This is a genomic window from Streptomyces sp. NPDC016562, assembly GCF_043076955.1.
Taxonomy (GTDB): domain Bacteria; phylum Actinomycetota; class Actinomycetes; order Streptomycetales; family Streptomycetaceae; genus Streptomyces.
The window spans coordinates 623972-681642 of the sequence record NZ_JBIBRZ010000004.1; the positions used below are offsets into that span (position 1 = coordinate 623972).

Consider the following 57671-nt stretch of genomic DNA (forward strand, 5'->3'; position numbering starts at 1 on the left):
TCGCCTACGCCGACACCCGCGACCTGCACGCCGGCCGCATCGACCCCACCCGCTACCGCGGCCTGGTCTTCCCCGGCCACGACGAGTACTGGTCGGCCCCCATGCGCCGCACCGTCGAGCGCGCCCGCGAGCACGGCACCTCGCTCGTCTTCCTGTCCGCCAACACCATGTACTGGCAGGTCGAGCTCGGCCCCTCCGCCTCCGGCGTTCCCGACCGGCTCCTCACCTGCCGAAAACGCCGCGGCCCCGGCCGCCCCAGCCTGTGGCGCGAGGTCGACCGCCCGGAGCAGCAGCTGCTCGGCATCCAGTACGCCGGCCGGGTCCCCGAGCCCGCCCCCATGATCGTGCGCAACGCCACGCACTGGCTCTGGGACGCCACCGGCGCCGCCGAGAACGACGAGCTGCCCGGCCTGGTCGCCGGCGAGGCCGACCGGTACTTCCCGCGCACCCAGCTCCCCGAGCACCAGGACCGGATCCTGCTGGCCCACTCCCCGTACCTCGACAGCGAGGGCCACCGCCGCCACCAGGAGACCTCCCTCTACCGGGCGCCCAGCGGCGCGCTGGTCTTCGCCTCGGGCACGTTCGCCTGGTCACCGGCCCTGGACCGCCCCGGCCACGTCGACGAGCGGGTGCAGCGGGCCACCGCCAACCTCCTCGACCGGATCTGCAAGCGCGACTGACACGACCGGCACGCGTCTGGCCCACCCCTGTCCACAGGTGGGGACGAAGGTGCGCGAGAATCGGGGTGCGCTCATACAGAACCACAGGGAGACCCCGTGTCCGGATTCGTCGAAAAGCCCGAGCCGGTTCAGGTTCCGGGCCTCGTCCACCTCCACACCGGCAAGGTGCGCGACCTCTACCGGGACGAGGACGGCCACCTCGTCATGGTCGCCAGCGACCGCATCTCCGCCTTCGACTGGGTCCTGCCCACCGAGATCCCGGACAAGGGCCGCGTCCTGACGCAGCTCTCCCTGTGGTGGTTCGACCAGCTCGCGGACCTCGTCCCGAACCACGTCATCTCCACCGACCTGCCCGCCGGCGCCCCCGCCGACTGGGCCGGCCGCACCCTGATCTGCCGCAACCTGAAGATGGTCCCGGTCGAGTGCGTGGCCCGCGGCTACCTCACCGGCTCAGGCCTCGCCGAGTACGAGAAGACCCGTACGGTCTGCGGACTGGCCCTGCCCGAGGGCCTCGTGGACGGCTCCGAGCTGCCCGCCCCGATCTTCACCCCGGCGGCCAAGGCCGAGGTCGGCGAGCACGACGAGAACGTCTCCTACGAGGAGGTCGCGCGCTCCGCCGGCGCCGAGACGGCGGCGCTCCTGCGCCAGGCCACCCTGGCCGTCTACGGCCGCGCCCGGGACATCGCCCGCGAGCGCGGGATCATCCTGGCCGACACCAAGTTCGAGTTCGGCTTCGACCCCGAGGACGGCACCCTGGTCGCCGCCGACGAGGTGCTGACCCCGGACTCCTCCCGCTTCTGGCCGGCCGACCAGTGGGAGCCGGGCCGCCCGCAGCCCTCCTTCGACAAGCAGTACGTCCGCGACTGGCTGACCTCCCCCGCCTCCGGCTGGGACCGCCACGGCGAGCTCCCGCCGCCGGCCCTCCCGAGCCAGGTCGTCGCCCAGACCAGCGCCAAGTACATCGAGGCGTACGAGCGCCTCACCGGCCTGAGCTGGTCCTGAACACGAAGAAGGCCCCGATCGGTGATTGGGGCCTTCTTCGTTCTGAGCGGACAACGCGACTCGAACGCGCGACATCCACCTTGGCAAGGTGGTGCTCTACCAACTGAGCTATGTCCGCACTGCGCCGTAGCGCGAGGACAACTATACCCAACCTCGTCGGCGTGCGAGACGCACTGCCGTGTGACGGTTCTCGGCGCCCAGTTTCGTCGCGGCCGAGGACAGGTAGTTGCGCACGGTCCCCTGGGACAGCGAGGCTCGCTCCGCGATCTCCGCGATCGGCGCCCCGTCCGCGGCGAGTTCCAGCACCTCCGCCTCCCGCGCGGTCAGCGGCGAGTCCCCCGCACTGATCGCGTCCGCGGCCAACTCCGGGTCCACGTAACGGCCTCCGGCGTGCACGGTGCGGATCAGCTCCGCGAGCCGCTGCGCCGAGACGGTCTTCGGAGCGAAGGCCCGTACGCCCGCCGCCAGCGCACGCTTCAGGTGCCCGGGGCGGCCGTGACTGGTCACGATCATGGTCTTGCAGCCGGGCAGTTCGGCCCGCAGCGATGTGGCGACACTCACACCGTCCGCGCCCGGCATCTGCAGGTCCAGCACGGCCACGTCCGGCCGGTGCGCGCGGGCCATCGCGAGGGCCTCGGGACCCGAAGCCGCCTGCGCGACGACGAGCAGGTCGTCCTCCAGCGCGAGCAGCGCCGCCAGCGCCCCGCGGATCAGGTGTTCGTCGTCGGCGAGCAGTACGCGTACGGGGCTCACACCCGCACCTCCACTTCGTGCAGTTCACGGTCCGGTATCTCCACCCGCAGCCGGAACCGCCCGTCGCCCACCAGCCCCGCCTGCAAGGTGCCGTCCAGGGCCGCGAGCCGCTCCCGCAGCCCGGCCAGCCCCGAGCCCGGCGGTCCGGCGGGGGTCCCGGGGGCGCCGTCGTTCTCCACGAGCAGCGTCACGGAGCCGGTCTGCGGCGCGGTCAGGCGGATCAGGCACCGGTGCGCGTCCCCGTGCCGCAGGACGTTCGTCGTCGCCTCGCGCACCACCCAGCCGAGCGCCGACTGGACCTCGGCGGACAGTTGGCGTCCGGCCCGGAAGTCGACCCGGCAGTCCATCCCGGCCGCGCTGAGCACTCCGCGCGCGCCCTCCAGCTCCACGGCGAGGTCGGCCTCGCGGTAGCCGCGCACGACGTCCCGTACCTCCCGCTGGGACTCCTGGGCGATCCGCTGCACCTCGATCATCTGGTCCACCGCCTCCGGCCGTTCGCGCCGCGCCAGCTGCACCGCCAGCTCGCTCTTCAGGGCGATCACCGCCAGGTTGCGGCCCATGACGTCGTGCAGGTCGCGGCCGAAGCGCAGCCGCTCCTCGGCCACCGCCAAGCGCGCCTGGACCTCCCGCGAGCGGTCCAGCTCGTAGACCGTGTTGAGCAGCCACGCCGAGAAGCCGCAGGTGGCGCCGAAGAACAGGCTGCCCAGCAGCACGCCGACGCCGTAGCCGAGCGCCTGCACGGCCGGGAGGCGTACGGCGATCACGGCCAGGCTCACCCCGGCCGCCGCGACCGGCGGGACGTAGCGCATGGTCCGCACCGACCGCATGCACAACACCAGCGACCCGGCGGTGAACCAGGTCAGTCCCGCCACCAGCGTCGGCGCCAGCGCCGGCTCGTCGATCCTGCCGGTCGTCTTCAGCGTGAGGACGGCCAGGCAGGCGGCGGCCGTCACGGAGGCCGTGGTCACCGCCAGCCGGGTCGGGCGTTCGCCCCGCCCGACCACCCAGTCCAGCGCCTTGGAGGAGAGCGTCCCGCACAGCACCGCGTGCGCGCACAGCATCAGGAAGAGCGAGAGGGGCACCACGTGGGAGGACTTCCCGGCGGCGGAGGCCACCGGAGCCAGCCCGAACGACGTGATCTCCAGGAGCACGAACAGGTGGAACGACCACCGTGTGTACAGCTCGACCTTCCCCGCACTGCTGCGGTTCCTCCACCACCCGGTCAGCTTCGACACGCTTCCCCCGTCCCCCCATCCGTTCCCACGCCCCGGCGCCCGTGGCGCCCGTACCGCGTCTAGCGGCGCGGTTCCCAGCGGAACCACCGCTGGACAGCAAACACGCTGATCATGATCCAGGCCAGCGTGGCGGCGGCTGCCGCCAGCAGTTCCCCGCTCTGCGCGCCCCCGCTCCAGCCGGCCCGTACGAGGGTCATCACCCCGCTCAGCGGCAGCAGTTCGGCCACCTCGGCCACCGGGTCCGGCAGCGAGTCCGCCGGCATGAACAGCCCCGAGCCGAAGGCGGTCAGCAGGAACAGCGGCAGCGTGGTGATGCCCGCGCTCTCCACGGTGCGGGTGAAGGAGCTGGTCACCGCGGCCATCGCGGCGAGCAGCCCGACGCCCGCGAGGACGCCCGCCACCAGCAGCAGCGGGCTGCGCGGCATGCGCACGTCCAGGGCGGCCGCCCCGGCCACCGCGAGGACGGCGATCTGGCCGAGCGCCAGGACGGCGGACGGCAGGGCCGAACCGGTCAGGATCTCCAGGTCGTTGGCCTCGCCGGTGCGCAGCCGCTTGAGGACGAGCTCCTCGCGCCGGGCCACGTAGGCGGAGACCAGGTTCATGTAGACGACGAGGATCAGCACCATGCCGACGCCGCCGGTCAAGGTGGCCTCGCCGAGGGCCTGGGCGCCGTCGATGCCGCTCAGGCTGGAGCGCAGGACGCCCACCATCAGCAGGGGCATCAGCAGGGCCAGGCTGAGCGCGGCCCGGTTGCGCACCAGCAGGGTGAGCTCGCAGCGGCCGAGCGCGACGAGCCGGCCGGGGTTCGGGGTCAGCGTGTTCATCGGGTCTCCGCGTGCGGGGTGTCGGTACGGCCGCCGGCGCTGCGGCGGTTCTGCGCGATCTCCAGGAAGGCCTCCTCCAGGGAGGCGGACCGGGCGTCGAGCCCGTCCAGTTCCACGCCGTGCTCCCCGGCCCAGGCGAGCAGCACGGCCAGGTCGTCCTGGAGCCGTTCGGTACGGATCTCCACGCGCCGCCCGTCGGCGGCCGCGTGCAGCGCCAGCGGGAGCCGGGCGGCGGGCACCCCGGGCGGCAGGGTGAAGCGGATGCGGGCCGGACGGGTGGCGGTCACCTCGGCCGGGGTGCCGGACAGGACGAGCTCCCCCTCGTGGAGGATCGCGAGGCGGTCGGCGAGCACCTCGGCCTCCTCCAGGTAGTGGGTGGTCAGCAGCACCGTGGTGCCCTGCGCCCGCACGCGCCGCACCAGCGCCCAGGTGTCCCGGCGCCCCTCGGGGTCCATGCCGGTGGTCGGTTCGTCGAGGAAGAGCACCTCGGGCCGGCCGAGCAGGGCCAGGGCCAGGTCCAGGCGGCGCCGCTCCCCGCCGGACAGCTGCTTGACGCGTACGGAGGACCGCGCACCCAGGCCGACTAGTTCCAGGGCCTCGGCGACGGGGCGGGCGCCCGTGGTGACCCCGCCCCACATGCGGACGGTCTCGGTGACGGTCAGGTCGGAGGGGAAGCCGCCCTCCTGGAGCATCACGCCGGTGCGCGGGCGGACCTCGGCCCGCCGCGTGTAGGGGTCGAGCCCGAAGACGCGGACCTGGCCCTCGCTCGGGGCGGCCAGCCCCTCCAGCAGCTCGACGGTGGAGGTCTTGCCCGCTCCGTTGGTGCCGAGCAGGGCGAACACCTCGCCGCGCTCCACGGAGAAGGAGACGCCTCGTACGGCCTCGAAGCCTCCGGCGTAACCGCGGCGCAGGCCTTGGGCGTCGATCACGGTGTCAGTCATGCTCCGAGCCTCGCGGCGCCGTGGCCGGGCGGGCAGTGCGCGCTGTCATGACCCGCGATGACATTTGTCAGGGCCTCCCGCGATGCGCGTATCAGCGGTGCGGGGAAACACGAAGAAGGCCCCGATCGCAAGGATCGGGGCCTTCTGCATACAGAGCGGACGACGCGACTCGAACGCGCGACATCCACCTTGGCAAGGTGGTGCTCTACCAACTGAGCTACGTCCGCATGCAGTGCACTGCCGGGGCAGTACGTGCATCACTCTACCCGATCGACCGAGGTGATCGGAAAGCGATGCAGAGCGGGTGACAGGAATCGCACACTGCGCCTTCCCTCTGGAAGAGGGATGTTCTGCTACTGAACTACACCCGCACGACCTCGGTGGCTCTGACCTGCGGCCTGGCCCCTTGGCGTGATCCACACAGTACCGGATGCATGGGGGTGGATGGCAAATCGGCTCTCAGTGGGCCGCGTTGTAGGCCTCGTAGATCTTCTTGGGGATGCGGCCGCGCGGCGGCACCTCGTACTGGTTGGACCGGGCCCACGCCCGGACGACCGCCGGGTCGGGGGCGACGGAGGTGTGCTTGAACGCCTTCCCGGAACGCGACTGGCGGCGGCCGGCGGCGACGAAGGGGGCCAGGCCCTTCCGCAGTTTCTTTGCGTTCGCCGCATTGAGGTCGATCTCGTACGACTTTCCGTCCAGAGCGAACACGACCGTTTCCGCCGCTTCCCCGCCGTCGATGTCATCGGAGAGCGTGACTACTACGCGCTGCGCCACGGATATCGGTCCCTTCGTGCGACGCCACCACCTGCTGACGTGGGGTGATGCCGCCTGTGTGGATGTTTCGGGGCAATGCATCTTTCATCGGGAATCCCGAGTGATTCCTTTGTACCCCGATTCCCATTGCATTGCGAAGCCCAGTTAATTCTCTCCGCGTGTCCCGCCGCAATGCCGGGCGCGTGGTTTTCCGGGGGATTTTGCGAAGCGTTGGTGAAGCCGAAACGGCCCGGTGATCATGCCATCCGCATATCTACCCGCGTAGAAATTTTGGCCGGGTACGCTGAGGGAACCGCCTTCGCACCAACCACACACGGGAGTGCCCGATGGCACGCGTCGTAGTCGACGTCATGCTCAAGCCGGAGATCCTCGACCCCCAGGGCCAGGCGGTGCAGCGTGCACTGCCGCGCCTGGGCTTCGAGGGGATCGCCGACGTCCGTCAGGGGAAGCGCTTCGAACTGGAGGTGGAGGGACCGGTCGATCAGGCCGCCCTCGACCGCATCCACAAGATGGCCGAAACGTTCCTCGCCAACACCGTCATCGAAGACTTCACCGTGAAGGTCGAGGCCTGACGGTGACCACTCGCATCGGAGTCGTCACGTTCCCCGGAACGCTCGACGACCGCGACTCACTGCGCGCCGTACGCCTCGCAGGCGCGGAGCCCGTCTCGCTGTGGCACCGCGACAAGGACCTGCACCAGGTCGACGCGGTCGTCCTCGCGGGCGGCTTCTCCTACGGGGACTACCTGCGCGCCGGGGCCATCTCCCGCTTCTCGCCGGTGATGGAGACCATCATCGAGCAGGCCAAGGGCGGCATGCCCGTGCTCGGCATCTGCAACGGCTTCCAGGTCCTCACCGAGGCCCACCTGCTGCCGGGCGCGATGCTGCGCAACAACCACCTGCACTTCATCTGCCGCGACCAGAAGCTGAAGGTGGAGAACGCGGAGACCGCGTGGACCGGCGACTACGCCGCCGGCCAGGAGATCTCCGTGCCGCTCAAGAACATGGACGGCCGCTACGTCGCCGACGAGCGCGTGCTCGACGAACTGGAAGCCGAGGGCCGCGTGGCCTTCCGCTACGTGGACGTCAACCCGAACGGTTCGCTGCGCGACATCGCCGGCATCACCAACGCCGCGGGCAACGTCGTCGGCCTCATGCCCCACCCCGAGCACGCGGTCGAGCCGCTGGTCGGGACGGGCCGCACCGACGGCCTCCCGTTCTTCACGTCGGTCCTGAAGAAGCTGGTCAGCGCATGAGCCTCGACACCGTCAAGAACGCCACCGAGACCCCGGACGCCTCCCAGCCGTGGAAGGAGCTCGGCCTCAAGGAGGACGAGTACGCCCGGATCCGCGAGATCCTCGGCCGCCGGCCCACGGGCGCCGAGCTGGCCATGTACTCGGTCATGTGGTCCGAGCACTGCTCGTACAAGAGCAGCAAGGTCCACCTGAAGCAGTTCGGCGAGAAGGCCCCCGAGAACGACGCGATGCTCGTCGGGATCGGCGAGAACGCGGGCGTGGTCGACGTCGGCCAGGGTTACGCGGTCACCTTCAAGGTGGAGTCGCACAACCACCCGTCGTACATCGAGCCCTACCAGGGCGCGGCCACCGGCATCGGCGGCATCGTCCGCGACATCCTCGCCATGGGCGCCCGCCCCGTCGCGGTCGTCGACCCGCTGCGCTTCGGCGCGGCCGACCACCCCGACACCAAGCGCGTCCTGCCGGGCGTCGTCGCGGGCATCGGCGGCTACGGCAACTGCCTGGGCCTGCCCAACATCGGCGGCGAGGTCGTCTTCGACGCCTGCTACCAGGGCAACCCCCTGGTCAACGCCGGCTGTATCGGCGTGATGAAGCACGAGGACATCCACCTCGCCCAGGCCTCCGGCCCCGGCAACAAGGTCATCCTCTACGGCGCCCGCACCGGCGGCGACGGCATCGGCGGCGTGTCCGTGCTGGCCTCGGAGACCTTCGACGACACCAAGCCCACCAAGCGCCCCGCCGTCCAGGTCGGCGACCCCTTCCAGGAGAAGCTCCTCATCGAGTGCACCCTGGAAATCTTCAAGGAGAAGCTGGTCGCGGGCATCCAGGACCTCGGCGGCGCCGGGCTCTCCTGCGCCACGTCCGAGCTGGCCTCCGCCGGTTCCGGCGGCATGCGCGTCGAGCTGGACACCGTCCCGCTGCGCGACGCGACGCTCTCGCCCGAGGAAATCCTCATGAGCGAGTCGCAGGAGCGCATGTGCGCGATCGTCGAGCCGCAGCACGTCGACCGCTTCATGGAGATCTGCGAGAAGTGGGACGTCATCGCCACCGTCATCGGTGAGGTGACCGAAGGCGAGCGCCTGGAGATCTTCTGGCACGGCGAGCAGATCGTGGACGTGCCCCCGGGCACCGTCGCCCACGAGGGCCCCGTCTACAACCGCCCCTACGCGCGCCCCTCCTGGCAGGACGCGCTGCAGGCGGACGACGCGGGCAAGCTGCCGCGGCCGCAGACCTCCGAGGAACTGCGCGCGCAGGTCCTGGCCCTGGTCTCCTCCCCGAACCAGGCCTCCAAGTCCTGGGTCACCGACCAGTACGACCGCTTCGTGCAGGGCAACACCGTCCTGGCGCAGCCCGAGGACGCGGGCATGGTCCGCATCGACGAGGAGTCCAACCTCGGCGTGGCCATGTCCACCGACGGCAACGGCCGCTACGCCAAGCTCGACCCCTACACGGGCGCGCAGCTGGCGCTGGCCGAGTCGTACCGCAACGTGGCGGCGACCGGCGCCAAGCCGCTCGCGATCTCCGACTGCCTGAACTTCGGTTCCCCCGAGGACCCGGACGTCATGTGGCAGTTCGCCGAGGCCTGCCGCGGTCTCGCCGACGGCTGCCTGGAGCTGGGCACCCCGGTCACCGGCGGCAACGTCTCCCTCTACAACCAGACGGGCGACGTCGCGATCCACCCGACCCCGGTCGTGGCGGTCCTCGGTGTCATCGACGACGTCAACCGCCGTACGCCGATGGCGTTCGCGGAGGCCGGCCAGCTGCTGTACCTGCTCGGTGACACGGCCGAGGAGTTCGGCGGCTCGGCCTGGTCCCAGGTCGTCCACGACCACCTCGGCGGCATGCCGCCGAAGGTGGACCTGGGCCGCGAGAAGCTGCTGGCCGAGATCCTCATCTCCGCCTCGCGCGACGGCATGATCGACGCCGCGCACGACCTGTCCGACGGCGGCGTGATCCAGGCGCTCACCGAGTCCTGCCTCAAGGGCGGCAACGGTGCGCGGATCGTCGTGCCCGAGGGCCTGGACGCGTTCACCTTCCTGTTCTCCGAGTCCGCGGGCCGGGCCATCGTGGCCGTCCCGCGCAGCGAGGAGCTCCGCTTCACCGACATGTGCGGTGCGCGGGGTCTGCCGGTCGCCCGCATCGGCGTGGTGGACGGCGAGGAGATCGAGATCCAGGGCGAGTTCACCCTCCCGCTGGCCGAGCTCCGCGAGGCCCACGAGGCGACGATCCCGGCCCTGCTGGCCTGACCCGTCTCACCGCTGTACGAGCCCCCGGCCGGATCTTCCGGCCGGGGGTTCGGCGTTCGGCCCGCCCTTCCCGGCGGGGCCCGGGCCGGGCGCGGACATACTGACGGCGTGAGCGACATCGTCAAGTACCTGCCCGAGGCCGCGATACCCGGGGGCGGAGCGCCGCAGTGGGAGGTCGCGGACGCCGAACGCTGGCGCGCCGCACGGGTTCCGGCGGTGTTCGGGCCCGCCGCCGGCGGCTGGATCCTCGCGGCGCTGGTCCTCCTCGCGGTCGTCGTACAGGCCCGGGGCGAGCACGCGAACGGGTCGGCCGGGACCTCCTGGACCGGCTATCCCGGCGCCGTCCTCCTCTTCGCCCTGCCCGCCTGGTACCGCTTCCTGCCCGCCGCCGCCGTGGTGGCCGCCGCGCCCCTGGTCGCCCTCGACGCGGTCCGCCGCGTGCCGGCACCGGACGGCCCGGGTCCGGCAGCGGGCCTGGTGCTGGTGGCCCTGTCCGCCCTGGCCCTGTGCGGGGCGCTGCTGCGCCTGCGCGCCCGCCGCCGCCAGCGCGCCCTCGTTCTCGCCGCGGCCGCGGGAGCCCGCAGCCCCGTCCCCGAGCACCTCCCCGACGGGCACCGCCGGCGCGGGCTGCGGCTGGTCCTCGCCGGGGGCGCGCTCTGTCTCGCCGCCGGCGGCCTACTGGTGTGGGGCCTCGTCCAGGACCTGGGGGCCGCACGCGAAGCCCCGTACGACGCCGCCGGCCAGCAGCTGACCGCCCTGCTGCTGCTCGTGACCGGGACCCCGCTGCTCGGCCGCGGCCTCAACGCCCGGCGCGCCGCCCTGCGGCTGCACGACGGGCCGCAGCCCGTGCTGCGCGTCGGGGTCCGCCACCACCCCTCGGGCCGGCACTGGCTGTTCGCGGACGCCCGGACCGTCAGCGCCCGGCCGCTGGTCGCGTTCCGCGACCGGTTCACGGACAACCACCCGCGCCCCGGACGGATCCTGGTCGGCGGCTCGCCGCGACGGCTGCGCCGCGAGCACCACGACATCGACGAGCGGAGCGAGCCCTTCGAGGCCGTCATGTACGGGGCGCCGTGCGAAGGGGCGGAGGTCCTCCTTGAGTTCGCGCTCTACGAGGACGAGCGCACGATCGTCTCCCACGTCACGGCCGCCCCGCTGCTGCCCCACCGCCGCCATTCCTTCAGGCCGTGGACCCCGGCCGGCACCTCGTACGCGCCCCTGCGCCGGGCGGCCGAGGAGCGCGAGCGGGCACGCCGGGCCGCCCGCCGATCGAGGCGCTCCGACGGGGGCTCCTCCGCCTGCGGTGCGTCCGACGGGGGCGGCTGCGGCGGGTGTGGAGGCGGCGGCGACTGATGAGGCAGACTCGCCCCATGCCACCCAAGAGCCGTACCTACGACGCCGCCAGGATCCGCGCCGCCGTGACCGCGCAGTTCGGGCATGTCGCCGAAGCCGTGCGCGGGTTGGGGCCCGAGGAGCTGGCGCGCCCCAGCGGGCTGGGGCACTGGACCGTCGCCGACCTGGCCGGCCACATCGCCTGGATCGCGGACTCGCTGGCCGGCTCCCTCGCGCGGCCGCCCGGCGTCGTCGCCGAGCTGCCGGCCGTCGAATGGCCCTTCGCGACCGCCTCCCTCGCCGGGAAGATCTCCGAGGCGGCCCGGGAGACCCTGACCGGGGCCCCGTTGCCCGAGCTGTTCGAGCAGGCGGCCACCCGGATGTCCGAGGCGCTCGCGGAGAATCCCGGCGACCGCGTGCTGAACCTGTGGATCGGGGACATGACCCTGGCCGACTTCCTCGTCACCCGGACCGTCGAACTGGTGGTCCACACCGACGACCTGAACCGGGCCGCCGGACTGGACGTCCCGATCGAGCGCCACGCGCTGGCCGCCGCCACCCGGCTCCTCGCCGACGCCCTCGCGGTCAAGGCTCCGGGCGGCGCCGTCGAGGTACGGGTGCCCCCGTTCGCGGTGGTCCAGTGCGTCGAGGGCCCGCGGCACACCCGCGGCACCCCGCCGAACGTCGTGGAGACCGACCCGCTGACCTGGATCCGGCTCGCGACGGGCCGTACGGAATGGGCCGAGGCGCTCGACGAGGCGCAGGTCAGGGCCAGTGGCGAGCGGGCCGACCTGTCGGGGCTGCTGCCGCTGATGCGCTGAGGTGGCCCCGCTGACGCGCCGAGGGGGGAACCGCCCGCAGGCCCGGCCCGTCCCAACGGTATGCGTACCCTGCGGCACGTTCCGACCGGCCGGGCCCCGCTCCCGGCCCTGCGCCAGGCCCTCGTACCGGCCCTCGTACCGGCCCTCCTGCTCGGCCTCGCCGCGTGCGGTCAGGCCGAGGAGCACGGGTCCCGCACGCTCCCCGACGCCACCGGCTCCTGGACCGTCGAGTCGCTGACCACCGGCGGCCGCACCCTGCACGCGCCCGAGTCCGCCCGCCTCGACCTCGGGCAGCACGAGGCCTCGGGCAACTACGGCTGCAACGCCTTCCAGGCCGCGGTCGCCTTCGCCGGCCCTGGCGCGCTGACCGTCACCCCCGGCTTCACCACGGCCATGGCCTGCAAGGACCTCGGCTTCGAGACCGAGTTCGCACGGCTCTTCACGGGCCGCCTGACCCTCGACCGGGGCCCCGACCGGCTCACCCTGAAGACCGCCGACGGGAGCACCATCGCCATGACCGCACGGCTTCCGGCCGCGGACGCGCCGCTCACCACCACCGAATGGAAGGTCGACGCGCTGATCAGCGGCGGGACGGTGTCCTCCGTCCCCGCCGAGGCCGCCGGCCGGGCCCGCTTCACCCTCGCCGCCGACGGCGCGGCGAGCGGAGTGCTGGGCTGCAACCGGTTCAGCGCCAAGGCCACGGTCGAGGCGGCCACCCTCACCTTCGGCCCGGTCACCTCCACCCGCATGGCCTGCGAGGGCCCGGCCGGCGAGGTGGAGCGGGCCCTGACCGCCCTGTTCGCCCGCGGCCCGCTCACGTGGCGGATCCAGGGTCAGACCCTCACCCTCACCGCCCCCGACGGCAGCGGTCTGACCGCCGTGGCGGTCTCCACAGTGGAGTGAACGGGCCCTTCCAGGCGGCCGGAAAACGCCCTTGGGACCCCCTTGAGGAGGGGACACCGAGCCGCGTGGGCTTCGTACGAAGACACAAGGCCCCTGCATGCGCGCACCTAGGCGGTCACGCTGGCCCGTTGGCGCGCGCGGACGGGAACGGAGAGTGACCCACAGGGCGTGCGCGGCGACAGCGACTGTAGGAATCTACGAGCGATTCGGTACCGAACGAGGGGTGATCCGTCACCCTGTGTGCTGTGACATTTCCCGGCCGTCCCCAATTCGGACCAGTGGTCGATCTCGCCTACACTCGAAGCGTGCCTCGTGGTGATGGACGACTCAACCACGACCTGCTCCCCGGCGAAAAGGGCCCCCAGGACGCTTGCGGCGTCTTCGGTGTCTGGGCTCCGGGTGAAGAGGTCGCCAAGCTCACCTACTTCGGACTGTATGCATTGCAGCACCGCGGACAAGAGTCCGCGGGAATCGCTGTGAGCAACGGTTCCCAGATCCTCGTCTTCAAGGACATGGGCCTCGTTTCCCAAGTCTTCGACGAAACCTCTCTCGGCTCGCTCCAGGGTCATATCGCGGTCGGTCACGCCCGCTATTCGACCACTGGCGCCTCCGTCTGGGAGAACGCGCAGCCCACTTTCCGCGCGACCGCCCACGGCTCCATTGCCCTGGGTCACAACGGCAACCTGGTGAACACCGCCGAGCTCGCCGAGATGGTCGCCGACCTCCCCCGTCAGGACGGCCGTGCCACCCAGGTGGCCGCCACGAATGACACCGACCTGGTCACCGCCCTGCTCGCCGGACAGACCGACGACGACGGCAAGCCCCTGACCATCGAGGAGTCGGCCGCAAAGGTCCTGCCTCAGGTCAAGGGCGCCTTCTCGCTGGTCTTCATGGACGAGGGGACCCTCTACACCGCCCGTGACCCGCAGGGCATCCGCCCGCTGGTCCTCGGCCGCCTGGAGCGCGGCTGGGTGGTCGCGAGTGAGACCGCCGCCCTCGACATCTGCGGCGCCAGCTTCGTCCGCGAGGTCGAGCCGGGCGAGCTCATCGCGATCGACGAGAACGGCCTGCGCACCTCCAGGTTCGCGGAAGCAAAGCCCAAGGGCTGTGTCTTCGAGTACGTCTACCTGGCGCGCCCGGACACCGACATCGCCGGCCGGAACGTCTACCTCTCGCGTGTCGAGATGGGCCGGCGCCTGGCCAAGGAAGCCCCGGTCGACGCCGACCTGGTGATAGCGACGCCGGAGTCCGGCACGCCCGCCGCCGTCGGATACGCCGAGGCCAGCGGGATCCCGTACGGCTCCGGCCTGGTCAAGAACGCCTACGTCGGCCGGACCTTCATCCAGCCCTCGCAGACGATCCGCCAGCTCGGCATCCGGCTGAAGCTCAACCCCCTCAAGGAAGTCATCCGGGGCAAGCGCCTGGTGGTCGTCGACGACTCGATCGTCCGCGGCAACACCCAGCGCGCCCTGGTCAAGATGCTCCGCGAGGCCGGCGCGGCGGAGGTCCACATCCGGATCTCCTCGCCGCCGGTGAAGTGGCCGTGCTTCTTCGGCATCGACTTCGCCACCCGGGCCGAGCTGATCGCCAACGGCATGTCGGTCGACGAGATCGCCACGTCCCTGGGCGCGGACTCGCTCTCCTACATCTCGCTCGACGCGATGATCGAGGCGACCACCATCCAGAAGCCCAACCTCTGCCGTGCCTGCTTCGACGGCGAGTACCCGATGGACCTCCCGGACCCGCAGCTCCTGGGCAAGCAGCTCCTGGAGACCGAGCTGGCCGGTGGCACGGACGCCGCCGACGCGCTCCGTCGCCCGTAGCCGGCGATCCGTGCCCAAGGCCCGTCCGGGGGCCCGTACCCCTCGCTCCACCTGCGCGGGGTCCTGTTTCGCACCTTGTGCCAGGACCCCGCACCACCCGCAGTAACGACACGAAAGCTCTCCCTGTCATGACAGAGAAGACCACCGGTGCCAGCTACGCAGCCGCGGGCGTGGACATCGAAGCGGGAGACCGCGCCGTCGAGCTGATGAAGGAGTGGGTGAAGAAGACGCAGCGCCCCGAGGTCCTCGGCGGCCTCGGCGGCTTCGCCGGCCTCTTCGACGCCTCCGCCCTCAAGCGCTACGAGCGCCCGCTGCTCGCCTCCGCCACCGACGGAGTCGGCACCAAGGTCGACATCGCCCGCCAGCTCGGCGTGTACGACACGATCGGCCACGACCTGGTCGCGATGGTCATGGACGACATCGTCGTCTGCGGTGCCGAACCGCTCTTCATGACCGACTACATCTGCGTCGGCAAGGTCCACCCCGAGCGCGTCGCCGCCATCGTCAAGGGCATCGCCGAGGGCTGCGTCCTCGCCGGCTGCGCCCTGGTCGGTGGCGAGACCGCCGAACACCCCGGCCTGCTGGGGCCGGACGACTTCGACGTGGCGGGCGCCGGAACGGGCGTCGTCGAGTACGACCGGCTGCTCGGCGCGGATCGCATCCGTACGGGTGACGCCGTGATCGCCATGGCGTCGTCCGGGCTTCACTCGAACGGGTACTCGCTGGTCCGGCACGTCCTCTTCGACCGGGCCGGGATGTCCCTGGACCAGCACGTCGAGGAGCTCGGCCGCACCCTCGGCGAGGAGCTCCTGGAGCCCACCAAGATCTACTCGCTGGACTGCCTGGCCCTCACCCGTACGGCCGAGGTGCACGCGTACTCGCACATCACCGGCGGCGGCCTCGCGGCGAACCTGGCCCGGGTCATCCCGGACCACCTGCACGCCACGGTCGACCGTACGACCTGGGCCCCGGGCGCGATCTTCGACCTCGTCGGCAAGGCCGGTCAGGTGGAGCAGCTGGAGCTGGAGAAGACCCTGAACATGGGCGTCGGCATGATGGCCGTCGTCCCGCAGGAGTCGGTGGACGTGGCGCTGACCGTGCTGGCGGACCGGGGCGTCGACGCCTGGGTCGCGGGCGAGATCCTGGACCGCGGCGACCACACCGAGGGCGCGACCCTCACCGGTTCCTACGCGAGCTGAGCAGCACTGAAACCCGGTCCGGGGCTATGCCCTGGACCGGGTTTCAGTCATGTGAACCTGTTGTGCAGACGCTCTGGAGAAAGCGTCAAGCGCCGCGACGCTGTGCCGACGGACCGGACTCCTCGTCCTCGTCGTCGTCATCGCTGTTGTACAGCTCCGCGTACTTGGCGTACGGGTCGTCGTCGTCCAGATCGTCATCGACTTCGACCGGTTCGCTGACAGGCAGCGGATCCGTCGGCGATGCGCCCAGCTCATTGGCCAGACGCGAGAGGTCAGTCCCGCCGCTGTTGTACTTCAGCTGGCGGGCGACCTTTGTCTGCTTGGCCTTGGCCCGGCCGCGCCCCATGGCTCGACCCCCTCGGTGACGGGGCTCGACGGCCCCAGAGTCTGACACGCGTTCATGGTTCGGAGCGGGCTCTCCGTGGAGAGACCGTCCGTAGGGGTTTAACGGTACCTGCTTCCGCGGCCATACGGTACGCCGCCCGCATGACGCGCCCCGGTGCAGAACCAACAAGGCGCCCCGTCCTTGCTGGTCAACCGCGATTTTAACCCTTTCCTGGCCCGCGACCCGCCGAAGTGCAGTGAGTTCCGTCTCGCCGCACCCCGGCGGGCGCACCCGGGAGCCCGGGAGGTGCCTAGACCGCGCGCGCGGCGCGGGCGTCCGCCATCCGCTGCTCGGCGATCCGGTCGGCCGCGGCGGCCGGCGGGATGCCGTCCGTCTTCGCGCGAGCAAAGATCTCCAGGGTGGTGTCGAAGATCTTCGTCGCCTTGGCCTTGCAGCGGTCGAAGTCGAAACCGACCAGCTCGTCGGCGACCTGGATCACGCCGCCCGCGTTGACCACGTAGTCCGGGGCGTAGAGGATCCCGCGGTCCTGGAGGTCCTTCTCGATGCCCGGGTGGGCGAGCTGGTTGTTGGCCGCACCGCAGACGATCTTGGCGGTGAGGGCCGGCACGGTGACGTCGTCCAGGGCGCCGCCGAGCGCGCAGGGGGCGTAGATGTCCAGGCCCTCCACGCGGATCAGCGCGTCGGTGTCGGCCACCGCGGTGACCTTGCCCGGGTGCTTGTCGAGGATCCGGCGCACGGACTCGGCCCGTACGTCCGTGATCACGACCTCGGCGCCGTCCTCCAGCAGGTGCTCGACCAGGTAGTGGCCGACCTTGCCGACCCCGGCCACGGCGACCTTGCGGCCGCGCAGGGTCGGGTCGCCCCACACGTGCTGCGCGCTGGCGCGCATGCCCTGGAAGACACCGAAGGCGGTGAGCACCGAGGAGTCGCCGGCGCCGCCGTTCTCGGGGGAGCGGCCGGTCGCCCAGCGGGTCGCGCGGGCCACGACGTCCATGTCGGCCACGTAGGTGCCGACGTCGCAGGCGGTCACGTAGCGGCCGCCGAGGGACTCCACGAACCGGCCGTAGGCCAGCAGCAGTTCCTCGGACTTCAGAACGTCCGGGTCGCCGATGATCACGGCCTTGCCGCCGCCGAGGTCGAGACCGGCGAGGGCGTTCTTGTACGACATGCCGCGCGAGAGGTTCAGCGCGTCGAGGACGGCCTCCTCGTCCGAGGCGTACGCGTGGAAGCGCGTACCACCGAGGGCGGGGCCCAGGGCGGTGGAGTGGATCGCGATGACGGCCTTCAGGCCGGAGGCTCGGTCCTGGCACAGCACGACTTGCTCGTGGCCACCTTGTTCCGAACGGAACAGGGTGTGCAGGACGCCGTCGGTCATTTCGGTCACGGTGGTGACTCCCATGGAAGAGATGCGGCGGAAAGACGCCCGCCCTGCGGGTGGGGGAGGGCGTGCTGGGAGCAGAGTAAGACCTCCGGGCCGCGCGTAGTCGGCCTGTCCAAAGATCGGGACTCTTCCAGCGTACGAGCCCCCGTTCGTGGTAGGCCCGGAGGCGGTTCGCAGCGGCCCTGAGGTGACCCGGGCCCCCGAAGGGGGGAGGTAGCAGGCGTGAGCGAAACCCCTGATCCCCTGCTGCCCTCCGCGCGGTCGGCGCCGGCCGTCCCCTACGCCTCCTACCTGCGCGTCTACGAGCCCCTGACGGCCTTTCCGGAGCCGGAGCGCGCGCACTGGGCCGAGTACGCCCGGCGCGGGGTGTGCCCCACCGCCCAGGACGAACTGCGCCGCTCGCTGCGCGACGTGGTGCGGGTCCCGGTGGTGGGGGTGCCGGCGCACGAGAGCGCGGACGCGTTCACGGCGGAGGTCGACGGGACGCTGCTGGTCTGCCCGTGGCGCACCCGGCTGCGCGGCTGGCTGGCGCTGCAGGAGCTGGCCGAGTCGTTTCCCCGCCCGGTCCTGGACGCGGCGCTCCCGCCGGCCCTGCGACGGCAGGCCGCCGAGGACTACGAGCGCTGGCGCGAGCGGAACCCGGACGCCCGCCCGTGGATCCGTACGGGGGTGTGGCAGATCCCGCTGCGCTGGTTCGTGCTGGTGGCCGACGAGGAGCGGGACTACGTGCCGGGCGAGCGGCTGCGCTACCGGACGCCGATGGTGCAGGCGCGACGGCGGCTCGCCCGGGCCCTGCGGACCCTGCGGGAGGCCGAGGGGTACGGGATGCTCGCGGAGGGCCTGGTGGAGGTCGGGAGCTGGCTGGAGGAGTTCCACCCGCGCTCGATGGTCGAACTGGACTACGGGGGGCTGCTGCACGCGCTGCCGGCGGACCGGCTGGCGGCCGACCGGTCGGCGGGGGACCTGGCGGCGGGCATCGCGGCCCTGCGGGCGGGGGACCCGGCGCGGGCGTCGGAGGTCTACGGGGACCTCGCGGAGCGGTGGCGGGCGGTCCGGGAGCGACTTTTCGCGAATTAGGCCGAAAATCACCGAGACGGCCAGATCGGGTCCGAAGGGGTCCGGCGAGGGGCCGTACGTACCGCCGCGTATCGGTCGATCAGGCCATACTGGCTGATCAGAGCCCTGACCGTAAGATTCGGGACGTAGTGCCAGGACCTACGTCCCGATACGGGCCATTGGCCCAAGGGTGACGGACCGCACTAACCACACCCTTGCGCCCTTCCCCATCCCTCGTGCCAAAATAGGACAAGGAGTCCGGGGAGGGTTCCTTCCGCCCAACTAAGGGCGGAATGCTCGGCATTGCGCTCTACGGGGGGTCTGACGACTCCTGATCGCTCTGTGACTGATCGTCACAGTGGGGTGACTGTCCGTTATGGGACGGTCCATCGGCTTCCGCCGCTGATGAACACCTCGGAGGGCAATTCCGTCGGTTTGGCCGTCGAGGCTGGACGGATGGTGTAGTTGTAGTGCCGAGGACAAGCCGTTCGTCCTATAACCGACTCGGCCCGCGTATGTCCATTTCGGGCAACGCGGGCCAAGGTGCAGAATTTAGAGGAAAGAACCGAGATGGTTCGGTTCTCCCGAGGAGGCCGCTCATGACCGCTCGCACCCCTGATGCCGAGCCGCTGCTGACCCCGGCTGAGGTTGCCACGATGTTCCGCGTGGACCCGAAGACGGTCACCCGCTGGGCCAAGGCTGGCAAGCTCACGTCCATCCGCACCCTGGGTGGACACCGCCGGTACCGCGAGGCCGAGGTTCGCGCACTGCTCGCGGGAATTCCGCAGCAGCGCAGCGAGGCCTGAGGTCGCGTAAACACCCCGCTTTAAACGGGTCTGAATCGGGTCCCCCAATCCGATGAAACCCACATAGCTTCACGCGACCGGACCTGCCCCAACAGGTCCGTCTGTCGTTTGATCGCGCTGGACTCCGCCGGGTCCAGCGCGATCTTTTTTATGCCCGGAGGAGGGTGCCATTGCACATATTAAATCGAGTGTGCGTAGGGGTGCGATAAAAGTGGGAGTCTCAAAAACTCGTGCGGTGACTCCCGTCACAGATGATCACTCTTGTACATCCGGTAATCCACCCCGTAATGGGGACGCGCCTCGCGGGGTGCGTCATGCGATCGGGGGATTCCGAAGGGGCCTGCGCTGCGGCCCCCGGCCAGGCCGCCGCGGCCGCCGCAGCCGTCAACGCGTCAGGGCCCGCATCCCCTGGGGGATGCGGGCCCTGACGTTTCTGCGAACCTGACGGGACTTGAACCCGCGACCTCCACCTTGACAGGGTGGCGAGCTAACCAACTGCTCCACAGGTCCTAGATTTGCGGCCGCTCGGCGGCTGCGAATCAGACTGTACCGCAGCTCAGGGGGTGCAGTCGAACCCGATCACGCCGCGGGTCACCGGGCGGGTCACGGGGCGGGTCACGGGGCGGCCGCGTCCACCGCCTTCACGATCCGCTTGTCGGAGACCGGGTACGCCGTCCCGAGCGCGTGCGCGAAGTAACTGACGCGCAGTTCCTCGATCATCCAGCGGATGTCGGTGACCGCCGACGGGACCGGCCGCCCCTTCGGCAGCTGCTCCAGCAGCCAGGCGTACTCGTCCTGCATCTCGTGGACCTTCTGCATCCGCGTGGTGTCGCGCTGGGCGCCCGTGGGCATCTGCTGGAGCCGCCGGTCGGCCGCCACCAGGTAGCGCATCAGGTCCGGCAGCCTGCGCAGCCCGGTGAGCGTCACGAAGCCGGGCGGCACGAGGGCCGCCAGCTGCGTCCTGACGTCCTGGACGTTGGCGACCAGGGCCAGACTGCTCGTGGCCTTCAGACGGCGCTCACAGGCCTGCCAGGCGGCCAGCACCTGCTGGACCTGCCCGACCGTGCGCACGGTCGTGTCGACCAGGTCGGCGCGGACGGCCTCGTACAGCTTGCGGAAGCCCGCCTCGTCCCAGGCGGGGCCGCCGTGGTCGGCGATCAGCCGGTCGGTGGCCGCCGTGGCGCAGTCGTCGAACAGCGCCTGGATGGAGCCGTGCGGATTGCGCGAGAGGGCCAGCTTCTGCTGGTTCGTCAGATGGTCCGAGGCGAACTTCGCCGGATTCACCGGGATGTTCAGCAGGATGAGCCGGCGGGTGCCCAGCCACATCGCCTGCTCCTGCTCGGCCTGCGTGTCGAAGAGCCGTACGGCCACGGACGCGCCCTCGTCCACCAGCGCCGGGTAGGCCTTCACCGGCTGGCCCGCGCGCCGGGTCTCGAAGACCTTGGTCAGCGTGCCGATGGTCCAGTCGGTCAGGCCGCTGCGCTCCAGCGACTCCCCGCCCGCGCGCTCGGCGGTGGCCGCGGCGGCCTTGGACAAGGCCTGGCGGGCCTTGGGCTTCAGACGCAGCCGCAGGGCCTCCAGGTCCTTGTCCTCGGCGAGGTTCTTGCGGCGCTCGTCGACGATCCGGAAGGTGATCTTCAGGTGGTCGGGGATCCGGCTGAGGTCGAAGTCCTCGGCCGAGACCGGGACGCCGACCATCCGCTGGAGCTCGCGCGCCAGGGTGACCGGCAGCGGCTCCTGGAGGGGGACCGCCGTGTCCAGGAAGCGGGTCGCGAAGTTCGGCGCGGGCACGTAGTGCCGGCGGATCGGCTTGGGCAGCGAACGGATCAGCTCGGTGACGACCTCCTGGCGCAGCCCCGGGATCTGCCAGTCGAAGCCCTCGTCGGTGACCTGGTTCAGCACCTGGAGCGGGATGTGGACGGTCACGCCGTCCGCGTCCGCACCCGGCTCGAACTGGTAGGTCACCCGGAACTTCAGCTGTCCCTGGCGCCAGGTGTCCGGGTAGTCGGCCTTGGTGACCCCGGCCGCCTTCTCGGTCAGCAGCATCTCGCGCTCGAAGTCGAGGAGTTCGGGCTCCTCGCGCTTCTTGTGCTTCCACCACGAGTCGAAGTGCGCCCCCGAGACCACGTGCTCGGGGATCCGCTGGTCGTAGAAGTCGAAGAGGGTCTCGTCGTCCACCACGATGTCGCGGCGCCGGGCCCGGTTCTCCAGCTCCTCCACCTCGGTGAGGAGCTTGCGGTTGTCCGCGTAGAACTTGTGGTGCGTGCGCCAGTCGCCCTCGACCAGCGCGTTGCGGATGAACAGCTCGCGCGAGACCTCGGGGTCGATCCGGCCGTAGTTGATCTTGCGCTGCGCGACGATCGGCACGCCGTACAGCGTGACCTTCTCGTACGCCATCACGGCCGCCTGGTCCTTCTCCCAGTGCGGCTCGCTGTACGTGCGCTTGATCAGGTGCTGGGCGAGCGGCTCCACCCACTCGGGCTCGACCTTGGCGTTCACCCGGGCCCACAGCCGCGAGGTCTCCACCAGCTCGGCCGACATCACGAACTTCGGCTGCTTCTTGAACAGCGAGGACCCCGGGAAGATCGCGAACTTGGCGGACCGCGCGCCCAGGTACTCGTTCTTGTCGGTGTCCTTCAGCCCGATGTGCGAGAGCAGACCGGCCAGCAGCGAGACGTGGATGACCTGCTCGGGGGCGTCGGCCTCGTTGACGTGGATGCCCATGCCCTTGGCGACCGTGCGCAGCTGCGAGTAGATGTCCTGCCACTCGCGGATCCGCAGGTAGTTCAGGTACTCCTGCTTGCACATCCGGCGGAACGAGGACGAGCCGCGCTCCTTCTGCTGCTCGCGCACGTAGCGCCACATGTTCAGGAACGAGAGGAAGTCGCTGGTCTCGTCCTTGAAGCGGGCGTGGTTCTGGTCGGCCTGGGTCTGCTTGTCCGAGGGCCGCTCGCGCGGGTCCTGGATGGACAGGGCCGCCGCGATGACCATGACCTCGCGGACGCAGTTGTTCTTGTCGGCCTCGATGACCATGCGGGCCAGGCGCGGGTCCACGGGGAGCTGGGAGAGCTGGCGGCCCATCTGCGTGAGCCGCTTCTTGGGGTCCTTCTCCGAGGGGTCCAGTGCCCCGAGCTCCTGGAGGAGCTGGACGCCGTCGCGGATGTTGCGGTGGTCCGGCGGGTCGATGAAGGGGAACTTCTCGATCTCGCCGAGGCCGGCGGCGGTCATCTGGAGGATGACGGAGGCCAGGTTCGTGCGCAGGATCTCGGCGTCCGTGAACTCCGGACGGGAGAGGAAGTCGTCCTCGGAGTACAGCCGGATGCAGATGCCGTCGCTGGTGCGGCCGCAGCGGCCCTTGCGCTGGTTGGCGCTGGCCTGCGAGATCCGCTCGATGGGCAGGCGCTGCACCTTGGTGCGGTGGCTGTAGCGGGAGATGCGGGCGGTGCCCGGGTCGATCACGTACTTGATGCCCGGGACGGTCAGGGAGGTCTCGGCGACGTTCGTGGCGAGGACGATCCGGCGCCCGGTGTGCTGTTGGAAGACCCGGTGCTGCTCGGCGTGCGAGAGACGGGCGTAGAGGGGGAGCACCTCGGTGAAGCGCAGATTGCGCTTGTTCAGCGCGTCCGCCGTGTCGCGGATCTCCCGCTCACCGGAGAGGAAGACCAGGATGTCGCCCGGTCCCTCGGACTGCAGCTCGTCCACGGCCTCGCAGATCGCGGTGATCTGGTCGCGGTCGGCGTCCTCGGAGTCGTCCTCCAGGAGCGGCCGGTAGCGGACCTCCACCGGATACGTCCGCCCGCTGACCTCGACGATCGGCGCGTCCCCGAAGTGCCGGGAGAACCGTTCCGGGTCGATGGTCGCGGAGGTGATGACCACCTTGAGGTCCGGGCGCTTGGGCAGCAGCGTGGCCAGGTAGCCCAGCAGGAAGTCGATGTTCAGGGACCGCTCGTGGGCCTCGTCGATGATGATCGTGTCGTAGGCCCGCAGCTCGCGGTCCGTCTGGATCTCGGCGAGCAGGATGCCGTCGGTCATCAGCTTGACGAAGGTCGCGTCCTGGTCCACCTGGTCGGTGAACCGGACCTTCCAGCCGACCGTCTGGCCGATCTCGGACCTCAGCTCCTCGGCGATCCGCTCCGCGACGGTGCGCGCGGCGATGCGGCGGGGCTGGGTGTGCCCGATCATGCCCCGGACGCCCCGGCCCAGCTCCATGCAGATCTTGGGGATCTGCGTGGTCTTGCCGGACCCCGTCTCACCAGCGACGATCACGACCTGGTGGTCGCGTATCGCCTCGGCGATCTCGTCCTTCTTCTGGCTGACGGGGAGGTTTTCGGGATATGTGACCTCGGGCATCCGCGAGGCGCGGCCGGCCAGTCGCTCGGCGGCCTTCGCGGCCTCCGCGGCGATCTCGTCGAGCACGGCCTGCTTGGCCTCGGGCTTGCGGATACGGCGGGCGCCCTCAAGGCGGCGGCCGAGGCGGTGCGCGTCACGGAGGGAGATCTCACCGAGAAGCGTCTGCAGGGCGGCGAAGGAAGTAGACATACCTGATCGAGGATCTCACCTGGTCCCTCCGGGTGGCGAACGCATTTGTCGGGCCGACCCGTACCATTTCGGGACGAGTCCCTCGGCCGTACGAGTGAGAGGCAGCCCACGTGTCCCGCCCCCGCCTCCTGCGCTGCGCTGTGCCGGCGGTGCTGGCGGTGCTGGCGGTGCTCCTGGGCTTCGCCGCCCCGGCGGCCCCGGGCCCGGCCCTTGGGGGAAGCGTCGCGGTGACGGCCCGGGCCGACGCCTCCCCGACGGACCGGCCCGCCGCTCATGCGGCCCTTGGCGGCCACCGCGGGCCTGCGTGCGCTCCGGGGGCGCCTGATCTCGGCGAGGTCCCCGCCCTGCCGGCGCGGGCCGGGGCCGGTCACGGCCTGCTGCCGGTGGCGCGGGCGCTGCCCGCGGGGGTGCGGACCGGCGGGGAGACGCCCGTACGGGCCCTCGTACGGGGGCCGGACCGGCCGGTGCCCGGGCCGGTGGAGCTGTCCGTGATGCGGGTCTAGGAGGACCGCCGCCCGCATCCGCCGGGCCACCTCCTTCCCGTATCGACCCGCAGCTCTGGAGCTCCCGCATGTCCCCGTCCCCTTCCTCCCCTTCTTCCTCTTCCTCCTCGTCGCGCCGCAAGCCCCTCCTCTACTGCGCCGGGGTGGCCATCGCCGCCGTCACCCTCGGCATCGTGTCCTGGCAGGCCACCGCCCCCGCCGAGAAGGGCTCCGGCGGTTCCTCCGCCGCGGCCTCGCCCCGTACCGACCCCGCCGCGGCGCTCAAGGCGCTCGCCCGCCGCGAGCCGGGCGACAAGCTGGCCGTGGGCCGCGCCGACGCGCCCGTCGTGCTCATCGAGTACTCCGACTTCAAGTGCGGCTACTGCGGGAAGTTCGCCCGGGACACCGAGCCCGCGCTGGTGAAGAAGTACGTCGAGAACGGCACCCTGCGCATCGAGTGGCGCAACTTCCCGATCTTCGGCGCCGACTCCGAGGCCGCCGCGAAGGCCGCCTGGGCGGCCGGGCAGCAGGACCGGTTCGAGCAGTTCCACGCGGCCGCGTACGCCGAGGGCGCGAAGGAGAAGGGCTTCGCCGGGCCGCGCCTGGTCGAGCTCGCGCAGCAGGCCGGCGTGCCCGACCTGGAGCGCTTCTCGGCGGACATGGCCGGGGAGCAGGCCGCGGCGGCGCTGAAGAAGGACCAGGACGAGGGCTACCGCATCGGCGTGACCTCCACCCCGTCATTCCTGGTCAACGGCAAGCCGATCGCCGGCGCCCAGCCGCTCGACGCCTTCACCACCGCGATCGCCCAGGCCGAGGCGGCGGCGAAGCAGTGACCGACATCGGGTACCTGGCCGCCCTGCTGGGCGGCCTCCTCGCCCTGCTCAGCCCGTGCAGCGCCCTGCTGCTGCCCGCCTTCTTCGCCTACTCGATCGACTCCACCTCCCGCCTGCTGGCCCGTACCGGGATCTTCTACGCGGGCCTCGCGAGCACCCTCGTACCGCTGGGGGCGGCCGGCTCGTACGCCGGGCGGTTCTTCCACGGCAACCGCGACCAGCTCGTCCTGGCCGGCGGCTGGCTGATCATCGCGCTCGGGCTCGCGCAGATCCTGGGCCTCGGCTTCGCCCCGAAGCGGCTCTCGGAGCTGTCGGGCCGGATCCGGCCGACCACCGCCCTGTCGGTGTACGCGCTCGGCGCGGTCTACGGGCTGGCGGGCTTCTGCGCCGGCCCGATCCTGGGCAGCGTCCTGACGGTGGCGGCGGTCAGCGGCAGCCCGGTCTACGGCGGCCTGCTGCTGGCCGTCTACGCCCTCGGGATGGCCCTGCCGCTGTTCCTGCTGGCCCTGCTGTGGGAGCGGTTCGAGCTGGGTCGGCGGCGCTGGCTGCGCGGGCGGCCCTTCACGCTGGGCCGCTTCGAGCTGCACACCACCTCCCTGCTGTCCGGGCTGTTCTTCATCACCCTGGGGGCGCTGTTCCTGGCCTTCGACGGGGCGAGCGCGCTGCCGGGGCTGCTGGACGTGGACGACTCGTTCGCGGTGGAGGAGCGGGTCCGGTCGGTGGCCGGCGGCGTCCCGGACTGGGCGCTGCTCGGGCTGGTCGCGGCGGGGGCGGTGGCCGTGGGCCTGGTGCAGTGGCGCCGCAAGAGTCGGACGGCGCCCGAGACCGGGACGGTGACCGAGGGGGAGTAACCACAGAAGGCCCCGTCCGAGGGACGGGGCCTTCTTGATGGTGGCTGGGGCCGGGGTCGAACCGGCGACCTATCGCTTTTCAGGCGATCGCTCGTACCAACTGAGCTACCCAGCCACGAAACCGTTTCCGGCTTCAGCGATCCTGACGGGACTTGAACCCGCGACCTCCACCTTGACAGGGTGGCGAGCTAACCAACTGCTCCACAGGACCTTGCAGCGTGCGAGAACAAGTCTCGCACACGGTAATGCGTACCCCCAACGGGATTCGAACCCGTGCTACCGCCTTGAAAGGGCGGCGTCCTGGGCCACTAGACGATGAGGGCTAAAGGCCCGCCGGGCACTTCTCAGCGCGTCGGGGACGTGAGAAGCATATGGGATCAGGGGAGCTATCGCCAAAACGGTTTCGCCCCACTCGGGGGAGGGGCCCCTGCCGGAGGGACAATGGCCCGGTGCTGGAGATGACGCGCGAGGAGTTCGAAGAGCTCGTCGCAGAGGCCCTGGACCGCATCCCGCCGGAGCTGACGCGGCTGATGGACAACGTGGCGGTGTTCGTCGAGGACGAACCGCCCGCCGACGACCCCGAGCTGCTCGGTCTCTACGAGGGGACCCCGCTGACGGACCGCGGCGAGTGGTACGCCGGGGTGCTGCCCGACCGGATCACGATCTACCGCAACCCCACGTTGCGGATGTGCGAGGACCGGGAGAGCGTGGTCGCGGAGACGGAGGTCACCGTGGTGCACGAGATCGCCCACCACTTCGGGATCGACGACGAGCGGCTGCACGCCCTGGGGTACGGGTGACCGGGCCGCTCCCCGACGCGCGGGCCGTCTCCGCGGAGGCCATCGACCCGGACGTCGACCTGCACGTCCCCGCTCAGCGGGCCGAGCCGCAGGGCCGGGTGCTCGCGGCGGTGGCCGCGGGCGGCGCGGTCGGGGCCTCGGCGCGGTACGGGGCCGGCCTGCTGTGGCCGGCCGGGCCCGGGGCCTTCCCCTGGGCGACCTTCTGGATCAATGTGGCCGGCTGCGCACTCATCGGCGTCCTCATGGTGCTGATCAGCGAGGGCGGCCGGGTCGCGCCGCACCCGCTGCTGCGGCCCTTCGCCGGGGTCGGGGTGCTCGGCGGGTTCACCACCTTCTCCACCTACGCCGTGGACTTCTCGCGGCTCCTCGACGAGGGGGAGGCGGGGACCGCGCTGGCGTACGCCGGGCTCACGGTGGTGGCGGCGCTGGGCGCGGTGTGGGCGGCGGCGTCGGTGACGCGGCGGGCGGTGCGGGGGCGCGGGCGCGGGACGGGGCGCGGGTCTGGGACGACGGGGAGCGGGCGGGCGCCGCGGTGAACTGGCTCCTCGTGGTGGTGGGCGCGGCCGTCGGCGCACCCCTGCGCTACCTGACGGACCGTGCGGTGCAGCTGCGCCACGACTCCGTCTTCCCCTGGGGGACCTTCGTGGTCAACGCGGCCGCCTGCCTGGTGCTGGGGGTGCTGACCGGCGCGGTGCTGGCCGGGGCCGCCTCCTCGCGGCTGGAGCTGCTGCTGGGGACCGGGCTGTGCGGGGCGCTGAGCACCTACTCGACGTTCTCGTACGAGACGCTGCGGCTGGCCGAGCGGGGCTGGACGTTCCTGGCGGCGGCGAACGCGGCGGCGTCGGTCCTGGTCGGGCTGGGGTCCGTACACCTCGGGTCGCAGGTGGCTGAGCAGCTGTTCGCGTGAAGGCGTGTCCCTTACGGGTCAAAGGGAGTTGGAGACATTGACCCGCTCATGCGGACCGATCGGCCTCATCCCCGCCCTCAGGCTCCGGAGGTGCCCCCGTGCGCCAGTTGTCCGCTTCCCTCCGACTGACCGTCACCGCGCTCGCGGTCGCCGCGACGGCCGGCTGCATGAGCGTCGGCGAGGACGCGGCGAAGCCCGGGCCCTCCTCCTCGGCGGACCGCCGGGCCGGCGCCGCGGCGGGCGCGGGCTCCGCAGCCGGGCGGAACTCCGGGGTCCACGGCAACGGCCACGGCGCGAAGGACGGTACGGGGACCCAGGACGGCAAGCCCAAGGAGGACGGCAAGGCCTCCGGGGCGACCGGGGCCTCGCCCAGCCCGGGCGCGCCGGGCGGGGCTCCGGGCGTGCCCGTGCCGTCGGCGGGGCCGGGCGGGGGCGCGGGCGGACAGGGCCCCCAGGTGCCGCCGGGCGGTTCCGGGGGCTCCGGTTCGGGTGGTTCCGGCGGTTCCGGCGGCTCGGGTGGGCCGGGCGGCTCGGGTGGCGGGCAGCAGTCGGCCAGCCCGACTCCGCAGCCGCCGGCCACGACGCCTCCTGTGACGGAACCCACTCCGCCGACGGCGACTCCGCAGCCCGAGCCGAGCACCCAGCCGGCGCCCTAGAGCGGGGCTCAGGCGGGGCCGGACGGCTCCCGGGCGCGAGTCGCGGGCGCTGCGGGTCCCCGCCATCACCGCCATCACCGCAGGTCAGAAGCTTATTGCTGGAACGATTTGCCAGACCCGGGGGAGGGTGCGTATGGTTATAGATCGTTTGATCCCATTGCCCGGCGCCGAATCCGAAGAGCGCCGTGTGGCGCGTACTCTCCCTAGCCGTGGCTGACCGCATTGAGGCGGTCGATTTGCGATTCACGGAGTTTGGGCGCGTGCCGAGACTCCGGAAGGTTTCGCATTTCGCATGTCCATTTCCAGTTCTGACCGTTCCGTCATGCCCGAGAACGACTCCAACGAGATCGTCGACGCCGAGACCCTTGCGGTCACCGAGGCCATCGAGGCCGCTGAGGCGAACGAGATCATCGAGGCCCTCGAGGCCGACGTGAACACCGACGGGTCCCTCGAGGACTCCACCACCGACTTCGACGACGACGCTGACGCTGACGCGGAGCCCACGATCACCTTCGGCGACCTCGGTCTGCCCGAGGGCATCGTGCGCAAGCTCGCCCAGAACGGCGTCACCGCCCCCTTCCCGATCCAGGCCGCGACCATCCCGGACGCCCTGGCCGGCAAGGACATCCTCGGCCGTGGCCGCACCGGTTCCGGCAAGACCCTCTCCTTCGGTCTGCCGACCCTGGCCTCGCTGGCCGGCGGCCACACCGAGAAGAAGAAGCCCCGCGCGATCATCCTCACGCCGACCCGTGAGCTCGCGATGCAGGTCGCGGACGCGCTCCAGCCCTACGGCGACGTGCTCGGCCTGAAGATGAAGGTCGTCTGCGGCGGTACCTCCATGAGCAACCAGATCTTCGCTCTGGAGCGCGGTGTCGACGTCCTCGTCGCCACCCCGGGCCGTCTGCGCGACATCATCAACCGTGGTGCCTGCTCCCTGGCGAACGTCCAGGTCGCGGTCCTCGACGAGGCCGACCAGATGGCCGACCTGGGCTTCCTGCCCGAGGTCACCGAGCTGCTCGACCAGATCCCCGGCGGCGGCCAGCGCATGCTCTTCTCCGCCACCATGGAGAACGAGATCGGCACCCTGGTCAAGCGCTACCTGACCAACCCGGTCACGCACGAGGTCGACAGCGCCCAGGGCAACGTCACGACCATGACGCACCACGTCCTCGTCGTGAAGCCGAAGGACAAGGCGCCGGTCACGGCCGCTATCGCCGCCCGCAAGGGCCGCACCATCATCTTCGTCCGCACCCAGCTGGGCGCCGACCGCATCGCCGAGCAGCTCGTCGAGGCCGGCGTGAAGGCCGACGCGCTGCACGGCGGCATGACGCAGGGTGCCCGTACCCGCGTCCTCGCCGACTTCAAGGACGGCTACGTCAACGCGCTCGTCGCCACCGACGTCGCCGCCCGCGGCATCCACGTCGACGGCATCGACCTCGTCCTGAACGTGGACCCGGCCGGCGACCACAAGGACTACCTGCACCGCTCGGGCCGTACCGCCCGTGCCGGCAAGTCGGGCGTCGTGGTCTCCCTGGCCCTGCCGCACCAGCGCCGCCAGATCTTCCGCCTGATGGAGGACGCGGGCGTCGACGCCACGCGCCACATCGTCCAGGGCGTCGGCGCCTTCGAGCCGGAGGTCGCCGAGATCACCGGTGCGCGTTCGCTGACCGAGGTCCAGGCCGACTCCGCGAACAACGCCGCCAAGCAGGCCGAGCGTGAGGTCGCCGAGCTCACCAAGCAGCTGGAGCGCCTGTCGCGCCGTGCCGTGGAGCTGCGCGAGGAGGCCGACCGCCTCGTCGCCCGTTCCGCCCGTGAGCGCGGCGAGGACCCGGAGGCCGCTGTCGCCGAGGTGACCGAGGCCGCCGAGGCCGAGGTCGCGGCTGCCGCTGCCGCCGCTGCCGCCGAACTGGCCGCGCAGGAGCGCCGCGAGGAGCAGCGCGCCCAGCGCGACGACCGCGGCAACTTCGAGCGTCGCGACAACCGTGGTGGCGACCGCGACAGCCGTGGCGGCGACCGCGGCGGCTTCCGCCGTGACGACCGCGGCGGCGACCGTGGTGGCCGTCCGTCGGGTGGCTTCAACCGTGACGACCGTGGTGGCGACCGTGGCGGTTTCCGCCGCGACGACCGTCCGTCCGGTGGCTTCCGTTCCGGTGGCGACCGTCCGTCCGGTGGTGGCTTCCGTCGCGACGACCGTCCCTCGGGTGGCTTCAACCGCGATGACCGTGGTGGCGACCGTGGTGGCTTCCGCCGCGACGACCGTCCGTCCGGTGGCTTCCGCTCCGGCGGCGGCGACCGTCCGGCCACGGGCAACGGCACGTACAACCGTGACGACCGCACCTCCGGCAGCGGCTTCCGTTCCGGTGGCGACCGTCCCTCCGGTGGTGGCTTCCGCCGCGACGACCGTCCCTCCGGCGGTTTCAACCGCGACGACCGTCCGTCCGGTGGCTTCCGCTCCGGCGGCGCCGGCGACCGCCCGTACGGCCGCCGCGACGACAACCGCCCCTCGGGCTCCGGTTCCACCGGCTCCTTCGGCGGCCGCCGCGACGACAAGCCGCGCTGGAAGCGCAACGGCTGATCGCAGCCGCCTGAGCTGAACCTCTGACAGGGCCCCCACGACCGCTCGCACCGAGCCGGCCGCGGGGGCCCTGTCGCGTCTTGCTACGACCCCCGGGCTTTTGCGGTGGGGCATGGCGACGCGGACCGCGGCCACCCCCGCGCACAGGGGAGTAGAACCAGTCACCGTTGACCTTGAGCTCGAAGGGACGTCAACCGGAACCGAGGTCGACCCGCTGCGTGACCTGGCCGGTCCGCAGTTCGGTCCCGGCCACGACTCCCTTGTCGCCCTCGGGAGCCCACAGGGTGGAGCCCCACAGCACGGACTGCGCCACGGCCTTGGCGTCCAGGATCCGTCCGGCGTCGACGTCGGCCACGAAGAAGCGCAGGGTGGAGTTCTCGGTCGCCGCGAAGAGTACCTAGCGGCCGGAGGCCTGCTCCACCTGGACGGGCTGCAGCCGCGTCCTGTAGGGCAGCGGCACCTGGCGGATCGAGCCGCCGGCGCCCGCGTCGATCACGTTCAGCGCGATCCCGCAGCCGAAGCACATGGGGTCACCCGTGTCCACGGCCGACACCGAGACGAACCGGCCGTCGCTCCTCCTACGGGGACGGCCCGGCTGCCTACCACGCGCCCACCAGGAAGCGGATCCCGCTGCCCTTCACCCCCCAGCCCTTCACGGTGCGGCTCGGCGACGGCTACCTCGTGCACCAGGCGGGCGTCGGCCTGGAGGTCACCAACCTGCGCTCCGGCGCGCCGGTCCGCGAGCCCGACATCGCCGCGTACGTCGGCTCGTTCGGCACCGGCTGGACCATCGACCGGTTCGGCGGCCGCCTGGCCTACACGGACGCGAGCGAGACCGTGCACCTCGTGGGCGTCGCCGGCACGGCCTCTCCGCTCGCGGTGATCGACCAGGACACCGCCGCCACCGTCGACTTCAAGCAGGCGAAGACCTGGCAGGCCCGCTGGTGGCTGTCCAGGCCCGTCTCCTCCTGGAAGTTGACGGTGCGCAACAAGACGTCCGGCATCACCACGGTGGTGCGCACCGGCACCGAGGCGCGCGGCCTGATCGCCCCCTCGTGGGACGGAAAGTCCCCCTTGGGTTCGTGCCTCTTCACCGGTGACTACGAGTGGACGCTCACCGCCACGCCCGCCGACGGCCGGGGCGCCGGCACTGCGCCGGTGAACTGACCGCGACAGGCCGGTCGGCCGATACCCGATCGGCTCACCGGCGCTGTCCGGCTATGCTCTGGGGTGAGCACACGGAGGGCCATTAGCTCAATTGGCAGAGCAGCGGACTTTTAATCCGTTGGTTGTCGGTTCGAGTCCGACATGGCCTACCGCTCGCAGGCGGCGGACACGTCCTCTGACCTGCTACTGAGCGCCCCACCCGGTTTCGGCCAGGTGGGGCGCTCAGTCGTATCCGGGCCCGTGCGGGAGCGATGCGTGAACGGACGGCCCGTCATCCCCTGGTCGTGAGACGGACAGACGGGAACGCGGATGGAGATCAGGTTCGAGGGCGGTGTCGTCGCCGAGGCGGTACCGGGGCAGATCGGGTCCGTGCCCCGGTTCTCGGTCGGTGGGCGGTTCGTGGTCGTCTCGCCGTACGCGGACCGGTGGGGCCGGGAGAAGTTCATCGGGGCGACCTTCGGCAGCATGGACTGGCTGTGGGAAGGCGACGACGAGATTCGTTTCGACAAGGAGACCCGGGATCTCGTGGGCGTCATGGTCGCGCTCCCCGAAGAGGAGGACGCGGATTGGGACGGGACCGAATGGTTGCGGCTTCTGCGGGAGAGCGGTGGTGTGAGGGCGAGGGCGGTGGAGGACTTCTCCGCCCGGCCGATGGAGGTGCGGTGGGTGGCGCCCGGCGCGAAGGCCATCGTCTGCGCGTACTCCGCTTTCCCTTCCGGTACTTCCGGGCTGCGGCGTCTGCGCGTGGCGCCGGATTTCGACCTGGTGGCGGCGGCCGACGGGACCTACGCCGGCTGGATTCTGGAAAACCCGGCCGACTGCGTGGTGGAAGCCTTCGAGGACCGTCGGCCCGATGCTGCGGCGGATGCGTTCAGGGAGACGCTTGCTGAGTTCCTCGACCTGTTCGTCGAGCCCAGGATCGATGCGATGCAGGACGAGGACCCCGCCCTCCTGGTCCGCCTCGAAGCCCTGCTCACCCGGGTCTCGGCCCTGCCCCCCGACCCGCGCCACGACGCGATGCGCAGGTGGATGCTGCAGGTTCGGGAGGACTGGTACGCAATCGCCGCCGTCGGCTCCCACGTGCGGCAACGCGCGTCCGGGGATGTGTAGAATCTGGCGTAGAGAGTCGGACCTGAGTGCGCAATTCACCGGTCCGGCAATCGAAGAATTTCGGTGGTCATTGCGTTAGGGAAACGCCCGGTTACATTCCGAACCCGGAAGCTAAGCCTTTCAGCGCCGATGGTACTGCAGGGGGGACCCTGTGGGAGAGTAGGACGCCGCCGAATAGATGTAAGAGGCCCTGTCTGCGCATGCGCGGACAGGGCCTCTCTTTTTTGTCTGAGGGCCGTCGCCTGCATCGTCATGGAAGACCAGACGATCGGAGATCACCCTTCCTTCTGCGAGGGGAAATGATGTTGCGCACCAGCGAAGACGACCTCGTTGAACTCATCCGCAGCAGCGGCCTCGAAGTGGACAGGGTCCAGGGCAACGAACCCGGACCCTCGGTCGAAACGGCTTGGCGGGCCATGGCGGGCTTCGGCGTGGAGCCCAGAGCCACCTTTCCCTTGAAGGGAGACCTCGGGGGAGTCCACCAGCTGTGGCTCGAACATGCCCGCGGAGCCGATGTCGTCGACGACGACGGGACGTTCCTTCTCACGGCCGTTGTGAGGGGGAGTGCCGGGGTCGGCTGGGTCCGCGTGCGTCTTACGGACAAGGCCGACGTCGCCCGCCTCGTAGACGACCAAGGGCGGATCGAATTCATCGCCCGATCCCGCTCCAGCGCCCACATCTGCGGCATCACTGCGGAGGAGTACGACCACTGGCTCGTCAGCCTGACTCTCTGAAGAAGAGCGTGATCAAGGCAGCTGGATTGTCGTGCCCGCACATGCGTCGGTTCCGTCGGCGCCGATCGCGTTGATTTCGGTGCCCCCGGACACACTGCCCGCCGCCGTGGTCTTCGAGCTGTCCGGCAACGGCTGAGGGCGGCGGCGGACGCCCGCACGCGTGAGCGCCCCACCCGATCGGTCCGGGTGGGGCGCTCGTGCGTACGGGGTGTGGGTCAGGCGGAGGCGCCGCGGCGGCGGCGGCCGAGCCAGGCGGCGGCCGCGCCGAGGGCGACCAGGGTGGCGGCGAGGCCGGCGTACAGGCCGGTGGAGGAGTCGGAGCCGGTGCTGGCGAGGGCGCCGCCCGCCGAGCCGGTGGTGGTGGTCAGGTTGGTCTGGCCCGTGGCGACGGCCGGCTGGACCGAGGGGGTGGCGGAGGGCGTGGCCGAGGGGGTCGTGGACGGGGTGGCCGACGGGGTCGGGGCGGGGCCCTTGTCGTCCGTGATCGGCGCGAGGACGAACTGGACCGCGCTGTGCTTGAGCGGCGAGCTGTTGCCCTTGGCGAGCGCCACCTGGGACTCCAGCGTGATCGTCGTCCTCTTCTTGATCTCGGTGTCGAGGCCCAGGCTCACGCGCAGCTCCACGGTGCGGGTGCCCGACGCCGCGCCGAAGCCCTTGGGGATCTGGGGCAGCGCGTACTGGCTGTCCACGGCCTTCAGGTCCTGCCAGCGGCCGTCGATCAGGGCCTGGATCCGGAAGTCGGCCTTCTCCTGGCCGGGGTGGGACAGGGCCAGGGTGGTCGCGAGGGCGTTGTCGAAGGTGCCTTCGCCCGTGGCCTGGTAGTTCAGGTTCAGGTAGGCGCGCCGCTCCTTGCCGCCCGGCTCGGCGTTGGCCTCCGTGAACCAGGTCTTCAGCTCGCCCGGCTTGATCTGCGGGTCGACCTGGAAGAGGTGGGAGTCGGCGCCGCCGGGGGCGACCGAGTTGTTGAAGCTGCTGGCGGTGAACTTGAAGTCACCGTCGTTGGTGGGGTAGTTCGCGCCGAGGCCGACGGTGACCTTCCAGGTCATCTTGCCGTTCGCCGGGATGTCGAAGCCCTTCTGGGCGTCCGAGGCGTTCGCCGGGTAGAAGAGGCCCTGCCACTCGCCGTCCTGCTGGCCCACCGCGTACTTCGTCGCCGGCGCGTCCACCGCGTCGACCTTGAAGACGATGGCGTTCTCCTCCAGCGGGCTGGGGCCGCTCGGGTCCACCAGCATCCACGGGTTGTAGGTGACGGCCTTGTCCGAGGGGTTCTTCACGGTCAGGTCGAAGGTCTCGGTGGCTCCGCCGCGGGTCAGCGACCCGTTGGGGACCGGGGTGCTCATCTCCGTACGCAGCACGTTGTGGCCGTCGGTGGCCGGTGCGGCGGCCGCGGTGGTGGCCGACAGCGGAAGCAGAGTGGTGACGACGCCGGCGACGACTGCGATGGCGGCTGCGGTGCGAACGGACATGGTGGACTCCCCCCAGGAATCACAAGGCATCGGCAGAGCGCCGAGGCGGGTTGGTGTGGTCGGTGTCGCCCGGCCGGTCCGTGTTCCCCCTGGCCTTGGCGACAGGTGAATCATCGCCGGTGTCCGATCCCTGAACGATCCCTGAAGTGTCACCGGCGTGCAACAGAGATGATCTTGGAAACGGAACGCGCCGTTCACGGGCTCCGTCAGCCCCTCCGAAACTCAGTTTTAGGTCTCTGACCTGCGGTGATGTCGCTCCAGGAGGGGGTCGGCCGTTTATTGGCGGAGCGCTCCCCCTGGATGGCGTAGAGTTGTGTTTACCGACGCGGGGTGGAGCAGCTCGGTAGCTCGCTGGGCTCATAACCCAGAGGTCGTAGGTTCAAATCCTGCCCCCGCTACTCAGTACGAAGGCCCGGTTCCCCTTGGGGAGCCGGGCCTTCGTCGTGTTCCCGGCCCGTTCTCACGCGCCGTCACCCGCCCGGCTCGCCCCGGGTCCGCGTGCGGTGCGCCCCTGGCCACGGCGCGCGTGACGTTCCGTATCCGAAAAGGCGCGCTGCGCAAGGGAGCTGGCGGACCGTCATTCCCAGCGTGTGGCTGAAGAGGTGAGGGAGTCGGTTGATTTTTGCCCGAGTTGATCCCTCTTTGCTGGGAAAAGCCCTGGCCAGAGCCGGTCGGTGCGTGGCTGATTGGTGTGAACGATCAATCGCAACAGCTTGGAATCACTCCCCTACGTCTATTACCTTTCGATAACGCAGCGCGGTCGTCCCAGCCGTCGCAAGAGACGGCACCGTGCGCGCGCGCGTCACAGCGCGTCGATGAGGAGTGTGCCCCGGTGGCCTCCAACTTGCCTGCCCCTGAAGGCATCGAAGTCCAGGAGCCGCCCACGGCGGGTGCCTGGGGCGAGTGGAATCCCACCGAGGATTCGGTCCGTCCGGTCCGCGGCAAGCACCGGGTCGCCAAGCAACGCGGAGGCCTGGCCCGCAGCTCCACCGTGCTGGGCGTCGGTGTCATCGCGGCCGTCGGCGCCAGCGGCATCGCCACCGCGCAGGACCGCCCCCAGGTTGCGATATCCCTGCCGGACCTGCCCGATCTGCCCGGCCTGATGTCCGGGGACCAGGGGCAGGCGGACGGCGGGGCCGCCGCCGCAGCCGCCGCGAAGACGGGGATCATCGCGCAGCAGTCCGAGCAGGGCGCCGACGCCGGCGAGGTGCTGCGCCACCGGATCCTCCAGCAGGCCGAGTCCCAGCAGAACGCCGCCGAGGCACAGGCCCGGTCGGAGGCCGAGCGGGCCGCGCGGGAGACCGCGGCGCAGGAGGCGAAGGACAAGCTGGAGGCGGCCCGCAAGGCGGCCGAGGAAGCCAAGGCGCAGGCCGAGGCGAAGGCCGCGGAAGAGGCCGAGGCCGCCGCGAAGGCGGCCGCGGCCAAGGCCGAGCAGGAGCGCGCCGCGGCGTCCGGCGCCTACGCGCTGCCCACCTCCGCCTACACCCTCACCTCCCACTACGGGGTGGCCGGCTCCATGTGGTCCTCCGGCTACCACACCGGCCTCGACTTCGCGGCCCCCACCGGCACCCCGGTCAAGGCGGTGGCCGCCGGGACGATCACCTCGGCCGGCTGGTCCGGGGCGTACGGCTACCGGATCGTGCTGGAGCTGGAGGACGGTACCGAGGTCTGGTACTGCCACCTCTCCTCGATGTCCGTGACCTCCGGCTCGGTCGCCGCCGGAAGCACCATCGGCCGCGTCGGCGCCACCGGTAACGTCACCGGCCCCCATCTCCACCTGGAAGTGCGCAAGGGCGGATCGACGGTGGACCCGCTGGCGTGGCTGAACTCCAAGGGCCTGAACGTCTGAGGTCGGCCGCCGGGTTCGCGTGCGCCCGCCGCGGCAGCGGTACGCCGGCCCGTGCGGCCGCGACCGCGGGGCTGAGCGGGTCCAGCGGGTCGAACCACGGAGGGAGCAGCTCCTCCAGGACCGCCGCCCGGGCCAGCGCGGGACCGGCCGTCGCGCGGCGCAGCCACAGCCGGTGCAGCAACTCCCGCTCCCGGCCCGCGAAATCCGGCTCCCGGCCCGGGCCACCGCGGCGCGCGCGGTTGCGGAGCAGAGCCAGGGCCGCCGCGTCCGCCTCGTACCGGGCGACGGCGCGTCCCGCGGCCCGGCCTCCGCTGCGCCGGGCCAGGGAGCGGGCCAGGGACCGCGCCGGCATCGAGGCCAGCGCCGGCACCTCGGCGGGGCCGAGCCAGCCCGCGGCCGCGTACAGGGCGAGCTCCCCGGCGACGGCTTGCAGCCGGCCGCGCCGTATCCGCACCGCCAGCCACACCAGCAGCCCGAACACGGGGACCATCACGCAGGCGTAGACCGTGTAGAAGCCGTGCTCCCCCAGCTGCGAGGAGCCGTTCCACAGGGCGTGCATGCACATGGCCAGCGCCAGGCCGAGCAGCGGCAGGCCGAGTCGGCGCGAACGGCGGGCGCTGAGCGCGGCGGCGCCGAAGCCGAGGCCGGTGAGCACCGTGAACAGCGGGTGCGCGAACGGCGACAGCACTATCCGCACGAAGAAGGTCGCCGCCGTCACCGAGTCCAGCAGGCCGGCGCCCTCGGCGAGGTCCTCGCCGTAGGCGTTGCCGAGGTAGAGGATGTTCTCGGTGAAGGCGAAGCCGGTGGCGGTGAACCCGGCCACCACGAATCCGTCGGCGGGGCCCGTGAAGTGCCGTCTGCGGAACACGAACACCAGCACCAGGGCGGCCGCCTTGGCGCTCTCCTCCACCACCGGGGCGATGGCCACCGAGCCGAGGTGGTCGGCGTCGGACGGGTCGGTCGCGGCGGCGGCTATCCACTCGGTGGCGACGTTGTTGGCCAGTATCGCGATCAGCGCCGCGGTGCAGGCACCCCAGCCGAAGCAGAACAGCAACTGCGGCCAGGGCGCGGGCGCGGCCCGGCCGAGCCACCGGAAGGCCGCCATGAGCGGCGCCACCGGCAGCAGGGCCAGGCCGAGACCGACGAAGAAGCCGGCCGTGCCGGTCTGCTCCCGTACGAGTTCGAGGATCGAGATCCCGGTGGCGGCGAGCAGGACGAGGAGCACGCCCGTGCGGACCGCGCCCGACGGACGTACGAGCCTGGGGGTGTCTCCCAGCGGAAGCCGGGGGAGGAGCGCTCGGAACACACCATGACCCTAGCGATCCGTTCTGACACGCGCAGTGACGTTGTCAGTTCTCCCTGCGGCGGAAGAGCAAGTCGTGTACGACGTGGCCCTTGTCCAGGCCCTGGCCCTCGAAGCGGGTGAGCGGCCGGAAGTCGGGGCGCGGCGCGAAGCCGCCGTCGGGCTGGGTGTTCTCGAAGTCCGGGTGCGCGGTGAGGACTTCGAGCATCTGCTCGGCGTACGGCTCCCAGTCGGTCGCGCAGTGCAGCACGCCCCCGGGTGCCAGGCGGGTGGCGGCCAGCGTGAGGAACTCGGGCTGGATCAGCCGCCGCTTGTGGTGGCGGGCCTTGGGCCACGGGTCCGGGAAGTACACGCGGATCCCGGCCAGGGAGGCGGGCGGCAGCATCTCGCGCAGCAGGATGATCGCGTCGCCGTTGGCCACGCGGACGTTGGTGAGGCCGCCCCGCTCCGCGAGGGCGAGGAGGTTGCCCTGCCCGGGGGTGTGCACGTCGGCGGCGAGGATCCCGGTGCCGGGGTCGGCGGCGGCCATTTGGGCGGTGGCCTCGCCCATGCCGAAGCCGATCTCCAGGACGACGGGGAGGCCGTCGAAGAGCTCCTTGAGGTCGATGACCTCGTGGCCGTCGATGTCCAGGCCCCACGTGCCCCACAGGCGCTTCAGGGCCTCACCCTGGCCGGTGGTGACCCGGCTGCGCCGGGGCTGGAAGCTCCGGATCCGCCGCTCGTGGTGCGAGCCGGCCGGGTCCGGCGAGGGCCCGTCGGGGAACCGGGGCTCGGTCCGCCACTTCGGGGGGACGTAGGAGTTCGCCTCCGGCACGGTCTCCGGGGCGCTGGGCGGGGGGGTACGGGACTCAGACACAATGCCCAGATTCTACGGCCCGGGGAGCAGCCGCTCCGGCGCGGCGCCGCGGCGCGGGCTCCGGCCCGGGGCCCCCGCGCCTCACCCGCCGAGCGTGCGCAGGGCCCGCATCGCGATCTCGCGGCCGATCGGGAGCGAGGCGGTCGCGGCGGGCGACGGCGCGTTCAGGACGTGGACCGTGCGCGGGGCCTCGCGGATCAGGAAGTCGTCGACGAGGGTCCCGTCGCGCAGCACGGCCTGCGCGCGGACCCCCGCCGCGGCGGGGCGCAGGTCCGCCGCCGTGACGGCGGGCAGCAGGCGGCGCACCGCCCGGGTGAAGGCCTGCTTCGACAGCGAGCGGTGGATCTCGCCCGTCCCGTACCGCCAGTGCCGGGCGGCCATCCGCCAGGAGCCCGGCCAGGCGAGCTCGTCCGCGAGGTCGCGGGGGCGGACGGTGGACCAGGTGTAGCCCTCGCGGGCCAGCGCGGGCACCGCGTTGGGCCCGACGTGGACGCCGCCGCCGATGCCCCGGGTCAGGTGCACCCCGAGGAAGGGGAACGCCGGATCGGGCACCGGATACACCAGCCCGCGGACCAGGTCGGGACGCGCCAGGTCGTAGTACTCGCCCCGGAAGGGGACGATCCGCATCCCGGGGTCGTCCCCGGCCAGCCGGGCGACCCGGTCGCACTGCAGACCCGCACAGTTCACCAGGACCCGGGCCCGGACCACCAGGCCGGACGTGGTGCGGACCGCCACCGCCGACGGGCGGCGCGAGATCAGGTCCACCGCCCCGCCGTAGACGATCTCCGCGCCGGAGGACTCCGCGAGCTGGGCGCTCACCTGGCCGTAGTCCACGATGCCGGTGCTGGCGACGTGGATCGCGGCCAGGCCCCGCACCTGCGGCTCGTACTCCGCTATCTGGGCCGGGCCCAGCTCGCGCACCGCAATGCCGTTCTCCCGGCCGCGCTGGACCAGGGCGTGCAGCCGGGGCAGCTCCTCGCGCTCCGTGGCGACGATCAGCTTGCCCGTCACCTCGTGCGCGATGCCGTGCTCCGCGCAGAACTTGACCATCTCGGCGGCTCCGCCCACCGCGAAGCGCGCCTTCAGCGAACCCGGCCGGTAGTAGATCCCGCTGTGGATCACCCCGCTGTTGCGGCCCGTCTGGTGCCGGGCCGGACCGGACTCCTTCTCCAGCACGACGACCCTGGTGCCCGGAGCGAGGCGCGACAGGGCGTGCGCCGTCGACAGGCCGACGATCCCGCCACCGATCACCAGCACATCGCAGTCCACGCCGCCGCCCACGCTGACACCTCCCACCCCTGCATACTGCACCCCACCACCGACAACGCGGCCCCCGGACCCCCTCCGGGTATGTGCCCCGGATCCCCGCGCCGCACCCCTACGCGGGCGCCACCAGCAGCGGCCGGGCCCGCTCGCGCAGCTCCGCCACGCGGGGTTCGTCCCCGTACGGTTCCAGGCGGTGCAGCAGGTCCCGTACGTATTCGGTCGTCCGCGCCGAGGAGATCCGGCCCGCCACCTCCACCGCCCGGGTGCCCGCCGCGCACGCCGCGTCGAGGTTGCCCGACTCCAGCTCCGCGACCGCGCTCACCACCAGCCGCAGCCCGTGCGAGCGCACGTACTCCTCGGTGGGCCGCGACAGCGCCTGCTCGGTGAAGCGCCGCACCTGCCGGGGCAGTTTGAGGTCCCGGTAGCATTCCGCCGCATCCGCCGCGAAACGGTCGTACGAGTAGAAACCCAGCCAGGTCGGATCCGGATCGCCCGCCCGCGCCCGCTCCAGCCAGCCCTCCGCCGCCCGCAGCGCCGCACCCGCCGCCGACGAGTCGCCGGCCTTCGCGTGCGCCCGGGCCTCGACCAGCCGGAAGAAGCTCATCGTGCGGGCGGTGGCCAGCCCGCGGTTGCGCTCGACGGCCGCCTGGGCGAGGTCGACGCCCTCGTCGGGGAAGTCCCGGTAGGTCGCCTGCAGGGACATCGAGGCCAGCACGTAGCCGCCGAGCGGTACGTCCGCGGCGGCGCGGGCCAGGCGCAGCGCCTGGATGTAGTAGCGCTGGGCCGCCTCCTGCTGGCCGGTGTCGAAGGCCATCCACCCGGCCAGCCGGGTCAGTTCGGCGGTCGCGCCGAACAGCGCGCGCCCCACCTCGTCGGTGTACGAGCCGAGCAGCAGCGGAGCCGCGTCCACCCGCAGGCACTCGGGGACCATCGACGAACGCCAGTCGCCGCCGCCGTACTTGGAGTCCCAGCGGCGGGCGTCCTCGGCCGCCTCGCGCAGCTTGGCCACATCGCTGTGGCCCACGCGCTGGCCGTGGTCGCGCGGCGTTTCGGGGGCGGGCTGCGCGGGCACAACGGTGGACGGCGGGCCCGCGGTCATGGGTCCCGTCGCCGGTCCGGTCGTACGTCCTTCCGGGGCCTCGTGAGCCGGCGGGTCCTGAGACGGGGTGGTCGCAGCCACGGGGTTCTGGCGTAAGGGACGCGGGTGCGCGTCCGGCTCAGGCCCGGCGTCCGTCAGCTCGACGGCTGTCGGCGCCGGGGCGGACGGGTTCTGGGAGGGGCGCGCCGGTTCGCGCGCCACCGAGCCGTCGGCAGGAGATATCAGCCACCGGGAGGCGGGCGTCGCGTACGCCGCCACCGAGAACGAGCCCGCGAGCGACTGCCAGATCCCGCCACCACCCCGCCGCCCCGCGAGGTCGAGCCGGTAGAGGTCGGTGGCCGAACGCACCGCCGCGCCCACGTCGCGCGGAAAGGCGAGGCCGACCTCGGGCGCGGGATCCGCGTCCGCCAGGCCGATCTCGTGCAGCGGCACCGGCCGGCCCAGTTTCGCGCCGATGGCGGCGGCGATCAGATGGGGCGCGGCGCCCTGCGGCACCATCCCCTTCGACACCCAGCGGGCCACCGAGGTCTTGTCATACCGCAGCGTCAGACCGCGCTGGGCGCCGAGGTCGTTGACGCGCCGGGCCAGCCCGGCGTTGCTGATGCCCGCGAGGGCGAGGACGGCGCCGAGCTTCTCATTGGGCTCGCGGAGCTCCCTGGACATGCGCCACCCCTCGTCACACGCGGAACGCATACGCCGCCGGGGCATAGGCGCCCGGCATTTCGTAAACCCAGCGTAGTTCCCCGCCTCCCAAGCGTTAAGGCCTCTACTTCCGTATGGCGGGATTGTTGTCCGTTTGCACAGTCCGCCCCGGACCCGGAGCCGGGGCGCACGGGTCCGCGCGTGCTCCGCCCGTGTGGCCGTGCGCCCGCCCGTGCGCTCTGGCCGGTCCGGGGGCCCGGCGATTCGATGTGCGGTGCGTGGGTCGGCCCGCTGCGCGGATCGGGCGGGCCGGGGGATGCCGCTACCTCAATCCCCGCGGGTGGCGGAACGGTCCGGGGGGCGGATCCCGCCTCCCGGACCGCGCCCGCGCCCCGCCGTGCGATGGCGCGCGAAGGCCCTCGGTACGGCCCTCAGGACGGTCGAAGAATGGCCGAAAGAGACCTATGGGACGGGGGGAACGGAACGCCAAATACCCCGTCACGGGGGCGTGTTCGTTTGCATGTGCGCCCCCTTTGACCCTCTCGCACGCCTGTCCCGTGGCAGCATGGACCCGAGCCACCCGGGGTCCCGCCGACCGCGCCCTCAGCGCCGTCCGTGCTGCCCGTGCCCCGGTCATGTGCCCACAGGCTGGGGAGGCGGCGGTGCGCTGGTTGGTGGGTTGGAGCAGTATCGCCGCGAGCTTCGGCACGGCCGGCCGCGTCCAGGGCCACGTCTCCGGCCAGGGCGGACACCGCCCCGGCGGATACGGCCACGGACGCGACGCCGGTTACGGCCACGGCGGTTACGGCGACACCGGCTACGGCGAGGGCGGCGCGCCCCTGCGCGGAGGCATCGCGGACGCCGCCCATCCGGGCGACCCGGGCGCGGACGCCGAACGCACCGTCCACCCCGTCGGCGCCCAGCTGCTGTGGGGCGACCCCGACCCGCTCTGGGCCGTCGGCGACTGGCGCCCCGACGAGATCCGCACGCTCACCGCCGACCCCGCCGACCCCTTCACCCGGCTCGCGGTCCTCGGCTGCTGCGGTGCGACCGACGCCGAACTGCGCAGCGCGCTCTACGCCGCCCGCGGCGGCGCGCTGCGCCACCTCACCCAGTGGCCCGGCAGCTACACCGCCGTCGTCCAGAACGGCCGCCGCATCACCGTCCTCGGCGACCTCGCGGGCGCCCGGCCCGTCTTCTACACCCCCTGGGCGAGCGGCACCGCGTACGCCACCGCCGCCCTCCCGCTCGCCGACCTCATCGAGGCACAGCTCGACATCGGCCACCTCGCCGCCCTGCTGGCCTGCCCCGACAGCCCGGAGGCACTGGGCGACGGCACACCGTACGCCGGGGTGCGGCGCATCCCGCCCGGGCACGCGCTCATCCTGCGCGAGGGGTCCCGCGAGATCACCGGCTACGAACAGGCCGCCTCCCTCGCGGTGGCCGCCCCCGAGGCCGACGCCGGGCGCGCGGTGGAGGGCGTGCGGGAAGCGTTGACGGCCGCGGTGCGCGCCCGGCTCACGGCGCCCCGGCATGCTCCCGACACCCTGCCGCCGTACGATCCCGGCCCCGTGCCCGGCATGGGCCCCGCCGACCGGCGCGCGGCCCGCGGCGCCCCGGCCCCGGGGGTGGGCGCCGACCTCTCCGGCGGCAGCGCCTCCGCGACCCTGGCCCTGCTGGCGGCGGGTCTGCCCGGCGCCCCGGGCAGTCTGATGAGCCCGGCCGGGGCGCGGCTGCTGGCGGTCACCTTCAACGACCTGGCCACCCCGCAGGGGCGCGAGGCCGAACTGGAACGGGCCAGGATCATCGCGGCCGACCCGAGGCTGCACCACGTCGTCGTGGCCGCCGCCGAGGAGGCCCTCCCGTACGCGGACCTCGACGGCCCGCTCACCGACGAGCCCGGGCCCTCGCTGGTCTTCGCCGCGCGCGAGCGCCGCCGGCTGGCCGCGGGCAGCGCCGACCACTTCACGGGCCATGGCGCCCGCCAGGTCCTGGACGCGCACCCGGCGCGCATGGCCGACCTGCTGATGGACCGCCGGCGGCGCCACCTGCTGCGGCCGGTGGCGGCGCTGGCGCGTTCGGCCTCCGCCTCGGGAGCCGCCGGGGAATCCCTGCTGGTACCGCTGACCGTGTACGCGGCGGCCCGCAGACTTTCCCGTACGACGTACCGCGCGGGCATGGAGGCCGCCGCGGCCAGGCTCCGCGAGGGCGGGGTCACCGAGAGATCCTCCGGTCCGGTGGACGCCTCCCTCGCCGCCCTGACCTGGTCGCGGCCGGGCCCGGCGGCGGGCTGGCTCACGGGGGAGGCACTGGCGGAAGTATCGATCCGTCTCGCGGCCGCCGCCGGCCGCCCGCCGCTGTCGCTGCGGCCGGGGGAGGCGCGGGCCCGCGCGCTGCTCGCCCGGCACGCCGCCGACCACCGGGTCTTCGAACAGGCCGTGGAGGTCCGCAGCCAGCGCCTGCACGCCCCCTTCCTGGACAACCAGGTCGTCCGGGCCGCCCGCGCCCTGCCGGAATCCCTGCGGGTCCAGCCCGGGGCCCGGGCCGAGATCCTGCGGACCGTCCTGTCCTCCGCCGGGGTGCGCGAGTTCCCCGCGGGCTGGGGGGCCACCGCCCACACCCCGAACGAGACGGCGACCCGGCTGGGGCTGCGCGCCGCCCTGGGCGACCTGCTGGACCTCTTCGCCTCCCCGCTGCTCGCGGACGCCGGGCTGATCGAGGCCCGGGTGGTGCGCCAGGCGCTGCTCGACGCGGCGGACGGCCGCCCGGTCCCGCTGGACGGCCTGGCGGAACTCGTCTCGATGGAGCTGTGGCTCCACCGCCTCCTGGCCCGCCGCGGCACCTGCTGGACCGGCACCTCAACAGCCCGCCGCAGGGCAGTCCCGGAGGGAGTCCCGGTCCACCGCCCGGCGCTGTCGTGACGGGGCTGGGCGCGGCGGGGGCTGGTGCACGGCTGGGCGCTGGCCCGAGCGGGGCGCGGCTGGGGGCGGTGCGCGGCCGGGCGTTGTCGTGACGGGGGCCGCTGCCGGGGCGGTGTGCCCGGCACTGCCCTGACCGGGGCCTGGCCTTCGGTGCACTGCCCAGCGTTGTCCTGACCGGGCCCGGCTACGGCCGGTGCGCCGGTGGGCGTTGGCCTGGCCGGGTCGTGCGCCGTTCGGCGCTTGTCCCGCCGCGGCCAGGCGCGGGGCGGGCGCTGAGGCGCGCCCCGGCGAAATCCGCTGCCGCGTCCCCGCAGGGGCCCGGCAGAATGGCCCCGTGCGCTACCTCATCCTCGGCCCCACCGAGGCGCGCGACGAGACCGGCGCTCCCCTCCCCCTCGGCGGCGCCCGGCTGCGCGCCCTCCTCGCCGCCCTCGCCCTGCGGGCCGGCGCCCGCGCCTCCGTGCCCGATCTCGTCGACGAGGTCTGGGGCGACGACCCGCCCCAGGACGCCCCGGCCGCGCTCCAGGCCCTCGTCGCCCGCCTGCGCCGCGCCCTCGGCAGCCGCGCGTCCGTCCACACGGACCCGGCCGGCGGCTACCGCCTGGCCGCCGAGCGCGAGGACGTCGACCTGCACCGGTTCAACCGGCTGGCAGCCCACGGCGGCCGCGAGCTCGCCACCGACCCGGAAGCCGCCGCCCGCACCCTGCGCGAGGCCCTGGCCCTGTGGCGCGGCCCCGCCCTCGCCGACCTGCCCGAGCCCGCCCGTACCGCCCATGCGGCCGCCACCGAGGCCCGCCGCGGCGCGGCCCTGCGGGACCGCATCGAGGCCGACCTCCGCGCCGGCGCACCGGCCCCGGCCGATCTCCTGCCGGAGATCGAGACGCTGATCCAGGAGCGCCCGTACGACGAAACCGCGCGCGCCCAGCAGATCCGCGCGCTGCGCGCGGCGGGCCGACCCGCCGAGGCCCTGGCCGCGTACGACCGCACGCGCCGCGTCCTCGCCGACGGGCTCGGCACCGACCCCGGCCCCGAACTCACCGCCCTCCACGCGGAACTCCTTCGGCCCGCAGCACACCCACCGCTGCCCCACCCGCAGGCGCAGCCCCAGCCCCGGCCCCCGCGCGGCAACCTCCGCCCCCGCCTCACCTCCTTCGTCGGCCGCGCACCCGAACTGGCCTCCCTCCACTCCGACCTGGCCCGGCACCGCCTCATCACCCTCACCGGCCCCGGCGGTTCCGGAAAGACCCGCCTCGCCGAGCACGCGGCGGCCGACCACCCCGAGCCCGGCTGGATCGTCGAACTCGCCCGCCTCGACCACCCCGCCGCCGTCCCCGGCGCCGTCCTCAGCGCCCTCGGCCTGCGCGAGAACTCCCTGGTCGCCCGCGAGAAGACCGCCGCCGAGGACCCCACCACCCAGCTCGTGGAGCACTGCGCACACCGCCGCCTGCTCCTCGTCCTCGACAACTGCGAGCACGTCGTCGGCGCGGCCGCCGAGCTCGCCGAGCGACTCCTCACCCACTGCCCCGGCGTCCGGATCCTGGCCACCAGCCGCGAACCCCTCGGCGTGCCCGGCGAGCGTGTCCGCCCCGTCGAACCCCTGCCCTCCGCCCACGCCCACCGTCTCTTCGCCGACCGCGGGGCCGCCGCCCGCGCCGGGTTCACGGTGGACGAGGACCCGGACGCCGTGGCCGAGATCTGCGCCCGCCTCGACGGTCTGCCGCTGGCGATCGAGCTGGCGGCGGCGCGGCTGCGGCTGCTGACCCCGCGCCAGATCGCGGACCGGCTCGACGACCGGTTCCGGCTGCTGACGAGTGGAGCCCGTACGGTCCTGCCCCGCCAGCAGACCCTGCGGGCCGTCGTCGACTGGTCCTGGGACCTGCTGGACGCGTCCGAGCGGGCCGTCCTGCGCCGCCTGTCCGTCTTCGCCGGCGGCTGCGACCTGGCCGCCGCGGAGGCCGTCTGCGCGCAGGGGTCCCTCGACGTGGCCGACGTCCTCGGCTCCCTCGTCGACAAGTCCCTCGTCGTCGCGGAGCCGGAGGATCCAGAGCTCGGCGGCGGGTCCGCGATGCGCTACCGCATGCTCGAAACCATCCACGAGTACGCCGCCGAGCGCGCCGCGTCCCACCCCCGGGATCCAGCCCACCCCTCGGACCCGGCCCACCCCTCGGACCCGGCCCACCCCTCGGACCTCTCGGACGCCCGCGCCACCGCCCGCCGCCACGCCGCCCACTTCCTCGCCCTCGCCGAGGAGGCCGAGCCCCTGATCCGCTCCGCCGCGCAGCTCCCCTGGATCCGCCGCGTCGAGACCGAGCTCGACAACCTCCGCGCCGCCCTGCACACCGCCCTCGTCGTGGACCGCGACACCGAGACCGCCCAGCGCCTCGTCTTCGCCCTCGGCTGGTTCTGGTGGCTGCGCAACTACCGCACCGAGGGCGCCGAGTGGACCGCCCGCGTCCTCGCCGACACCCCCTCGGACCACCCCGAGGGCTCGCCCGCGTACTGGCGGCGCATGCGCCTGCAGATCCTCAACCTCTTCCTGCTCGCCGAGGGCAAACCCGCCGAGAGGTTCCGCACCGCCGAGTACCGCGCCCTCGCCGCCCGCATCAAGGAGACCCACCGCCACCCCTCGCCGCAGACCACCACCTTCCCCGGCATGCTGTGGCCGATGACCGCCTTCCTCACCGGTGAGGACCCCCTCGACTTCCATGCCGACCTCGACCAGTCGGTGGCCAACTGCCGCCGCTACGGCGGTGACTGGGAGCTCGGCGTGACCCTCCTGCTGCGCACCCACATCGCCATCGACGCGACGGGCGGCCTGCTCACCGTCGACGCCGACCTCGCCGAGCTGCACGAGATCAACGCCCGGGTCGGTGACCGCTGGACCCGCGCCCAGGTGGCGGCCGCCGCAGGAGAGGTCGCCTTCACGCGCGGCCGCTACGCCGACGCCCGCGCCGAGTACGGGGAGTGCCTGCGCCTCGCCCGCGAGGTGGGGGCCCACGTCGAGGCCCCCTACGCCATCGCCCGGATCGCCGAGGTCGCCTACTGCGCCGGAGAGCTCCCGGCCGCCGAGCAGCTCCTGGCGGAGGCTGACCGCGAAGCCGACCGCTCCGGCGGGGTGTACGACGTGAACGCCTTCGCCCGGCTGCTCTCGTCCCTGATCGCCCTCCAGCGCGGCGACGCCGACCGGGCCCGCGCCGAGTGCGCGCGCGCCCGCGCCGAGGAGCAACGCACCTCGGTACCCCCGCAGCTGACCGCCGCGCTGGACACCGTCGAAGCCGTCCTCGCCGCGTACGAGCACGGCCCGGCGGCCGGTCTGGCCCGGATCGGACCCGCTCTGGGCGCGGCCGTCGCCGCCCGTTGCGCCGAACGGTTCCTCGCGGGCATGGCCGAGGCCGCGGCCGTCATGCTCGCCGACGCCGACCGGCCCGCCGACGCCGTACGGGCCCTCGCGGCGGCCACCGCCTGGCGCGCGGGCCTGCCGCGCTCGGTCCCCGAGAGCGGCGCCGTTGCGGGCCTTCCGGAGCGGGCCCGCGCCCTCCTCGGCCCGGCCCGCTACACCCGGGAGGAACGCTCCGGAGCCGCACTCACCCCGGCGGCCCTCGCCGCGGCCCTCACCACCGGCTGATCACCGGCAGCCGATTCCCACCGGCCACGCACCCACACCGCACATCACCCACACCGCACATCACCCACAGCTGATCACCGCGTCCGCCCAGCTCGCCAGCACCGGCAGGGTGCCCGGCCCGTCCCTCTCCACCACCAGCCGCAGCGTCTTGCGTCCGGAGAGGGAGACCGACACGGCCGCCGGCGGGTCCTCGAAGCCGAGGGCGGCGGACCGCCACAGCCGCTGGCCGTCCGCGTACACGGAGAACCGCACCGCGCCGTCCGTGAACAACGACAGGCCGTCCACCCCGGCCCGCGCCGAGAACGCGGTGCACCGCCGGTTGAGGGCGATCTCCACCGAGGAGCGCGAGTTCACGGTGATCCCGTGCTGGAACCGCCGGTCGCCCACCTTCAGCCCCCAGCGCTGCCACACCCAGCTGCTGCGCCAGGTCTGCACCTCGGGCCCGCTGTGGTCCCCGTACGCCGAATGGCGGAGCACGGCGAGCTGGAACCCCTGCGGCGGCTTCGCCGGAGGCGGCGGCGCCTTCGCCGCGGACCTGCTCGGGGACGGCGCGGCCGAGGGCTTCTTCCGGCTCGGCGAGGGCGTGGGCGAGGCCGGCGCCGGGGGAGCGAGCGCGGCCGGAGCCGAGGGCGCGGGCTGCCGCGACGGTACGGCGCTCCGCGAGGGCTCCGGCTCTGCCACGGTCGGGGCGGGGGTCTGCGGCTGCGGCGGTACGACGGGCACCGCGGGCGCGGCCACGCTGGGCGCGGGCGTCGCCCGGGCCTGCGGCTCGGCATCGTCCCCGGTGAACGCGAACACCACCCCCGCGGCAGCGGCCACTGCGATCCCGGCGGCGATGGCGGCCTTGGCGGGCAGCCCCAGCCCCTCGGAAGCCAGCGCCCCGGCCCCGGCGGTCGAACCGGCCCCACCGGCGCCGCCCGCCCCGGCGGCGCCCGCACCTCCCGCGGCCCCTGCTCCCGCTCCCGCCCCCGACCCGCCGGCGGCCGCCGCGGCCCCGGCACCGCCGGCGGCGACGGCTCCACCGGCCACGACCCCGGCCGCCTTGACCGCGTACCCGGCGGCGAACCACCCGATGACGGCGACCGGCAACAGCGCGGGAATGCCCGCGTTGACGTCCTTGAGCTCACCGGCGGCCAGCCGGCACTTCACGCACTCCTCCAGGTGCTTGCGCAGCCCGAGCTCGGCCCGCATCCGCAGCCCGCCCCGGGCATAGGCGCCCAGCCGGTCCGCGTAGCGCGCGCAGTCGCCGCCCTCGCTGAGCGTCGAACTCACATGGGCTTGCAGATACGCCTGCTTGAGCCCCTCGCGGGCGCGACTGGCCAGCACCGCCGTCGCGTTGGCGCTCAGCCCGAACAGCGGCGCGATCGCACTCGGCGAGGCCTCCTCGACGGTGGTGTGCCACAGCACGGCCTGCCACCGCTCGGGCAGGCTCCGGAAGGCCTGCATGGCCAGCGACTGCTCGGCCTCGTGCATCGCCCGTACGTCCGCGCCCAGTTCGAGCGTGTCGTCCCCGGCCAGCGCGGCTCCGCTCTCCGCACCGCTGCCCGCCTGCTCCGCGAAGACGGCGAAGTCCTCGACGAGATGCTCCCGCTTGGCGGTCTTGACCCAGGCGGCGGCGACCCTGCGCACGGTGGTCAGCAGGTAGGCCCGCACCGACTGGTCCGGCCCCGCCCCGCCCCGTACCGCCTGCAGGGTCCGCGCGAACACCTCGGCGGTCAGGTCGTCGGCGGTGTGGCCGTCCCGGCAGCAGGTCCGGGCGTAGCGCCGTACGGCTTCGGCGTGCCGACGGAACAGCTCCTCGTACGCCCCGTCGTCACCGCCCCGCATCCGGGCGACCAGGTCCCCGTCGGACGGCGGCAGCTCGCCACCGAGGCCCGCGGTCGCGGAGAGGCCGGTGGAACGGGCGTGCCGTCCGCCCGGTTCGCGCTGCGCCGGCACCTGCCGGGCGGGCAGGCTGCCCCCCTCGACCTCGCTGCCGGCGCCACCGAGTGGCTCTTCCCGCCCGTCAACGCCCATCGCGGAAGCCCCCGCACGACACACTCAACCGGTACACCGATCAAGCGTGTCACACGGCGGCCACGCGTCCGCCCTGTCTGCGCACCATCCACTCGTCCGGGCAGGATTCGGCGAATCGTCGTACTGATCCGAACTCATCCGCACTGAATCCGAACCGAATCCGCATCGATCCGTACCTGGTCCCCGACCGTACGAGCGGACGGTGCCTCGCGTCACCGCCCTCCGTCACCGCTTCGCGTCACCGCTTCGCGTCACCGCCTCGCGCCCCGCGAGCTCACACCGCGCGCGACCGCAGCCCTTCGAGCAGGATGTCGAGCAGCCGGGTCGAAGCCGCCGCCTGCTGCGCCGGGTCGGGCAGCGCGGGCGCCGCCGTCGCTATCACCAGCAGGACATCGGCCACCGTGACGTCGCCGCGCAGAGCACCGGCCTCCCGCGCCCGGTGCACCAGCCGGCCGACGACCTCGAGCAGCGCACCCGCGCCCGCGTCGTCCGACGGCTCGTCCTCCGACGCGCCCCGCGCGCCCAGGACCCGCAGCTCGGGAGCCGCCCCGGCCGCGCCCGCCTGACGCTGGTGCGGAACACGCGCCGCCTCCGCGTCCTCGGCCCCGTCCTCGCTCGCCGCGCCGACCCGCAGCACCTGCGGCGGCAGCAGCCGCCCGGCGCCCGAGGCCACGGAGGTGCGCAGGAAGCACGACAGCGCCTCCCACGGCTCCTCCTCCTGGCCCAGCGCGGTCCTGGCCTGCTCGGTCAGCCGGGCCGTCTCCTCCTCGGCTATGCGCCGGACCAGGACGTCCTTGCTCGGGAACCGCCGGTACACGGTGCCGACACCGACCCGCGCACGCCTGGCCACGTCCTCCATCGGAGCCCCGTAGCCCAGCTCGCCGAAGACCTCGCGGGCCGCGCGCAGGACGTGCTCCAGGTTGCGCTGGGCGTCGACGCGCAGCGGCGTGGACCGGCCTACGCCGTGCGTGGTCGTGGCGCCCGCGAGCGGGCGGCCGTTGGCCTCGACCGAGAGTGCGGTCGCAGAACCATGGAAGTCGGAAATGTTCATATGTTTCCCCCGGTAATCATTTGTCTCCCCCCGGAGACACTCCCCGCCTTCGTGTCGAGAGGGGCCACGGTCTCGGGCCCGGTCCTACTTCTCGACGGGATACGAACATAGTTGAGCCAGACTCAATTCAGAAGAGGCAGCCCCGGACGGACCACCGCCCGATCGGAGCATTCACCCTCACTTTTTCCTCACACGTTCCCGGAATCATCCATTCCGTGCCCTCTGACCTGCGGATTCCCACCCCCACCAGGGGTCCGCTTCACCCCTGTCCCGGCATCCCCTCCGGTCACACAATTTGTCGGGGCTGTGGACAAACTCCCGGCCACGTTGCGTCATGGGATGGTGAAGGCTGCTAACTCCCGGGGCACGGCCCCCGGTACCCCGCCCCGCACGCGCATCCTGATCGTCGGCGGCGGCTACGTCGGCATGTATACGGCGCTCCGGCTCCAGCGAAAGCTGAGAGCCGGCGAAGCCGAGGTCACGGTGGTCACCCCCGAGCCCTACATGACGTACCAGCCCTTCCTCCCCGAAGCAGCCGCGGGCTCGATCTCCCCACGTCACGTCGTGGTCCCGCTGCGCCGCGTCCTCGACAAGTGCCGCGTCGTCATCGGCGAGGCCCAGCGCATCGACCACTCCAAGCGCACCGTCACCGTCGCCACCCTCGCCACCGCGGACGAGGGCACCGGCCCCACGGAGATGGAGTACGACGAACTGGTCCTGGCCCCCGGCTCCATCTCCCGCGCCCTCCCCGTCCCGGGACTCGCCGACTACGGCATCGGGTTCAAGACGGTCGAAGAGGCCATCGGCCTGCGCAACCACGTCATCGAACAGATGGACATCGCCTCCTCCACCCGCGACCCGGCCCTGCGCGACGCCGCCCTCACCTTCGTCTTCGTCGGCGGCGGCTACGCCGGCGTCGAAGCCCTCGGCGAGCTGGAGGACATGGCCCGCTACGCGGCGCGGTACTACCACAACATCAAGCCCGAGGACATGAAATGGGTCCTCGTCGAGGCCAGTGACCGCATCCTCCCCGAGGTCGGCCCCGACATGGGCGTCTACACGATCCGCGAACTGCGCCGCCGCAACATCGACCTCCGCCTGGAGACCCGGCTCGAATCCTGCGAGAACCGCGTCGCCGTCCTCAGCGACGGCGCCCGCTTCCCCACCCGCACCGTCGTGTGGACCGCCGGCGTCAAACCGCACCCGATCCTGGCCGCCTCCGACCTGCCCCGCAACGAACGCGGCCGCCTTGCCTGCACCGCCTTCCTCACCGTCGAGGGCGTCGAGCACGCCTGGGCCGCCGGCGACGCCGCCGCCATCCCCGACATCACCGCCGCGCCCGGAACCGAAGGCCCCGGCCGCGAATGCGCCCCCAACGCCCAGCACGCGGTGCGCCAGGCCAAGGTCCTCGCCGACAACCTCGTCGCCGCCCTCCGCGACGAGGTCCTGACCGAATACGCCCACAAGTACGCGGGCTCCGTCGCCTCCCTCGGCCTCCACAAGGGCGTCGCCCACGTCTACGGGCGCAAGCTCAAGGGGTACCCCGCCTGGTTCATGCACCGCGCCTACCACCTCAGCCGCGTCCCCACCTTCAACCGCAAAATGCGCGTCCTCGCCGAATGGACCCTCTCCGGCCTCTTCAAGCGCGAGATCGTGTCCCTGGGCTCCCTCGAACACCCCAGGGCAGAATTCGAACTCGCCGCAGGCGGCGGCCCCAAGTACCCGCCGCCGCCCCCCGCCCCCAACCCCCCGCAGAACAGCCAGAGCTGACGTTGTCAGTGCGGTCGGCCACACTGGACGTGTGACCATAGGTGGGCTCACACCTGCACAGAGTGACATCGTCCAGTCAGCGACCGCTTACGAGCGACACAGCGACCACTCGCGACACCACGAGGCTTGAACGCAGTGAACTTCACGCGCTGGAGCGCCCGGTTTCCCGGAACGCAGCGCCGCGCCGCCGCCCGGACCGAACACGCCGCCGCCCAGGCCAAGCGGGGTGAAGGCGCGGTACCGGCGGCCCGCGGTGGCCCCGCCCCGGGAACCGAGCGGTCCACGCCCGCCGCGGACGGCCACCCCGCCGACCCCACGGTCCGCGGCACCGGCTCCGCCACCGGCGCCGCGACCGGGTCCGCCCCGGCGCGCCCCGGCAGCCTCGCACCCGTGCCCTCCCTCGACGAGCTCTCCGTACGCGAGGTCCTCGGCCGGCTCCCGTCCCTGGTCGCCCTCGTCCACGGCCCCGAGCACCGCATCGCCTACGTCAACGACGCCTACACCGCCGGCTTCGGCGCCCGCACCCCCGGCGCACCCGCCCACGAAGGCCTGCCCGAGCTCGGCGAGCTGGGCCTCCTCCCGCTCCTCGACCAGGTCCAGCGCAGCGGAAAGTCCCGCACCGCCAAGAACCGCACCGCCCCGGGCGGCGGCAGCTCGTACACCGTCACCTGCACTCCCGTCGAGTTCCCCAAGCCCGAAACCGACGGCGAACGGGAGAACGGAAGCGGAAGCGAGAGCGGCTCCGACCCCCACCACACCGGCGTTCTCATCCACCTCGCCGACGTCACCGACCACGCCGAGGCCGTCGAGCGCCTGCGCGCCAGCGAACGGCGCCAGCGCGAAGCCGCCGTCACCCTCCAGCGCTCCCTGCTCCCGCAGGAGCTCGAACAGCCCGACGACCTGCGCGTCGCCGCCACCTACCAGCCCGGCGGCACCGAAGCCGCCGTCGGCGGCGACTGGTACGACGTCATCACCCTCGGCGCCGGCCGCACCGCCCTCGTCATCGGCGACGTCATGGGGCGCGGCGTGCGCGCCGCCGCCGTCATGGGCCAGCTGCGCACCGCCGTCCGCGCCTACGCCCGTCTCGACCTGCCCCCGCACGAGGTGCTCCAGCTCCTCGACGGCCTCGCGGCCGAGATCGACGCCAGCCAGATCGCCACCTGCGTGTACGCGGTCCACGACCCCAACGAGGGCCTGCTCGCGTACGCCTCCGCCGGCCACCTCCCGATCCTGGTCCGCGACGAGGACGGCACCGTACGCAGAGCCGCCGACCCCACCGGCCCGCCGCTGGGCACCGGCGGCTGGCTGCACACCTCCGGCACCATCGCCCTGGGCCCCGGCTCCACCGCCGTCCTCTACACCGACGGCCTGGTCGAACGCCGCGGCGAGGACATCGACGAAGGCGTCGCCGCGCTCGAACGCGCCCTCTCCGGCGCCCAGGGCACCCCGGCCGTCATCTGCGACCGTCTGATGCGCGCCCTCGGCGTGGACGCCGACCACGACGACGACGTCGCCGTGATGGTCCTCCAGCAGCCCGCCCGCACCGGCACCGACGCCGAGCTCTTCCACAACGCCGGCCTGGAACTGCACGGCGGCATCGAGGCTGCCCCGCGCGCCCGCGCCTTCGCCCAGGGCGTCCTCGCCTCCTGGCGCTTCCCGATCGAGCTGTGCGACCTCGGCGTCCTGGCCGCCAGCGAGCTCGTCGCGAACTCCCTCCAGCACGGCACCCCGCCCATGCGCCTGCGCCTGCGCCGGACCGACCGCCGCCTGATCGTCGAGGTGACCGACGGGGACGACCACCTCCCGCGCCGCCGCCGCGCCGAACCGGCCGACGAAACCGGCCGCGGCATCTCGATCATCGCCACCATCGCCTCGTCCTGGGGTTCCCGCCGCACCCCGGGCGGCGGCAAGGCCGTCTGGTGCGAGTTCGCCCTGCCGGACAAGTAACCGGACACGCGCAAGGCCCCGATCCTCAGGACCGGGGCCTTGCGCGTTCTCCTCACGTCCTACGAAGCCCTACGCGCGCACGGGCTCCGCGGCCTCGGCCCCGGCCCCGGCCCCCGCCACGACGGCCGGACCGCCCTGCGCCACGACCCTGGACAGCGACGGGTTGTCCTGCGCCGGGCTCAGCCGCCTGCCGAGCCGCAGCGCCAGGAACGCGATCCCGAGGGACACGAGTACGAAGACCCCGATGTAGAGCAACGGAATCCCCGCCCCGAGCGGCACCCCGAGCGGCCCCAGCGCCAGCGCCATCTGCTTGACCAGCGCGAAGGCCGAGTTGTACTGACCCACCGAGCCCTCGGGAGCCAGATCCGCCACGAGCGGCGCCAGCGTCGGCGACAGCATGGCCTCGCCGATGCCGAAGAGCGCGTACGTGGTGATGAACGCGGCGGCGGCCATCACGGCGCTGCCGTGCCCCAGCCCGGAGAACCCGGCGATGATCCACGCCCCGGTCCAGATCAGCCCGACGAGCGCGATCACCCGCGACCGCCGCCGCTTCTCGACGAGCCGCAGCACGACGAACTGCGCGACGACGATCGCCCCGGTGTTGGCGGCGAGCGCGAAACCGAGCGTGGACGGGGAGATCCCGGCGGCCTCCGTACCGAAGGCGGCCAGACCCGACTCGAACTGGCCGTAGCAGGCGAAGAACACCACGAAGCCCAGCACGCACAGCTGCACCATGGCCTTGTGGCGCATCAGCCCCCGCCAGCCGCCGCCCGGCTGCGCCGCGTCCTTGGGGCGGGCGTCCTTGAACCCCTGCACGTGGGGCATCCGCACGGTGGCGATGACCCCGGCCAGCACCAGGAACATGACGGCCTCGATGCCGAAGAGCAGGGTGAAGCTGCCCGGCCGGCTCTCGTCGACGATCTGACCGCCGAGGAGACCGCCGATGCCCAGACCCAGGTTCTGCACGAAGAACTGGAGGGCGAACGCACGGGTCCGGGTGGACGGCGTGGAGCACCACACGATCATCGTGGCCAGGGCGGGCTGCATCACGGCCTGCCCGGCGCCGAGCGCCAGCGCCGACAGCAGGATGGGCACGAGGCCGGTGGACAGCCCGAGCGAGAGCGCCCCGGCCGAGGCGGCGACGGCAGCGCCCATCACCACCGGGACGGGACCACGCCGGTCGATGACGCGGCCGGTGAAGGGCAGCGCGACCAGAGCGCCCAGAGCGAAGGCCACGAACGCGCTCGTGGCAGCCATGGAGCCCAGAGCCCGCACCTGCGCCACGTAGATGTAGAGGAACGGAACCGTGAAGCCGATGCCGAACGCGGTCAGCGCGTTCCCGGCCTGGATCCGCCGCAGCGCGGCGCCCATCACCCTGGTCACTTTCACCTGCCTTGATAACTGAAGCCTGAAGACTTCATACCTAAAGTTCGATGCTTAACACTACACACCGAAGGAGTTAGACGCCAACGGCTTCATGCGATACTTCGACCCATGGGTGACACCCCCGACGGCACCGCGCCCGTCCACGAACCGAGCCTCGATGAGCAGATCGCCGTCTACCAGCGCGAGTTCCAGGACCTCGACCCCCAGGTCGAGAAGGTCGTATCGGCTCTGAGCCGCCTGAACCGCCGCATGAACGTCGCGTACGGACGCCAGACCGCGGCCCTGGGCATCAGCAACGCGGAGTGGGAGGTCCTCAAGGCCCTCGTCATCTCCGGCGCTCCCTACCGGATGGGCCCGAGCGAGCTCGCGAAGCAGCTGGGGCTCACGCCGGCGGCAATGACCCACCGGATCGACCGCATGACGGCGGAGGGACTGGTCAC

47 protein-coding genes, 9 tRNA genes and 1 rRNA gene (2 of these 57 running past the window's edge) are annotated in these 57671 nt (G+C 72.5%); 32 read left to right on the forward strand and 25 right to left on the reverse strand.

The genetic code is table 11. The features are described from left to right. A protein-coding gene (locus tag ACF059_RS21420; protein ID WP_392059429.1) for a N,N-dimethylformamidase beta subunit family domain-containing protein crosses the window boundary here: on the forward strand, positions 1-680 show its 3' end. Its footprint begins 808 nt before the window's first position; only the last 680 of its 1488 coding nucleotides appear in the window; its start codon lies beyond the left edge, outside the window; its stop codon occupies positions 678-680. Positions 681-776: 96 nt separating this feature from the next. Further along, complete coding sequence (locus ACF059_RS21425) at positions 777-1682, forward strand: phosphoribosylaminoimidazolesuccinocarboxamide synthase (RefSeq protein WP_366868894.1); 906 nt, start codon at positions 777-779, stop codon at positions 1680-1682. Between the two features lie 45 nt (positions 1683-1727). Here the strand turns inward: ACF059_RS21425 and ACF059_RS21430 are convergent. The 8 genes from ACF059_RS21430 to ACF059_RS21465 form a co-directional block, all read right to left on the reverse strand. Continuing rightward, positions 1728-1800 (reverse strand) — tRNA-Gly (locus ACF059_RS21430). Positions 1801-1823: 23 nt separating this feature from the next. Then, the gene (locus ACF059_RS21435) at positions 1824-2435 is read right to left on the reverse strand and encodes a response regulator (RefSeq protein ID WP_392059432.1); all 612 of its coding nucleotides are present in this window, start codon (positions 2433-2435) and stop codon (positions 1824-1826) included. Next, positions 2432-3670, reverse strand: a complete 1239-nt coding sequence (locus tag ACF059_RS21440) for a sensor histidine kinase (RefSeq protein WP_392059435.1) — start codon at positions 3668-3670, stop codon at positions 2432-2434. Before ACF059_RS21440 ends, ACF059_RS21435 begins: the two co-directional genes overlap by 4 nt. Before the next feature lie 59 nt (positions 3671-3729). Continuing rightward, positions 3730-4494, reverse strand: coding sequence for an ABC transporter permease (locus tag ACF059_RS21445; protein WP_392059438.1), 765 nt, complete (start codon positions 4492-4494; stop codon positions 3730-3732). Continuing rightward, positions 4491-5435 carry an ABC transporter ATP-binding protein gene (locus ACF059_RS21450; protein WP_392059441.1) on the reverse strand — a complete coding sequence of 315 codons (945 nt, stop codon included), beginning with the start codon at positions 5433-5435 and terminating at the stop codon, positions 4491-4493. Before ACF059_RS21450 ends, ACF059_RS21445 begins: the two co-directional genes overlap by 4 nt. A 154-nt stretch (positions 5436-5589) precedes the next feature. After that, positions 5590-5662 (reverse strand) — tRNA-Gly (locus ACF059_RS21455). Positions 5663-5734: 72 nt separating this feature from the next. Next, positions 5735-5806: transfer RNA gene (locus tag ACF059_RS21460), tRNA-Gly, on the reverse strand. An 88-nt stretch (positions 5807-5894) separates the two neighbouring features. Further along, the gene (locus ACF059_RS21465) at positions 5895-6212 is read right to left on the reverse strand and encodes an Lsr2 family protein (RefSeq protein WP_360898972.1); all 318 of its coding nucleotides are present in this window, start codon (positions 6210-6212) and stop codon (positions 5895-5897) included. A gap of 326 nt (positions 6213-6538) precedes the next feature. Between ACF059_RS21465 and purS the strand changes: the two genes are divergently transcribed. The 8 genes from purS (at position 6539) to purM (ending at position 15791) form a co-directional block, all read left to right on the forward strand. Further along, positions 6539-6784 carry a phosphoribosylformylglycinamidine synthase subunit PurS gene (purS, locus tag ACF059_RS21470; protein WP_030009438.1) on the forward strand — a complete coding sequence of 82 codons (246 nt, stop codon included), beginning with the start codon at positions 6539-6541 and terminating at the stop codon, positions 6782-6784. A gap of 2 nt (positions 6785-6786) precedes the next feature. Continuing rightward, on the forward strand, positions 6787-7467 hold the full coding sequence (gene purQ, locus ACF059_RS21475) for a phosphoribosylformylglycinamidine synthase subunit PurQ (RefSeq protein ID WP_392059444.1): 681 nt from the start codon (positions 6787-6789) through the stop codon (positions 7465-7467). After that, a complete protein-coding gene (gene purL / locus ACF059_RS21480; protein WP_392059447.1) occupies positions 7464-9713 on the forward strand; it encodes a phosphoribosylformylglycinamidine synthase subunit PurL in 2250 nt (749 codons plus the stop codon). Before purQ ends, purL begins: the two co-directional genes overlap by 4 nt. 108 nt (positions 9714-9821) lie before the next feature. Beyond that, the gene (locus tag ACF059_RS21485) at positions 9822-11066 is read left to right on the forward strand and encodes a hypothetical protein (RefSeq protein ID WP_392059450.1); all 1245 of its coding nucleotides are present in this window, start codon (positions 9822-9824) and stop codon (positions 11064-11066) included. A 17-nt stretch (positions 11067-11083) separates the two neighbouring features. Beyond that, entirely contained in the window at positions 11084-11866 is a 783-nt protein-coding gene (locus tag ACF059_RS21490; protein WP_392059452.1) for a sterol carrier family protein, read from the forward strand. Between the two features lie 60 nt (positions 11867-11926). After that, positions 11927-12769: an META domain-containing protein gene (locus ACF059_RS21495; RefSeq protein ID WP_392059455.1), complete on the forward strand. Its 843-nt coding sequence runs from the start codon at positions 11927-11929 to the stop codon at positions 12767-12769. A 305-nt stretch (positions 12770-13074) separates the two neighbouring features. Then, positions 13075-14592: an amidophosphoribosyltransferase gene (gene purF, locus ACF059_RS21500; RefSeq protein ID WP_360898990.1), complete on the forward strand. Its 1518-nt coding sequence runs from the start codon at positions 13075-13077 to the stop codon at positions 14590-14592. A 128-nt stretch (positions 14593-14720) separates the two neighbouring features. After that, positions 14721-15791: a phosphoribosylformylglycinamidine cyclo-ligase gene (gene purM, locus ACF059_RS21505; protein WP_392059458.1), complete on the forward strand. Its 1071-nt coding sequence runs from the start codon at positions 14721-14723 to the stop codon at positions 15789-15791. Positions 15792-15876: 85 nt separating this feature from the next. Here the strand turns inward: purM and ACF059_RS21510 are convergent, their stop codons facing one another. Next, complete coding sequence (locus ACF059_RS21510) at positions 15877-16137, reverse strand: DUF3073 domain-containing protein (protein WP_366868905.1); 261 nt, start codon at positions 16135-16137, stop codon at positions 15877-15879. A gap of 289 nt (positions 16138-16426) precedes the next feature. Further along, entirely contained in the window at positions 16427-17536 is a 1110-nt protein-coding gene (locus ACF059_RS21515) for a Glu/Leu/Phe/Val dehydrogenase dimerization domain-containing protein (RefSeq protein ID WP_360898996.1), read from the reverse strand. 204 nt (positions 17537-17740) lie between these two features. On the opposite strand from ACF059_RS21515, the gene ACF059_RS21520 reads away from it, so the two are divergent. Beyond that, positions 17741-18595: a hypothetical protein gene (locus ACF059_RS21520; RefSeq protein WP_392059461.1), complete on the forward strand. Its 855-nt coding sequence runs from the start codon at positions 17741-17743 to the stop codon at positions 18593-18595. Positions 18596-19173: 578 nt separating this feature from the next. Next, the gene (bldC, locus tag ACF059_RS21525) at positions 19174-19380 is read left to right on the forward strand and encodes a developmental transcriptional regulator BldC (protein ID WP_003949541.1); all 207 of its coding nucleotides are present in this window, start codon (positions 19174-19176) and stop codon (positions 19378-19380) included. 436 nt (positions 19381-19816) lie between these two features. Here the strand turns inward: bldC and ACF059_RS21530 are convergent. Together ACF059_RS21530 and hrpA are read right to left on the reverse strand one after the other, a co-directional pair. Then, positions 19817-19890: transfer RNA gene (locus ACF059_RS21530), tRNA-Asp, on the reverse strand. 105 nt (positions 19891-19995) lie between these two features. Then, complete coding sequence (gene hrpA, locus ACF059_RS21535) at positions 19996-23919, reverse strand: ATP-dependent RNA helicase HrpA (RefSeq protein ID WP_392059464.1); 3924 nt, start codon at positions 23917-23919, stop codon at positions 19996-19998. Between the two features lie 110 nt (positions 23920-24029). Between hrpA and ACF059_RS21540 the strand changes: the two genes are divergently transcribed. The 3 genes from ACF059_RS21540 (at position 24030) to ACF059_RS21550 (ending at position 26085) form a co-directional block, all read left to right on the forward strand. Beyond that, on the forward strand, positions 24030-24422 hold the full coding sequence (locus ACF059_RS21540) for a hypothetical protein (protein ID WP_392059467.1): 393 nt from the start codon (positions 24030-24032) through the stop codon (positions 24420-24422). Positions 24423-24490: 68 nt separating this feature from the next. Beyond that, the gene (locus tag ACF059_RS21545) at positions 24491-25234 is read left to right on the forward strand and encodes a DsbA family protein (protein ID WP_392059469.1); all 744 of its coding nucleotides are present in this window, start codon (positions 24491-24493) and stop codon (positions 25232-25234) included. After that, positions 25231-26085: a cytochrome c biogenesis CcdA family protein gene (locus ACF059_RS21550; protein WP_392059472.1), complete on the forward strand. Its 855-nt coding sequence runs from the start codon at positions 25231-25233 to the stop codon at positions 26083-26085. The genes ACF059_RS21545 and ACF059_RS21550 overlap by 4 nt, the downstream gene beginning before the upstream one ends. A gap of 38 nt (positions 26086-26123) precedes the next feature. Here ACF059_RS21550 and ACF059_RS21555 read toward each other — a convergent pair. From ACF059_RS21555 to ACF059_RS21565, 3 genes are all read right to left on the reverse strand, one after another. After that, a tRNA-Phe gene (locus ACF059_RS21555) sits at positions 26124-26200 on the reverse strand. Between the two features lie 22 nt (positions 26201-26222). Continuing rightward, positions 26223-26296, reverse strand: a tRNA-Asp gene (locus ACF059_RS21560). Between the two features lie 39 nt (positions 26297-26335). Further along, positions 26336-26408: transfer RNA gene (locus tag ACF059_RS21565), tRNA-Glu, on the reverse strand. A gap of 126 nt (positions 26409-26534) precedes the next feature. Here ACF059_RS21565 and ACF059_RS21570 point away from each other — a divergent pair. The 5 genes from ACF059_RS21570 to ACF059_RS21590 all read left to right on the forward strand — a co-directional run bounded on the left by ACF059_RS21570 (position 26535) and on the right by ACF059_RS21590 (position 31023). Further along, positions 26535-26885: a metallopeptidase family protein gene (locus tag ACF059_RS21570; protein WP_030012899.1), complete on the forward strand. Its 351-nt coding sequence runs from the start codon at positions 26535-26537 to the stop codon at positions 26883-26885. Further along, entirely contained in the window at positions 26882-27421 is a 540-nt protein-coding gene (locus ACF059_RS21575) for a CrcB family protein (RefSeq protein WP_392059475.1), read from the forward strand. The genes ACF059_RS21570 and ACF059_RS21575 overlap by 4 nt, the downstream gene beginning before the upstream one ends. Beyond that, positions 27418-27792, forward strand: coding sequence for a fluoride efflux transporter CrcB (gene crcB, locus ACF059_RS21580; protein WP_392059478.1), 375 nt, complete (start codon positions 27418-27420; stop codon positions 27790-27792). Before ACF059_RS21575 ends, crcB begins: the two co-directional genes overlap by 4 nt. Positions 27793-27899: 107 nt before the next feature. Continuing rightward, a complete protein-coding gene (locus ACF059_RS21585; RefSeq protein WP_392059481.1) occupies positions 27900-28448 on the forward strand; it encodes a hypothetical protein in 549 nt (182 codons plus the stop codon). A 292-nt stretch (positions 28449-28740) separates the two neighbouring features. Next, positions 28741-31023, forward strand: a complete 2283-nt coding sequence (locus tag ACF059_RS21590; RefSeq protein WP_392059484.1) for a DEAD/DEAH box helicase — start codon at positions 28741-28743, stop codon at positions 31021-31023. Between the two features lie 190 nt (positions 31024-31213). On the opposite strand, the gene ACF059_RS21595 is transcribed toward ACF059_RS21590, so the two are convergent. Continuing rightward, a complete protein-coding gene (locus ACF059_RS21595; RefSeq protein ID WP_392059487.1) occupies positions 31214-31378 on the reverse strand; it encodes a hypothetical protein in 165 nt (54 codons plus the stop codon). A gap of 42 nt (positions 31379-31420) precedes the next feature. Next, positions 31421-31567: a hypothetical protein gene (locus tag ACF059_RS21600; RefSeq protein WP_392059490.1), complete on the reverse strand. Its 147-nt coding sequence runs from the start codon at positions 31565-31567 to the stop codon at positions 31421-31423. A gap of 113 nt (positions 31568-31680) precedes the next feature. Here ACF059_RS21600 and ACF059_RS21605 point away from each other — a divergent pair, with 113 nt between their 5' ends. The 5 genes from ACF059_RS21605 (at position 31681) to ACF059_RS21625 (ending at position 34034) form a co-directional block, all read left to right on the forward strand. Continuing rightward, positions 31681-32190 carry a hypothetical protein gene (locus ACF059_RS21605; RefSeq protein WP_392059493.1) on the forward strand — a complete coding sequence of 170 codons (510 nt, stop codon included), beginning with the start codon at positions 31681-31683 and terminating at the stop codon, positions 32188-32190. 76 nt (positions 32191-32266) lie between these two features. Next, positions 32267-32339, forward strand: a tRNA-Lys gene (locus tag ACF059_RS21610). 160 nt (positions 32340-32499) lie between these two features. Further along, entirely contained in the window at positions 32500-33300 is an 801-nt protein-coding gene (locus ACF059_RS21615) for a hypothetical protein (RefSeq protein WP_392059495.1), read from the forward strand. A gap of 59 nt (positions 33301-33359) precedes the next feature. Next, positions 33360-33476: ribosomal RNA gene (gene rrf, locus ACF059_RS21620) — 5S ribosomal RNA — on the forward strand. A gap of 123 nt (positions 33477-33599) precedes the next feature. Further along, entirely contained in the window at positions 33600-34034 is a 435-nt protein-coding gene (locus ACF059_RS21625) for a hypothetical protein (RefSeq protein WP_392059498.1), read from the forward strand. Positions 34035-34249: 215 nt separating this feature from the next. Here ACF059_RS21625 and ACF059_RS21630 read toward each other — a convergent pair whose 3' ends face one another. Beyond that, on the reverse strand, positions 34250-35500 hold the full coding sequence (locus ACF059_RS21630; protein ID WP_392059500.1) for an LPXTG cell wall anchor domain-containing protein: 1251 nt from the start codon (positions 35498-35500) through the stop codon (positions 34250-34252). A 324-nt stretch (positions 35501-35824) separates the two neighbouring features. Here ACF059_RS21630 and ACF059_RS21635 point away from each other — a divergent pair. Together ACF059_RS21635 and ACF059_RS21640 are read left to right on the forward strand one after the other, a co-directional pair. Beyond that, positions 35825-35898 (forward strand) — tRNA-Met (locus tag ACF059_RS21635). A gap of 434 nt (positions 35899-36332) precedes the next feature. Beyond that, positions 36333-37349: a M23 family metallopeptidase gene (locus tag ACF059_RS21640; protein WP_392059503.1), complete on the forward strand. Its 1017-nt coding sequence runs from the start codon at positions 36333-36335 to the stop codon at positions 37347-37349. Here the strand turns inward: ACF059_RS21640 and ACF059_RS21645 are convergent. The 4 genes from ACF059_RS21645 to ACF059_RS21660 form a co-directional block, all read right to left on the reverse strand. Then, positions 37258-38655, reverse strand: a complete 1398-nt coding sequence (locus ACF059_RS21645) for a PrsW family intramembrane metalloprotease (RefSeq protein WP_392059506.1) — start codon at positions 38653-38655, stop codon at positions 37258-37260. The two genes, ACF059_RS21640 and ACF059_RS21645, sit on opposite strands and share 92 nt — an antisense overlap. Before the next feature lie 43 nt (positions 38656-38698). Continuing rightward, a complete protein-coding gene (trmB, locus tag ACF059_RS21650; protein ID WP_392059509.1) occupies positions 38699-39508 on the reverse strand; it encodes a tRNA (guanosine(46)-N7)-methyltransferase TrmB in 810 nt (269 codons plus the stop codon). A gap of 81 nt (positions 39509-39589) precedes the next feature. After that, positions 39590-40819 carry an L-2-hydroxyglutarate oxidase gene (lhgO, locus tag ACF059_RS21655; RefSeq protein WP_392059512.1) on the reverse strand — a complete coding sequence of 410 codons (1230 nt, stop codon included), beginning with the start codon at positions 40817-40819 and terminating at the stop codon, positions 39590-39592. 67 nt (positions 40820-40886) lie between these two features. Continuing rightward, complete coding sequence (locus tag ACF059_RS21660; RefSeq protein WP_392059515.1) at positions 40887-42536, reverse strand: sporulation protein; 1650 nt, start codon at positions 42534-42536, stop codon at positions 40887-40889. A 641-nt stretch (positions 42537-43177) separates the two neighbouring features. On the opposite strand from ACF059_RS21660, the gene ACF059_RS21665 reads away from it, so the two are divergent. Both ACF059_RS21665 and ACF059_RS21670 read left to right on the forward strand, forming a co-directional pair. Further along, positions 43178-45436 (forward strand): asparagine synthase-related protein, encoded by a 2259-nt coding sequence (locus tag ACF059_RS21665; RefSeq protein ID WP_392059518.1) that lies wholly within the window; start codon positions 43178-43180, stop codon positions 45434-45436. A gap of 334 nt (positions 45437-45770) precedes the next feature. After that, positions 45771-49061: a BTAD domain-containing putative transcriptional regulator gene (locus tag ACF059_RS21670; RefSeq protein ID WP_392059522.1), complete on the forward strand. Its 3291-nt coding sequence runs from the start codon at positions 45771-45773 to the stop codon at positions 49059-49061. Positions 49062-49121: 60 nt separating this feature from the next. Here the strand turns inward: ACF059_RS21670 and ACF059_RS21675 are convergent, their stop codons facing one another. Next, positions 49122-51077: a sigma-70 family RNA polymerase sigma factor gene (locus ACF059_RS21675; RefSeq protein ID WP_392059525.1), complete on the reverse strand. Its 1956-nt coding sequence runs from the start codon at positions 51075-51077 to the stop codon at positions 49122-49124. Between the two features lie 274 nt (positions 51078-51351). Then, complete coding sequence (locus ACF059_RS21680) at positions 51352-52128, reverse strand: TetR/AcrR family transcriptional regulator (protein ID WP_392059528.1); 777 nt, start codon at positions 52126-52128, stop codon at positions 51352-51354. Positions 52129-52467: 339 nt separating this feature from the next. Between ACF059_RS21680 and ACF059_RS21685 the strand changes: the two genes are divergently transcribed. Together ACF059_RS21685 and ACF059_RS21690 are read left to right on the forward strand one after the other, a co-directional pair. Beyond that, complete coding sequence (locus ACF059_RS21685; RefSeq protein WP_392059531.1) at positions 52468-53898, forward strand: NAD(P)/FAD-dependent oxidoreductase; 1431 nt, start codon at positions 52468-52470, stop codon at positions 53896-53898. Between the two features lie 135 nt (positions 53899-54033). After that, positions 54034-55845, forward strand: coding sequence for a SpoIIE family protein phosphatase (locus tag ACF059_RS21690; RefSeq protein ID WP_392059567.1), 1812 nt, complete (start codon positions 54034-54036; stop codon positions 55843-55845). A 69-nt stretch (positions 55846-55914) separates the two neighbouring features. On the opposite strand, the gene ACF059_RS21695 is transcribed toward ACF059_RS21690, so the two are convergent. Continuing rightward, on the reverse strand, positions 55915-57216 hold the full coding sequence (locus tag ACF059_RS21695) for an MFS transporter (protein ID WP_392059570.1): 1302 nt from the start codon (positions 57214-57216) through the stop codon (positions 55915-55917). Positions 57217-57339: 123 nt separating this feature from the next. Here ACF059_RS21695 and ACF059_RS21700 point away from each other — a divergent pair, with 123 nt between their 5' ends. Beyond that, positions 57340-57671: the 5' portion of a MarR family transcriptional regulator gene (locus tag ACF059_RS21700; RefSeq protein WP_360902320.1), read on the forward strand. 205 nt of this gene lie beyond the right edge of the window; 332 of the gene's 537 nt are visible here — the first part of the coding sequence; the start codon lies at positions 57340-57342; its stop codon lies beyond the right edge, outside the window.

Bases quoted from the DNA above. Each gene is read 5' to 3' on its own strand.
- bldC (WP_003949541.1), top strand. From the start codon at position 19,174: ATGACCGCTCGCACCCCTGATGCCGAGCCGCTGCTGACCCCGGCTGAG.
- ACF059_RS21590 (WP_392059484.1), top strand. From the start codon at position 28,741: ATGTCCATTTCCAGTTCTGACCGTTCCGTCATGCCCGAGAACGACTCC.
- ACF059_RS21445 (WP_392059438.1), bottom strand. From the start codon at position 4,494: ATGAACACGCTGACCCCGAACCCCGGCCGGCTCGTCGCGCTCGGCCGC.
- ACF059_RS21515 (WP_360898996.1), bottom strand. From the start codon at position 17,536: ATGGGAGTCACCACCGTGACCGAAATGACCGACGGCGTCCTGCACACC.
- hrpA (WP_392059464.1), bottom strand. From the start codon at position 23,919: ATGTCTACTTCCTTCGCCGCCCTGCAGACGCTTCTCGGTGAGATCTCC.
- ACF059_RS21615 (WP_392059495.1), top strand. From the start codon at position 32,500: ATGGAGATCAGGTTCGAGGGCGGTGTCGTCGCCGAGGCGGTACCGGGG.
- ACF059_RS21685 (WP_392059531.1), top strand. From the start codon at position 52,468: ATGGTGAAGGCTGCTAACTCCCGGGGCACGGCCCCCGGTACCCCGCCC.
- purL (WP_392059447.1), top strand. From the start codon at position 7,464: ATGAGCCTCGACACCGTCAAGAACGCCACCGAGACCCCGGACGCCTCC.
- ACF059_RS21625 (WP_392059498.1), top strand. From the start codon at position 33,600: ATGATGTTGCGCACCAGCGAAGACGACCTCGTTGAACTCATCCGCAGC.
- ACF059_RS21545 (WP_392059469.1), top strand. From the start codon at position 24,491: ATGTCCCCGTCCCCTTCCTCCCCTTCTTCCTCTTCCTCCTCGTCGCGC.
- ACF059_RS21450 (WP_392059441.1), bottom strand. From the start codon at position 5,435: ATGACTGACACCGTGATCGACGCCCAAGGCCTGCGCCGCGGTTACGCC.
- purS (WP_030009438.1), top strand. From the start codon at position 6,539: ATGGCACGCGTCGTAGTCGACGTCATGCTCAAGCCGGAGATCCTCGAC.
- ACF059_RS21695 (WP_392059570.1), bottom strand. From the start codon at position 57,216: ATGGGCGCCGCGCTGCGGCGGATCCAGGCCGGGAACGCGCTGACCGCG.
- ACF059_RS21630 (WP_392059500.1), bottom strand. From the start codon at position 35,500: ATGTCCGTTCGCACCGCAGCCGCCATCGCAGTCGTCGCCGGCGTCGTC.
- ACF059_RS21510 (WP_366868905.1), bottom strand. From the start codon at position 16,137: ATGGGGCGCGGCCGGGCCAAGGCCAAGCAGACAAAGGTCGCCCGCCAG.
- ACF059_RS21490 (WP_392059452.1), top strand. From the start codon at position 11,084: ATGCCACCCAAGAGCCGTACCTACGACGCCGCCAGGATCCGCGCCGCC.
- ACF059_RS21675 (WP_392059525.1), bottom strand. From the start codon at position 51,077: ATGGGCGTTGACGGGCGGGAAGAGCCACTCGGTGGCGCCGGCAGCGAG.
- ACF059_RS21495 (WP_392059455.1), top strand. From the start codon at position 11,927: ATGCGTACCCTGCGGCACGTTCCGACCGGCCGGGCCCCGCTCCCGGCC.
- ACF059_RS21680 (WP_392059528.1), bottom strand. From the start codon at position 52,128: ATGAACATTTCCGACTTCCATGGTTCTGCGACCGCACTCTCGGTCGAG.
- ACF059_RS21660 (WP_392059515.1), bottom strand. From the start codon at position 42,536: ATGTCCAGGGAGCTCCGCGAGCCCAATGAGAAGCTCGGCGCCGTCCTC.
- purM (WP_392059458.1), top strand. From the start codon at position 14,721: ATGACAGAGAAGACCACCGGTGCCAGCTACGCAGCCGCGGGCGTGGAC.